51 protein-coding genes, 1 tRNA gene and 1 riboswitch are annotated in these 55,984 nt (G+C 70.0%); of the genes, 26 read left to right on the top strand and 26 right to left on the bottom strand.

Translation table 11 applies throughout. The features are described 5' to 3' along the window. Window positions 1-108 precede the first annotated feature (108 nt). Window positions 109-510, top strand: coding sequence for a hypothetical protein (locus tag ACIP4Y_RS23330; protein WP_401396599.1), 402 nt, complete (start codon window positions 109-111; stop codon window positions 508-510). Window positions 511-533: 23 nt separating this feature from the next. Here ACIP4Y_RS23330 and ACIP4Y_RS23325 read toward each other — a convergent pair. From ACIP4Y_RS23325 to ACIP4Y_RS23305, 5 genes are all read right to left on the bottom strand, one after another. Continuing rightward, window positions 534-639 (bottom strand) — tRNA-OTHER (locus ACIP4Y_RS23325). A gap of 487 nt (window positions 640-1,126) precedes the next feature. After that, window positions 1,127-1,846, bottom strand: a complete 720-nt coding sequence (locus ACIP4Y_RS23320) for an ABC transporter permease subunit (protein WP_401396596.1) — start codon at window positions 1,844-1,846, stop codon at window positions 1,127-1,129. A 10-nt stretch (window positions 1,847-1,856) separates the two neighbouring features. Beyond that, entirely contained in the window at window positions 1,857-2,768 is a 912-nt protein-coding gene (locus tag ACIP4Y_RS23315) for an ABC transporter ATP-binding protein (RefSeq protein WP_401396594.1), read from the bottom strand. Then, entirely contained in the window at window positions 2,765-3,682 is a 918-nt protein-coding gene (locus tag ACIP4Y_RS23310; RefSeq protein WP_358635666.1) for an ABC transporter permease subunit, read from the bottom strand. Before ACIP4Y_RS23310 ends, ACIP4Y_RS23315 begins: the two co-directional genes overlap by 4 nt. After that, window positions 3,672-4,637 (bottom strand): ABC transporter ATP-binding protein, encoded by a 966-nt coding sequence (locus ACIP4Y_RS23305; protein WP_401397053.1) that lies wholly within the window; start codon window positions 4,635-4,637, stop codon window positions 3,672-3,674. The genes ACIP4Y_RS23310 and ACIP4Y_RS23305 overlap by 11 nt, the downstream gene beginning before the upstream one ends. Window positions 4,638-4,877: 240 nt before the next feature. Between ACIP4Y_RS23305 and ACIP4Y_RS23300 the strand changes: the two genes are divergently transcribed. From ACIP4Y_RS23300 to ACIP4Y_RS23280, 5 genes are all read left to right on the top strand, one after another. Beyond that, window positions 4,878-5,720, top strand: coding sequence for a M24 family metallopeptidase (locus ACIP4Y_RS23300; protein WP_401396589.1), 843 nt, complete (start codon window positions 4,878-4,880; stop codon window positions 5,718-5,720). After that, window positions 5,717-7,483, top strand: a complete 1,767-nt coding sequence (locus tag ACIP4Y_RS23295; RefSeq protein WP_401396586.1) for an SDR family oxidoreductase — start codon at window positions 5,717-5,719, stop codon at window positions 7,481-7,483. Before ACIP4Y_RS23300 ends, ACIP4Y_RS23295 begins: the two co-directional genes overlap by 4 nt. A 140-nt stretch (window positions 7,484-7,623) precedes the next feature. Next, on the top strand, window positions 7,624-8,172 hold the full coding sequence (locus ACIP4Y_RS23290; protein ID WP_401396583.1) for an RNA 2'-phosphotransferase: 549 nt from the start codon (window positions 7,624-7,626) through the stop codon (window positions 8,170-8,172). Window positions 8,173-8,272: 100 nt separating this feature from the next. Then, window positions 8,273-9,175: an LLM class flavin-dependent oxidoreductase gene (locus ACIP4Y_RS23285; protein ID WP_401396580.1), complete on the top strand. Its 903-nt coding sequence runs from the start codon at window positions 8,273-8,275 to the stop codon at window positions 9,173-9,175. A gap of 105 nt (window positions 9,176-9,280) precedes the next feature. Further along, window positions 9,281-10,171, top strand: a complete 891-nt coding sequence (locus ACIP4Y_RS23280) for an HAD-IIB family hydrolase (protein WP_401396577.1) — start codon at window positions 9,281-9,283, stop codon at window positions 10,169-10,171. Window positions 10,172-10,253: 82 nt separating this feature from the next. On the opposite strand, the gene cydD is transcribed toward ACIP4Y_RS23280, so the two are convergent. Genes cydD through ACIP4Y_RS23265 form a run of 3 tightly spaced genes read right to left on the bottom strand, consistent with a single transcriptional unit; the run spans window position 10,254 to window position 16,426 of the window. Further along, window positions 10,254-13,823: a thiol reductant ABC exporter subunit CydD gene (gene cydD, locus ACIP4Y_RS23275; RefSeq protein WP_401396573.1), complete on the bottom strand. Its 3,570-nt coding sequence runs from the start codon at window positions 13,821-13,823 to the stop codon at window positions 10,254-10,256. A 59-nt stretch (window positions 13,824-13,882) separates the two neighbouring features. Then, entirely contained in the window at window positions 13,883-14,902 is a 1,020-nt protein-coding gene (gene cydB, locus ACIP4Y_RS23270) for a cytochrome d ubiquinol oxidase subunit II (RefSeq protein ID WP_401396570.1), read from the bottom strand. A 15-nt stretch (window positions 14,903-14,917) separates the two neighbouring features. Continuing rightward, window positions 14,918-16,426 carry a cytochrome ubiquinol oxidase subunit I gene (locus ACIP4Y_RS23265; protein WP_401396567.1) on the bottom strand — a complete coding sequence of 503 codons (1,509 nt, stop codon included), beginning with the start codon at window positions 16,424-16,426 and terminating at the stop codon, window positions 14,918-14,920. Window positions 16,427-16,635: 209 nt separating this feature from the next. Here ACIP4Y_RS23265 and ACIP4Y_RS23260 point away from each other — a divergent pair, with 209 nt between their 5' ends. After that, window positions 16,636-17,013: a cyclophilin-like fold protein gene (locus ACIP4Y_RS23260; protein WP_401396564.1), complete on the top strand. Its 378-nt coding sequence runs from the start codon at window positions 16,636-16,638 to the stop codon at window positions 17,011-17,013. Window positions 17,014-17,015: 2 nt separating this feature from the next. On the opposite strand, the gene hisC is transcribed toward ACIP4Y_RS23260, so the two are convergent. Further along, on the bottom strand, window positions 17,016-18,107 hold the full coding sequence (gene hisC, locus ACIP4Y_RS23255) for a histidinol-phosphate transaminase (RefSeq protein ID WP_401396561.1): 1,092 nt from the start codon (window positions 18,105-18,107) through the stop codon (window positions 17,016-17,018). Between the two features lie 454 nt (window positions 18,108-18,561). On the opposite strand from hisC, the gene ACIP4Y_RS23250 reads away from it, so the two are divergent. From ACIP4Y_RS23250 to ACIP4Y_RS23240, 3 genes are all read left to right on the top strand, one after another. Continuing rightward, window positions 18,562-19,674: a LacI family DNA-binding transcriptional regulator gene (locus tag ACIP4Y_RS23250; RefSeq protein ID WP_358635691.1), complete on the top strand. Its 1,113-nt coding sequence runs from the start codon at window positions 18,562-18,564 to the stop codon at window positions 19,672-19,674. 317 nt (window positions 19,675-19,991) lie between these two features. After that, entirely contained in the window at window positions 19,992-21,074 is a 1,083-nt protein-coding gene (locus tag ACIP4Y_RS23245; protein ID WP_401396557.1) for a metallophosphoesterase, read from the top strand. A gap of 182 nt (window positions 21,075-21,256) precedes the next feature. Next, entirely contained in the window at window positions 21,257-22,120 is an 864-nt protein-coding gene (locus ACIP4Y_RS23240; protein WP_401396554.1) for a hypothetical protein, read from the top strand. Between the two features lie 100 nt (window positions 22,121-22,220). On the opposite strand, the gene thiC is transcribed toward ACIP4Y_RS23240, so the two are convergent. Beyond that, entirely contained in the window at window positions 22,221-24,005 is a 1,785-nt protein-coding gene (thiC, locus tag ACIP4Y_RS23235; protein ID WP_401396551.1) for a phosphomethylpyrimidine synthase ThiC, read from the bottom strand. Further along, window positions 23,998-24,175: riboswitch (TPP riboswitch) on the bottom strand. It overlaps the preceding gene by 8 nt. Before the next feature lie 80 nt (window positions 24,176-24,255). On the opposite strand from thiC, the gene ACIP4Y_RS23230 reads away from it, so the two are divergent. Then, on the top strand, window positions 24,256-25,677 hold the full coding sequence (locus ACIP4Y_RS23230; RefSeq protein WP_401397050.1) for a YibE/F family protein: 1,422 nt from the start codon (window positions 24,256-24,258) through the stop codon (window positions 25,675-25,677). A gap of 133 nt (window positions 25,678-25,810) precedes the next feature. Here ACIP4Y_RS23230 and ACIP4Y_RS23225 read toward each other — a convergent pair whose 3' ends face one another. The 4 genes from ACIP4Y_RS23225 to ACIP4Y_RS23210 form a co-directional block, all read right to left on the bottom strand. Next, complete coding sequence (locus ACIP4Y_RS23225; protein WP_358635713.1) at window positions 25,811-26,248, bottom strand: SsgA family sporulation/cell division regulator; 438 nt, start codon at window positions 26,246-26,248, stop codon at window positions 25,811-25,813. 99 nt (window positions 26,249-26,347) lie between these two features. After that, entirely contained in the window at window positions 26,348-27,061 is a 714-nt protein-coding gene (locus ACIP4Y_RS23220) for an IclR family transcriptional regulator C-terminal domain-containing protein (RefSeq protein WP_358636043.1), read from the bottom strand. 439 nt (window positions 27,062-27,500) lie between these two features. After that, window positions 27,501-27,713 (bottom strand): DUF5326 family protein, encoded by a 213-nt coding sequence (locus ACIP4Y_RS23215; protein ID WP_358635715.1) that lies wholly within the window; start codon window positions 27,711-27,713, stop codon window positions 27,501-27,503. Window positions 27,714-27,845: 132 nt separating this feature from the next. Continuing rightward, window positions 27,846-28,163, bottom strand: a complete 318-nt coding sequence (locus tag ACIP4Y_RS23210) for a cupin domain-containing protein (RefSeq protein ID WP_401397047.1) — start codon at window positions 28,161-28,163, stop codon at window positions 27,846-27,848. Between the two features lie 59 nt (window positions 28,164-28,222). Here ACIP4Y_RS23210 and ACIP4Y_RS23205 point away from each other — a divergent pair, with 59 nt between their 5' ends. From ACIP4Y_RS23205 to ACIP4Y_RS23185, 5 genes are all read left to right on the top strand, one after another. After that, on the top strand, window positions 28,223-28,600 hold the full coding sequence (locus tag ACIP4Y_RS23205) for a phage holin family protein (protein WP_401396546.1): 378 nt from the start codon (window positions 28,223-28,225) through the stop codon (window positions 28,598-28,600). A gap of 7 nt (window positions 28,601-28,607) precedes the next feature. Then, window positions 28,608-29,099, top strand: a complete 492-nt coding sequence (locus ACIP4Y_RS23200; protein WP_401396543.1) for a low molecular weight protein-tyrosine-phosphatase — start codon at window positions 28,608-28,610, stop codon at window positions 29,097-29,099. Continuing rightward, complete coding sequence (locus ACIP4Y_RS23195; protein WP_358635721.1) at window positions 29,096-30,244, top strand: cystathionine gamma-lyase; 1,149 nt, start codon at window positions 29,096-29,098, stop codon at window positions 30,242-30,244. The genes ACIP4Y_RS23200 and ACIP4Y_RS23195 overlap by 4 nt, the downstream gene beginning before the upstream one ends. Window positions 30,245-30,460: 216 nt before the next feature. Continuing rightward, the gene (locus tag ACIP4Y_RS23190) at window positions 30,461-31,366 is read left to right on the top strand and encodes a LysR family transcriptional regulator (RefSeq protein WP_401396538.1); all 906 of its coding nucleotides are present in this window, start codon (window positions 30,461-30,463) and stop codon (window positions 31,364-31,366) included. An 85-nt stretch (window positions 31,367-31,451) separates the two neighbouring features. Next, window positions 31,452-31,934 (top strand): NUDIX domain-containing protein, encoded by a 483-nt coding sequence (locus tag ACIP4Y_RS23185; protein WP_030615062.1) that lies wholly within the window; start codon window positions 31,452-31,454, stop codon window positions 31,932-31,934. Between the two features lie 122 nt (window positions 31,935-32,056). On the opposite strand, the gene ACIP4Y_RS23180 is transcribed toward ACIP4Y_RS23185, so the two are convergent. Continuing rightward, window positions 32,057-32,689, bottom strand: a complete 633-nt coding sequence (locus ACIP4Y_RS23180; RefSeq protein WP_401396535.1) for an HAD family hydrolase — start codon at window positions 32,687-32,689, stop codon at window positions 32,057-32,059. 149 nt (window positions 32,690-32,838) lie between these two features. Here ACIP4Y_RS23180 and ACIP4Y_RS23175 point away from each other — a divergent pair, with 149 nt between their 5' ends. Next, the gene (locus ACIP4Y_RS23175) at window positions 32,839-33,705 is read left to right on the top strand and encodes a GNAT family N-acetyltransferase (protein WP_401396532.1); all 867 of its coding nucleotides are present in this window, start codon (window positions 32,839-32,841) and stop codon (window positions 33,703-33,705) included. 72 nt (window positions 33,706-33,777) lie between these two features. On the opposite strand, the gene ACIP4Y_RS23170 is transcribed toward ACIP4Y_RS23175, so the two are convergent. Next, window positions 33,778-34,197 carry a heme-binding protein gene (locus ACIP4Y_RS23170; RefSeq protein WP_401396529.1) on the bottom strand — a complete coding sequence of 140 codons (420 nt, stop codon included), beginning with the start codon at window positions 34,195-34,197 and terminating at the stop codon, window positions 33,778-33,780. Window positions 34,198-34,294: 97 nt separating this feature from the next. Continuing rightward, window positions 34,295-35,503: an MFS transporter gene (locus ACIP4Y_RS23165; RefSeq protein ID WP_401396527.1), complete on the bottom strand. Its 1,209-nt coding sequence runs from the start codon at window positions 35,501-35,503 to the stop codon at window positions 34,295-34,297. 144 nt (window positions 35,504-35,647) lie between these two features. Between ACIP4Y_RS23165 and ACIP4Y_RS23160 the strand changes: the two genes are divergently transcribed. Both ACIP4Y_RS23160 and ACIP4Y_RS23155 read left to right on the top strand, forming a co-directional pair. Then, the gene (locus ACIP4Y_RS23160) at window positions 35,648-36,106 is read left to right on the top strand and encodes a MarR family transcriptional regulator (RefSeq protein ID WP_361471860.1); all 459 of its coding nucleotides are present in this window, start codon (window positions 35,648-35,650) and stop codon (window positions 36,104-36,106) included. A gap of 10 nt (window positions 36,107-36,116) precedes the next feature. Beyond that, a complete protein-coding gene (locus ACIP4Y_RS23155) occupies window positions 36,117-36,569 on the top strand; it encodes a GNAT family N-acetyltransferase (protein ID WP_401396524.1) in 453 nt (150 codons plus the stop codon). A gap of 94 nt (window positions 36,570-36,663) precedes the next feature. On the opposite strand, the gene ACIP4Y_RS23150 is transcribed toward ACIP4Y_RS23155, so the two are convergent. Next, a complete protein-coding gene (locus ACIP4Y_RS23150) occupies window positions 36,664-38,049 on the bottom strand; it encodes a serine hydrolase domain-containing protein (protein ID WP_401396521.1) in 1,386 nt (461 codons plus the stop codon). 71 nt (window positions 38,050-38,120) lie between these two features. After that, a complete protein-coding gene (dnaB, locus tag ACIP4Y_RS23145) occupies window positions 38,121-39,599 on the bottom strand; it encodes a replicative DNA helicase (RefSeq protein ID WP_401396518.1) in 1,479 nt (492 codons plus the stop codon). Window positions 39,600-40,074: 475 nt separating this feature from the next. Between dnaB and ACIP4Y_RS23140 the strand changes: the two genes are divergently transcribed. Then, window positions 40,075-41,418, top strand: a complete 1,344-nt coding sequence (locus ACIP4Y_RS23140) for an MATE family efflux transporter (RefSeq protein WP_401396515.1) — start codon at window positions 40,075-40,077, stop codon at window positions 41,416-41,418. 105 nt (window positions 41,419-41,523) lie between these two features. Here the strand turns inward: ACIP4Y_RS23140 and rplI are convergent, their stop codons facing one another. The 4 genes from rplI to rpsF form a co-directional block, all read right to left on the bottom strand. After that, window positions 41,524-41,970, bottom strand: a complete 447-nt coding sequence (rplI, locus tag ACIP4Y_RS23135; RefSeq protein ID WP_059250016.1) for a 50S ribosomal protein L9 — start codon at window positions 41,968-41,970, stop codon at window positions 41,524-41,526. An 18-nt stretch (window positions 41,971-41,988) separates the two neighbouring features. Next, window positions 41,989-42,225, bottom strand: coding sequence for a 30S ribosomal protein S18 (gene rpsR / locus ACIP4Y_RS23130; RefSeq protein WP_003949403.1), 237 nt, complete (start codon window positions 42,223-42,225; stop codon window positions 41,989-41,991). Between the two features lie 57 nt (window positions 42,226-42,282). Next, a complete protein-coding gene (locus ACIP4Y_RS23125; protein WP_189296663.1) occupies window positions 42,283-42,861 on the bottom strand; it encodes a single-stranded DNA-binding protein in 579 nt (192 codons plus the stop codon). 78 nt (window positions 42,862-42,939) lie between these two features. Then, a complete protein-coding gene (rpsF, locus tag ACIP4Y_RS23120) occupies window positions 42,940-43,230 on the bottom strand; it encodes a 30S ribosomal protein S6 (protein ID WP_014673750.1) in 291 nt (96 codons plus the stop codon). A 273-nt stretch (window positions 43,231-43,503) separates the two neighbouring features. On the opposite strand from rpsF, the gene ACIP4Y_RS23115 reads away from it, so the two are divergent. The 3 genes from ACIP4Y_RS23115 (at window position 43,504) to ACIP4Y_RS23105 (ending at window position 46,173) form a co-directional block, all read left to right on the top strand. Continuing rightward, window positions 43,504-43,818 carry a hypothetical protein gene (locus tag ACIP4Y_RS23115; RefSeq protein WP_358635744.1) on the top strand — a complete coding sequence of 105 codons (315 nt, stop codon included), beginning with the start codon at window positions 43,504-43,506 and terminating at the stop codon, window positions 43,816-43,818. 119 nt (window positions 43,819-43,937) lie between these two features. Next, a complete protein-coding gene (locus ACIP4Y_RS23110) occupies window positions 43,938-45,056 on the top strand; it encodes a peptidoglycan bridge formation glycyltransferase FemA/FemB family protein (protein ID WP_358635746.1) in 1,119 nt (372 codons plus the stop codon). A gap of 85 nt (window positions 45,057-45,141) precedes the next feature. Further along, entirely contained in the window at window positions 45,142-46,173 is a 1,032-nt protein-coding gene (locus tag ACIP4Y_RS23105; protein WP_030640115.1) for an alanine racemase, read from the top strand. 119 nt (window positions 46,174-46,292) lie between these two features. Here the strand turns inward: ACIP4Y_RS23105 and ACIP4Y_RS23100 are convergent, their stop codons facing one another. Continuing rightward, the gene (locus ACIP4Y_RS23100; protein ID WP_401396508.1) at window positions 46,293-47,846 is read right to left on the bottom strand and encodes a glycosyltransferase family 87 protein; all 1,554 of its coding nucleotides are present in this window, start codon (window positions 47,844-47,846) and stop codon (window positions 46,293-46,295) included. A gap of 129 nt (window positions 47,847-47,975) precedes the next feature. After that, window positions 47,976-50,672, bottom strand: a complete 2,697-nt coding sequence (locus tag ACIP4Y_RS23095; RefSeq protein ID WP_401396506.1) for a transglycosylase domain-containing protein — start codon at window positions 50,670-50,672, stop codon at window positions 47,976-47,978. Window positions 50,673-51,068: 396 nt separating this feature from the next. Here ACIP4Y_RS23095 and ACIP4Y_RS23090 point away from each other — a divergent pair, with 396 nt between their 5' ends. The 3 genes from ACIP4Y_RS23090 (at window position 51,069) to ACIP4Y_RS23080 (ending at window position 54,262) form a co-directional block, all read left to right on the top strand. After that, the gene (locus tag ACIP4Y_RS23090; RefSeq protein WP_401396503.1) at window positions 51,069-51,752 is read left to right on the top strand and encodes a helix-turn-helix transcriptional regulator; all 684 of its coding nucleotides are present in this window, start codon (window positions 51,069-51,071) and stop codon (window positions 51,750-51,752) included. 43 nt (window positions 51,753-51,795) lie between these two features. Beyond that, a complete protein-coding gene (locus ACIP4Y_RS23085) occupies window positions 51,796-52,878 on the top strand; it encodes an inositol-3-phosphate synthase (RefSeq protein ID WP_401396501.1) in 1,083 nt (360 codons plus the stop codon). Between the two features lie 103 nt (window positions 52,879-52,981). Beyond that, complete coding sequence (locus tag ACIP4Y_RS23080) at window positions 52,982-54,262, top strand: MFS transporter (RefSeq protein WP_401396498.1); 1,281 nt, start codon at window positions 52,982-52,984, stop codon at window positions 54,260-54,262. A gap of 95 nt (window positions 54,263-54,357) precedes the next feature. Here ACIP4Y_RS23080 and ACIP4Y_RS23075 read toward each other — a convergent pair whose 3' ends face one another. Continuing rightward, window positions 54,358-55,800 carry a CCA tRNA nucleotidyltransferase gene (locus ACIP4Y_RS23075; RefSeq protein ID WP_401396495.1) on the bottom strand — a complete coding sequence of 481 codons (1,443 nt, stop codon included), beginning with the start codon at window positions 55,798-55,800 and terminating at the stop codon, window positions 54,358-54,360. Window positions 55,801-55,984 lie beyond the last annotated feature (184 nt).

The raw sequence follows: 55,984 nt of genomic DNA, 5'->3' as shown, positions 1-55,984 counted from the left end.
CCCGACATGCCTCGGCCAGGCGGCCCCGCGCGGCGAATACGCTCATGCTTGGGTCCGGCCGGCCCGCCCCGGACGGCCGGTCCGCGCCGGTTGCTACATTCGGCGGCCATGCGATCACGCGACTACGACCTCGACTTCCGCGACCGCGCGAGCCGGATACGCGCCTGGGGCATCGGTCTGCTCGCCGTGGCGGGGCTGCTGTGGACCTGGTGCGCCGTCCTGCTGCTCACGCCGTACGAGGCGGAGCGCAAGCCGGACGACCCGTACCCGGACCAGTGCGAGGCCCGCCTCTTCACGGACCGCGGCACCGCCAACGAGGGCCTGTACAAGGGCGACTACTGCGCGAACGAACGCGACTGGCCGGAGGTCCTGGCCCTTCTCGGCCTGTCCGTGCCGGTCTCCCTCGCCGGCGCGGTCCTCGTCACGACCGGCACGGTCCACCGCACGATGAGCGCCCATGCGGAGGCGATGCGGGAGCTGGACGGGATCGCGGACGCACGGGACGCGTAGCGCCGCAGGGTGGCAATGTCTCGCGGAGGATGCACGGATCGAACGTGCGCGGGCTTTCCAGGCCCGACCACGACTCGCGCGTGAGGGAACACAGCACAAGCCGGTGCCTTACCACTCGGCCAATCCTCCGGGTGGGCGGTCCACGCGAGAGCGACATCGCGTGCTCGAAGCGACCGCCCCGGGCAGCTTCCGTGGCTCCACGGAGCGGTAGGGAATCACCCCGGAGCCGGCCTCGGGCTGCCCTGTCGGGAGCTGGGCGTACTGCCGTGCATGGACATCGCCCACCTCCGCTCCCAGTCGGTGACGCCGGGACGATCCCGGCGGATGGTGCACAACCACTCTGTCCCGCCGCCGAGTTGGGCGCCACCGAATAAACCGAACAAACGCCCCCTACCGGCGGCGCCACCTGCGGCGCCGCGCTTTGCCGAAGCACCAGCCGGCCGGAGGCTGCCCGGAGCGCCAGGGCTGCGGCTCGGGCGGACGGTTCGGAGGTCTGGGCCGCCCGGACGAACGCCTCGTCCAGGACGACGTCGTCCCAGACGTCCTGTCCGGTGGGCCCCCGTCCTTCCCGCTGCGGGGTGAAGTCCCCGTCAAGGCCGCAGCGGCCCCTCGGGGGTCACTCCTCGCCCGCCAGCGTCAGCGAGCGCAGCTTCTGCCCGGCGTACCAGGTGGCCAGCACGGTGACCGCCACCAGCAGCACGGTGGCCGTCGGCAAACCCACGTCGGAGGTCACCAGGTCCCCGCCGGCCATCTTGTGGGCGACGGCCAGCGACCACTGCTGGACGCTCAGCGTGCGCGCACCCGGCACCAGGGAGCCGAGCAGCGCCTCCCAGACCAGGGCGTAGACGAGCCCGAAGACCACCGCGTGCCGGGAGACCGTGCCCAGCAGCAGGAACAGCGCCGAGTAGGCGATGGAGGAGACCAGCGCGGCGACCGTGAAGGCGACGGCGATCTGCTGGCCGTTGCCGTTCAGGATCAGGCCGGCGATCAGGGTCGGCACCGCCGAGAAGACCATGGTCACGACGATGGCGACGATCAGCTTGGTCAAGATGATCGTGGGCCGCTTGAGCGGCTTGGACAGCAGGTAGACGACGGAGCCGTCGTCGATCTCCGGGCCGATCGCGCCGGTGCCGGCGATGACACCGATGATCGGCACCATGGTGGCGAGCGCGAAGCCGCCGAGGACGTCCGAGGCCGTCTGGTCGTCGGCTCCGGTCAGGGCGCGCACGGCCACGGAGATCACGATGAGCAGCAGCGGCAGCGCGCCGAGGATGAGGGCCCGACGGCGGCCGAGCAGGGCCCGGTAGGTGAGCCGGGCGACGGTGGGGTCGTACATCTTCGGCCTCCTACGCCGCGACCAGATAAGAAAAGACGGACTCCAGGGACTCGTCGGACGGCGAGACCGTGTGGAGCCGGATGCCGTGGTCGCGGGCGACCTTCGGCAGCAGGGCGGTGAAGCGGCCGAAGTCGACGGCCTGGATGCGCAGCGCGCCCTCGGCGTGGTCGACCTCGATGCCGGCCGTGGAGGGGTCGGCGATCAGCGCGGCCGCGAGGGCGCGGTCGTCGCTGGACCGCACCAGATAGCGGTGCGGGCGGTCGGTCATCAGGCGGCGGATCCGGCGGAAGTCGCCGCTGGCCGCGTGCCGTCCGGCGACGACGACCTCGATGTGCCGGGCGAGCTGCTCGACCTCTTCGAGGATGTGCGAGGAGAACAGCACCGTGCGGCCCTCGTCGCCCATCTTCCGCAGCAGGTCCATCAGTTGCATGCGCTGGCGCGGGTCCATGCCGTTGAACGGCTCGTCGAGCAGCAGCAGCGACGGATCATGGACGAGGGCGCTCGCCATCTTCACGCGCTGCCGCATGCCTTTGGAGTACGTGGAGATCTTCCGGTCCTGGGCGTACTCCATCTCGACCGTGGCGAGGGCGCGCTGGGCGGCCTTGTCGCCGAGGCCGTGCAGTTCGGCGTTGGCGACGACGAACTCACGGCCGGTGAGGAAGTCGTACATCGCCTCCCGCTCGGGGACGATGCCGATGTGCCGGTAGATGGACTCGTTGCGCCACACCGGCTGTCCGTCGAGGGTGACCGTGCCGGTGGAGGGGGCGAGGAAGCCGCCCATCATGTTGATCAGGGTGGATTTCCCGGCGCCGTTGGGGCCGAGCAGGCCGGTGACGCCGGGGCCGATGGTCATGGTGATGTCGTTGACGGCGACCACGTTGCCGAACCAGCGGGAGACGTGGTCGAGGCTGAGCGATGTCACAGTCCCACCTTCCGGTAGCGGCGGATCAGGAGGCCGTAGCAGGCGGCGATCAGGCCGAGGACGAACAGGACGTAGACCGCGCCCTCGCCGCCGGACGGGCCGGTCCCGCCGGGGAAGGCGGAGCTGCCGCCGAGGAAGGCGGACTGCACGCCGTCGATCAGCGTGATCGGCGAGAACAGGCCGATCCACGGGATGGCGCTGGTGCTGTCCTGGGTGTAGGCGATGGCCTGGAGGGTGGAGACCGCGCCGTAGGAGATGGTCAGTACGGCGATCACGGCGGCGATGCCGAAGCCGCGGCGCGGGGTGAACGCGGCGATGACCAGGCCGATGCCGGCGAAGAGCAGTGAGAGCAGGGCCACGGCGACCAGTCCCTGGGCGAATTCCTTGGTCTGGTGGGCAAAGCCCATCTTGGACAGCAGCGCGCCCGCGTACATCACGAGCAGCGGGGCGCCGGTGAGGACGAAGAGCGCCGAGGCGAGCGCCGCGAACTTGGCGCGGACGTAGTCGGCGGTCTCGATGGGCCGCGAGAAGTACAGCGGTACGGTCTTGAAGCGCAGGTCACGGGAGACCGCCTGGGGTGCCTGCGAGGCGACGTACAGGCTGATCACGGCCTGCATGATGATCGCGTACCGGGTGTAGGACACCGGCAGTTCGTGCGCCTTGGTGGCGACGGCGACGGCCACCATGATGGCGGCGGGCACGCACATCACCGCGAACAGCAGCATCGGCAGCACCTTGGACTTCACCGAACGGCCGAGGCCGTAGGCGCCGCGCAGGGACTGCGAGTACAGCGAGCGGCGGGCGTAGGCACGGCCGAGGCGCGGGCCGTCGTAGCCGCGGTAGCCGATGTCGTGGATGCGGGTCTGGTCGCCGGCGGGCGTCGCCGCCGTGTACGTGGGCTGCTCAACCGCCATGGCCGACGGCCTCCTTCCGCTGTTCGTCGCTGCTGGTGAACACCTCGGAGATGTGGTGCCGGCGCTGTTCCATGCGGACCAGGCCGAGGCCGAGGTCGGCGACGACGTCCCGGACGAGGTCGTAGGTCTCCTCGCCCGTGGCGGTCAGCAGCAGGATGTGTCCGGCGCCGGGCAGGCCGCCGGCCTCCGCGTGCGTGTCGACTCCGCGCGCGTGGAGCTCCTCGCGGACCGCGCGGGTGCCGTCCGGGTGGGTGTCGCTGTCGGTGACCTCGATCGCGAGGGTCGTCGTGGTCTGGGTGAAGTCGGTGGTGGAGCTCGAGCGCAGGAGCTTGCCGCCGTCGATGACGACGACGTGGTCGCAGGTTCGCTCCAGTTCGCCCAGCAGGTGCGAGGTGACCAGCACGGAGATGCCGAAGTCGGTGTGGATGCGGCGGATCAGGCCGAGCATCTCGTCGCGGCCGACCGGGTCGAGGCCGTTGGTCGGCTCGTCGAGGAAGACCAGCTGCGGGTCGTGCACCAGCGCCTGGGCGAGCTTGACCCGCTGCTTCATGCCGGTCGAGTAGCCGCCGATGGGGCGGTACCGCTCCTCGTACAGACCGACGTGGCGCAGGGTGTCGGCGGTGCGCTCGCGGGCGGCGGTGGGCGGCAGGCCGGACATGCGCGCCATGTGCACGACGAACTCGGTGGCCGAGACGTCCGGTGGCAGGCAGTCGTGCTCCGGCATGTATCCCACGCGCTCGCGGATGGCGGCGCCCTTGGTGGCGACGTCGAGGCCGAGCACCTCGGCCCGGCCCTCCGTGGCGGGGGACAGCCCCAGCAGGATCTTGATCAGGGTGGACTTGCCGGCGCCGTTGGCCCCGACGAGTCCGGTCACACCGGGTCCGATGTCCACGGACAGCCGGTCGAGAGCGGTCACCCGGGGGAACCGCTTGCTCAGGCTTTCGGTCGCGATCACAGTCACGCCTTCGACGGTAGTGATCCGGACCACGTCCGTCGTCAGACCTCAGAGCCGTTTGCCCATCCGCCCCAGGTATTACGGGGCCTTAGGGGTTGCCCACCCAGGGGTGGGGCCGCGGGCGTCGTACCGCCGTCGTCCACAGCCCTTGATCCCGCCTATTGACGCCGCCTCTAACAACTGCCAGATTCGCCTGTGTCACGTTACGGACTAGTAGCTTGCTCGACGGGACGGAGCGGCATGACGACGGCAGTGGGCAGCGAACTCTCCGTGGAACTGCGGGGGTTCCGGCGGGTGCAGCGCCTCGCCTACGAGTGCGCGGAGGCGGTCGCGGCCCGCCTCGAGCCCGGCGTGACCGAGCGCGAGGCGGCGCGGATGCAGCGCGAGTGGCTCCGCGAGCGCGGTGTGCGGGACTGGTTCCACCTCCCCTTCGCCTGGTTCGGGGACCGCACGGCGTTCGCGGACTTCCGCATCCCGCTGCAGTTCTTCCCGACCGACCGCGCGCTGGCACCGGGGATGCCGTTCATCCTCGACATGGCACCGGTGTACGAGGGGTACACGGCGGACATCGGCTACTCCGGCTCGCTGGGCGTGAACTTGGTGCAGGACCGGCTGATGGCCGACCTGGAGGCCCACCGCGAACTGATCCTGCGCGAGGTGCGCGAGCGGCGCCCGCTGCGGGAGATCTACCAGGACGTGGACCGGCTCATGGTCCGCCAGGGCTACGCCAACCGGCACCGCGCCTACCCCTTCGGGGTGATCGCCCACAAGGTGGACCGGGTGAAACAGCGCCGCTTCTCCCCGCACCTGTTCGGGTTCGGCACGCAGGCCCTCAAGGGGCTCGCCGCCGACGCGCTGCGCGGCCACCGCGAGGGCTGGTCGCCGCTGTGGTCGCCGTACCGCTTCTCGGACCATCCGCCGCAGCCGGGTCTGTGGGCGGTCGAACCGCACCTCGGCTTCCGGGGCACGGGCGCGAAGTTCGAGGAGATCCTGGTGGTCACCGACTCCCGGGACCCCGGGGAGAGCGCGTTCTGGCTGGACGACGATCTGCCGCACGTGCGGCGCTGGGCGGAGGAGAAGTGACGGCACTTTCGAAGCGGGAAGACGCGCGCGAGCGCTGGGTGCGCACCGGCGGGGTCGAGCTGTGCGTGGCCGAGCTGGGCGACCCGGAACAGCCGACGGTGGTGCTGGTGCACGGCTACCCGGACAGCAAGGAGGTCTGGTCGGAGGTGGCCGTCCGGCTCGCCGACCGCTTCCACGTCGTCCTCTACGACGTCCGGGGCCACGGCCGCTCCACGGCGCCCAAGCCGCTGCGCGGCGGCTTCACCCTGGCCAAGCTCACGGACGACTTCCTGGCCGTCGTCGACGCGGTCAGCCCGGACCGGCCGGTGCACCTCGTCGGGCACGACTGGGGCTCGGTGCAGTCCTGGGAGTTCGTCACGGTGGCCCGCACGGAGGGCCGAATCGCCTCCTTCACGTCGATCTCCGGACCGTCCCTCGACCACTTCGGGCACTGGATCAACGCGCGCGTGAAGCGCCCGACGCCCCGCCGGGTGGGCCAGCTCCTCGGCCAGGGCGCCAGGTCCTGGTACGTCTACCTGCTGCACACGCCGGTCCTGCCGGAGCTGGCCTGGCGCGGTCCGCTCGGCAAGCGCTGGCCCAAGCTCCTGGAACGGGTCGAGCGCGTCCCCGGCGGCGACTACCCGACCGGCTCCCTCCCTTCGGACGCGGCCCACGGCGCCTGGCTGTACCGGGACAACGTCCGCGCCCGGCTGCGCGGGCCGCGCCCGGACGCGTACGCACACGCGCCCGTGCAGCTCATCACGCCCCAGGGGGACGCGTTCCTCTCCGAGCGGCTCTACGACGACCTGGACCGGTGGGTGCCGCGGCTGACCCGCCGCACGCTGCCGGCCAAGCACTGGGTCCCACGCACCCGGCCCGACCAAGTCGCCGCCTGGATCGGTGAGTTCGTGACCTCGGTGGCCGGCGGGCATCCCGCGCCGGCCGCCACCGGCCCCCATGCCGACCGGTTCGCCGGGCAGTTGGTGCTGGTCACCGGCGCGGGCAGCGGGATCGGCCGGGCAACCGCGTTCGCCTTCGCGGAGGCCGGGGCGCGCGTGATCGCCGTCGACCGCGATGCCGAGGCCGCGGCCCGCACCGCGGAACTGGCCCGGCTGACCGGCGCGGCCGAGGCCTGGTCGGAACCGGCCGACGTCTCCGACGAGCAGGCCATGGAGAAACTCGCGGAGAAGGTCCACCACGAGTACGGCGTGCTGGACGTGCTGGTCAACAACGCGGGCATCGGTCTGTCGGGCTCCTTCTTCGCCACGACGACCGACGACTGGCGCAAGGTGCTGGACGTCAACCTGTGGGGGGTGATCCACGGTTGCCGGCTCTTCGGGGCGCGCATGGCCGAGCGCGGCCAGGGCGGCCACATCGTCAACATCGCGTCCGCGGCGGCCTACCAGCCCTCGCGCGCACTGCCCGCCTACAGCACCTCCAAGGCGGCCGTGCTCATGCTCTCGGAATGCCTGCGCGCCGAACTGGCCTCCCAGGGCATCGGCGTCACCGCCGTCTGCCCGGGCTTCGTCAACACCAACATCACCGCCACGGCCCGCTTCACCGGCGTGGACGAGGCGGAACAGCGCCGCCGCCGGCAGCGCTCCGCCCGCCTGTACGGGCTGCGCAACTACCCGCCGGAGAAGGTGGCGACCGCCGTCCTGGACGCGGTGACCGACAACAAGGCGGTGGTCCCGGTGACCCCGGAGGCCAGGGGAGCGCACCTGCTGTCCCGTTTCGCGCCGGGACTGTTGCGGCGGATCGCCCGCGTGGAGCCGAGGCTGTGAACCGTGCCGCCCGGTGGCCTGCGCCCGCCAGTTGTCCACAACTCCGCCAATTCCCCTGTGGATAACCGCACTTGCTTGTGGATCAAACCTGCGGAGAAAAACAACCTGCGTGATCCGCGTCTCTCCCACACCCTGGGTGCATGGACGAACGCCGCACCGTGAAGGTGTCGAAATACCTCTCCAGGCACCTGCGCCACCAGCCCGAGCGCATCGGGCTCACCCCGGACGCGAGCGGCTGGGTCGAGATCGACGCGCTGATCGCCGCGGCCGCGGCCCACGGATTCCGGTTCACCCGCGAGGAGCTGGATCACGTCGTCGCCACGAACGACAAACGGCGCTTCGCGATCGAGGGCGGCAGAATCCGCGCCAGCCAGGGACACAGCATCGAGGTCGACCTCGGCCTGCCCCCGGCGACCCCACCGCCGTACCTCTACCACGGCACGGTCGCCGCGCACCTGGCCGCCATCCGCGCGGAGGGCCTGCGGCCCATGACCCGGCACGCCGTCCACCTCTCGGCCGACCGGGAGACGGCCACCCGCGTCGGCGCCCGCCGGGGCCGCCCCGTGGTGCTGGCCGTCGACGCCGGTGCCATGCACCGCGACGGCCACGTCTTCCACGTCAGCGCCAACGGGGTCTGGCTGACGGCGGCGGTCCCCCCGCGCTACCTGCGGTTTCCCGGCGCCCGCTGAAGGAGTACGGGCCCCGTCTCCCCCGCTCCCCGCGTGGCCCTACGGCCGCGTACCGTGACCGGTTCGTCCGTTGCCGGCGCCGCCGCTTACGCTCGGACGCATGAGTCTGCGTCTGAGCACCGTGATCCTCCCGTACCGCCGCTGGCACGAGGGCGCCCGTGCGGCCTGGGTGCGCGCCGAGCAGCTGGGCTTCCACACGGCGTACACCTACGACCACCTGTCCTGGCGCAGCTTCCGTGACGGCCCCTGGTTCGGCGCGATTCCGACGCTGACGGCGGCCGCGGCGGCCACCGACCGGCTGCGCCTCGGCACGCTGGTCACCTCGCCGAACTTCCGCCACCCGGTGACCCTCGCCAAGGAGCTGATCTCCCTGGACGACATCTCCGGCGGCCGGGTCACCCTCGGCGTCGGCGCGGGCGGTACCGGTTTCGACGCCACCGCGCTCGGCCAGGAGCCGTGGACGCCGCGCGAGCGCGCCGACCGGTTCGCCGAGTTCGTGCCCCTGCTGGACCGGCTGCTCACCGAGGACGCGGTGTCGTACGAGGGCCGGTTCTACTCGGCGCACGAGGCCCGGAACATCCCGGGCTGTGTGCAGCGCCCCCGGCTGCCCTTCGCGGTTGCGGCCACCGGCCCGCGTGGCCTGAGGCTCGCCGCTCGGTACGGCCAGGCGTGGGTGACCACCGGCGACCCGAAGCTGTACGAGAACGGCACGCCGGAGCAGTCCGTCGAGGCCCTGCGCGGGCAGATCGGCAAGCTGTCCGAGGCGTGCGAGGCCGCCGGGCGGGACGTCGCCGGGCTGGACAAGGTCCTGCTCACCGGCTTCACCCCGGACCGCGGTCGGCCGCTCGCGTCCCTGGACGCCTTCGTGGACTTCGCCGGGCGCCACCAGGAGCTGGGCTTCACCGAGATCGTGATCCACTGGCCCATCCCGGACTCCGACTTCGCCGCGGACGAGAAGGTCTTCGAGCGGATCGCCATGGAAGCCCTCGCCCAGCTGGACTGAGCGGGCCGGCATCATGAGCGGGGCTGAGCGTCCCGAGCCGGGCCGACCGTGCCGGACGTCATCTGTGTCTCATCTGTGCGGAGTCGCGCACGGCCGTGCGGGCATATGCGCGAGAATGACCGGGTGACCTCAGCGACCAGACAGCCCGGGACCCCTGCCGCCGCCACGCCCGCGCGGCTGATCGCCACCGACCTCGACGGCACTCTGCTGCGCGATGACAAGTCGGTCTCCCCGCGGACCGTGGCCGCCCTGGCCGCCGCCGAGGAGGCCGGGATCGAGGTCTTCTTCGTCACCGGCCGGCCGGCCCGCTGGATGGACGTGGTCAGCGACCACGTCCACGGCCACGGCCTGGCGATCTGCGGCAACGGCGCCGCCGTGGTCGACCTGCACGGCGGCCCCGGCGCCCACCGGTTCGTGAAGGTCCGCGAACTGTGCCGGGAGAACGCGCTGAAGGCCGTACGGCTGCTGCGCGACGCGGCACCCGGCACGGTCTTCGCGGTCGAGCAGACGTACGGCTTCCACCAGGAACCGGACTATCCCAAGCTGCACATGGAGATACCCGACAACCTCCTGCCCGCCGAGGAACTGCTCGCGCCCGACGGCCCCGACGCCGACCAGCCCGTGCTCAAGATCCTCGCCTACCACCCCTCCCTCGACCCCGACGCCTTCCTCACCCTCGCCCGGCTGGCCGTCGCCGAGCACGCCAACGTCACCCGCTCCAGCCCCAGCGCCCTGCTGGAACTGAGCGGCCCCGGCGTCTCCAAGGCCAGCACCCTCGCCCTGTGCTGCGCCGAGCGCGGCATCTCGCACGAGGAGGTCGTGGCCTTCGGGGACATGCCCAACGACGTCGAGATGCTGACCTGGGCCGGCCAGTCCTACGCGATGGGCAACGCCCACCCGGACGCCATCGCCGCCGCGTCGGGCCGCACGGTCGCCAACAACGACGACGGTGTCGCGGTGGTGATCGAACAACTGCTGGCGGATCGGCGGCGGTAGCCCGCGCCGTCCGGCTCGGCCGGCGCGGTGGGCCGACGGGGTTCCGCCCTGCCGGTGGGCCGTAGGGCCCGGGCGCGATACCTCATCCCATCGCCGGCAGCGACTCCGCCTCGGCCTCCCGGTGTGCCATCTCCCGCAGCGGCCCGTCCTCGGCGATCAGCTCCTCGTACGGCCCCCGCTGCACCACCCGGCCCGCGTCGAGCACGATCACCTCGTCCACCGCGTCCAGCCCCGCCATCCGGTGGGTGATCAGCAGCGTCGTACGTCCCTCCGTGGCGGCCAGAAGATCGGCGGTCAGCGCGTCGGCCGTCGGCAGGTCCAGGTGCTCGGCGGGCTCGTCCAGGACCAGCACGGGGAAACCGGCCAGCAGCGCGCGGGCCAGCGCCAGCCGCTGCCGCTGCCCGCCGGACAACCGCGCCCCGTGCTCGCCGACGAGCGTGTCCAGGCCGTCGGGCAGCGAGTCCACCCAGTCCAGCAGCCGGGCCTGGCCCAGCGCTCCGCGCAGGTCGGCTTCGGTCGCGCCCTTCCTGGCCAGCAGCAGGTTCTCGCGCACCGAGCTGTCGAAGAGGTGCGCGTCCTGCGCGCACAGCCCGACGAGCCGCCGTACGTCGTCACCGGCCAGCGCGCACGCTTCCACACCGGCGAGCGTGTACGAGCCCGCCTCCGGGTCGAGGAACCGCAGCAGCACCTGCGCGAGGGTCGTCTTGCCGGAGCCGGACGCCCCCACCACCGCGACCCGGCGCCCCCGCTCCAGCGTCAGGTCCAGCCCGGTGAGCGCGTCCTGCCGCTGGCCCTCGTACCGCGCGACCACGCCCTTGACGACCACCGGGAACGGCGAGGCGGGCGCCTGACAGGGCGACTCCGGCTCGCGTACCGGCTCGGGGGCGTCCAGCACCTCGTACACGCGCTCCGCGCTGCGCCGCACCCGCTGCCGGTACCGCACGGCGAGCGGCAGCCCGAGTACGGCCTCGAAGGCGGCCAGCGGCGTCAGGACCACCACGGCCATCGCCACGCCGCCCAGCCGGCCGGACGCCACCGCCTGGGCACCGAACACCGCGGTGGCCGTGACGGTCAGCCCGGAGATCAGCGCGGTCAGCCCGTCACCGAGCCCGGTGACGGCGGCGGCCCGCGCCGCGATCCGGGTGAGGGTCCCGTCGGCCCGCCGGACCGCGTCCGTACGGGCCGGCAGCACACCGGCGACGGTCAGCTCGGCCGTGCCGGTGAGCAGGTCGGTCACCCGGGTCGCGAGTACGCCCCGGGCGGGCGCCAGCCGCTGCTCGGTCCGCCGGGCCACGGTCGCGGTCAGCAGGGGGACGCCGGCACCGGCCGCCAGCAGGCCCACCGCGAGGGCGGCGCCGGCCTCGGGCAGCAGCCAGGCCGTGAAGCCGACGGAGGCGGCGCAGACGGTGAGGGCGACTCCGGCGGGAAGCAGCCAGCGCAGCCAGTAGTCCTGGAAGGCGTCCACGTCCGCGACCAGCCGGGTGAGCAGATCACCGCGCCGGGCGCCGCGCAGCCCCGCGGGAGCCAGGCGTTCCAGCCGCCGGTACACCGCCACCCGGGTGTCGGCCAGCATCCGCAGCAGGGCGTCGTGCGACACCAGCCGCTCGGCGTACCGGAACACGGCGCGCCCGATGCCGAAGGCCCGGGTCGCGGTCACCGCCACCATCAGATACAGCACCGGCGGCTGCTGCGAGGCCCGCGAGATGAGCCACCCGGAGGTCGCCATCAACCCGACAGCACTCCCGACCGCCAGACTCCCCAGCCCCAAGGCTCCGGCCAACCGCCCCGACCACCGCCGCCCGTCCCCCCGAACCCGCGCCAGCACACGCCGACTCCGCGCGGGACTCCCCTGCCCCGGGCCACGATCCAGCCCTACGGCCGGTGAACAGACGGACACACCTTCCAGCCCACCGAGCCCAGCCTCCGCCTGTCCACCGAGTCGGGTGGCGGGTGGGCGAGGGTGGGGGTCCAGGGCGTGGAGCCCCCTGGGAGGTCCGCTGTCCCCCGGGCGCCGCACGAGCTCAGCACCTCCCAGCCGTACCACCCTGTCGGCCACCCCCAACAACGCCGGCCGATGCACGACGAGCAACACGGTGCGCCCCACAGCAAGCCTCCGTACCGCAGCGACGACGTCCCCCTCCGTCGCCCCGTCCAACGCAGCCGTCGGCTCGTCCAGCACCAGCACAGGCCGATCAGCGAGGAACGCCCGAGCCAACGCGAGCCGCTGCCGCTGCCCCGCCGACAGCCCCGCCCCGTCCTCCCCGAGCACGGTGTCGGTACCCTCTGGCAGCCCCGCCACGAACTCCCACGCCCCCGCGTCCCGCAGAGCCCGGCGCACAGCATCGTCGTCGGCCTCCGGCCGAGCCAGCCGCACGTTCTCCGCGATCGTCCCGGCGTACAGATGCGGCCGCTGCGGCACCCACGCGATCCGCGACCGCCACTCCGCCAGATCGAGCCCGGCGAGATCCGCGCCCCCGATCCGCACCCGCCCATCGGTGGGCCCCACGAACCCCAGCAGCACGCTCAGCAGCGTCGACTTGCCCGCCCCGCTCGGCCCGACCAGCGCCACGGTCTCCCCGGGCTGAACGGTGAACGACACACCGGTCACCGCATCCGAGGCCCGCCCCGGATAGCGAACGGTGACCCCTTCGAAGGCCACGGCACCCGTAGGCACCGCACCGGTACCCGACACCGGCACCGGCGTCTCCAGCACGCTGAAGATCTCCTCCGCCGCGGCCAGCCCCTCCGCCGCCGCGTGGTACTGCGCCCCCACCTGCCGCAGCGGCAGATAGGCCTCGGGCGCCAGCACCAGGATCACCAGCCCGGTGTAGAGGTCCATCTCGCCGTGCACGAGCCGCATCCCGATCGTCACGGCGACCAGCGCCACGGACAGGGTGGCCAGCAACTCCAGCGCGAAGGAGGAGAGGAAGGCGATCCGCAGGGTCCGCAGGGTGGCCTGCCGGTACTCGCCGGTGATCCGCCGGATGGACGCGGCCTGCGCCTTGGCCCGGCCGAACACCTTCAGCGTGGGCAGCCCCGCGACCACGTCCAGAAAGTGGCCGGACAACCGTGACAGCAACCGCCACTGCCGGTCCATCCGGGACTGGGTCGCCCAGCCGATCAGCATCATGAAGACCGGAATGAGCGGCAGGGTGCCGACGATGATCGCCGCCGAGACCCAGTCCTCGGTGACGATCCGCGCCAGCACCGCAACCGGCACGACCACGGCGAGCCCCAACTGCGGCAGATAGCGGGAGAAATAATCATCCAGGGCGTCGACCCCGCGTGTGGCCAGGGTGACCAGCGAGCCGGTCCGCTGACCGCTCAGCCACCCCGGCCCGAGCGCCGCCGCCCGGTCGAGCAGCCGCCCGCGCAGTTCGGACTTCACGGCCGCGCTCGCACGGTGAGCCGCGAGTTCGGTGAGCCACGCGACAACCGCTCGTCCCACGGCCACGGCGGCCAACAGCAGCAGGGGAGTGCGCAGTTCAGCGGCCGACTGCCCGTGCTGGAACGCTCCGACGACGATCTCGGCCACAAGCATCGCCTGAGCGATGACCAGCCCGGCGCCCACGGCACCCAACCCGATCACCGCCACGAGGAAGAGCCGGGTGGCGCGGGCATACCGCAGAAGGCGTGGATCGATTGGTTTCACGTGAAACAGGCCCTTCGGTCCAGAGGGTGTGTTTCAGGTGAAACACACCCTCGGCGGACTCAGTGCGCGGCGCCGGCAGCAGTGTCGGCAGCGAGGTGCTGCGTGCCGATCCGCTTGCGGAACACCCAGTAGGTCCAGCCCTGGTAGAGCAGGACGACCGGTGTGGCGATCACTGCCAACCACGTCATGATCTTCAGGGTGTACGGGCTTGACGAGGCGTTGGTGACCGTCAGGCTCCAGTCCCCGTTCAGCGTGGACGGCATGACGTTCGGGAAGAGCGACAGGAAGAGCATCGCCACGGCGGCCGTGATGGTGACGCCGGAGAGCGCGAACGCCCACCCCTCGCGCCCCAGCTGGTTGGCCACGAGCGCGGCCACCAGAGCGACGACGGCCGCGATCAGGGCGATCAGGCTCGTGCCGTCACCGCTCTCGGCCTGCGTCCACAGCAGGAAGGCCAGCGCCACGACCGCCGCCACCAGGCCGACCCACCGGGCCAGCTTCCGCGCCCGTACCCGGATGTCCCCGACCGTCTTGAGCGCGGTGAACACCGCCCCGTGGAAGGTGAACAGCGTGAGCGTCACCAGACCGCCGAGCAGCGCATAGCGGTTGAGCAGGTCCCCGACGCTGCCGACGTACTCGAAGTGCCGGTCGATCTTCACACCTCCCACGATGTTCCCGAAGGCCACGCCCCACAGGAACGCCGGGAGCAGCGAGGTCCAGAAGATCGCCGTCTCCCAGTTGCGCTGCCAGGTCTCCTCCGGCCGCTTGGCCCGGTACTCGAAGGCGACACCCCGGACGATCAGGCAGACCAGGATGACCAGGAACGGCAGGTAGAAGCCGGAGAAGAGGGTGGCGTACCACTCCGGGAACGCGGCGAAGGTCGCACCGCCCGCGGTGAGCAGCCACACCTCGTTGCCGTCCCAGACCGGGCCGATCGTGTTGATCAGCACCCGGCGCTCGGGCCGGTTCCGGGCCAGCAGCTTGGTGAGGATGCCGACTCCGAAGTCGAATCCCTCCAGGAAGAAGTAGCCGGTCCACAGGACGGCGATCAGGACGAACCAGACATCGTGAAGTTCCATGGCTGTTCCCTCGGCCTAGTACGAGAAGGCCATCGGCTTGTCGGCGTCACTGGTGTCGCCGCCGATCTTCGTGGGCGGGTTGAGGTCGGCCTCGGTCAGCTCGGGCGGACCGGCCTTGACGTACTTCGCGAGCAGCTTGACCTCGACCACGGCGAGGATCGCGTACAGCGCGGTGAAGACGGCCATCGAGGTCAGGACCTCACCCTGGGAGACGCCGGGGGAGACCGCGTCCCGGGTCCGCAGGACGCCGTAGACGACCCACGGCTGACGGCCCATCTCGGTGAAGATCCAGCCCCAGGAGTTGGCGATCAACGGGAAGGCCATCGTCCAGGTCGCGATGCGCCAGAACCAGGGGCTGAGCTTGGGGCTGAGCGCCTTGCTCTTGAACAGCACCAGGTGCGGAACCTCGTCGTCGGCGACCCGCAGGTGCTGCGGCAGCATGAACTTCTTGCGCGTCAGCCAGAGCCCGGCCAGCCCGATGGCGAAGGAAGCCATACCGAAGCCGATCATCCAGCGGAAGCCCCAGAAGGCGACCGGGATGTTGGGCCGGTAGTCACCGGGCCCGAACTTCTGCTGCTCGGCCTTGTTGACGTCGTTGATGCCGGGCACGTAGGAGGTGAAGTCGTCATTGGCCAGGAAGGACAGCAGGCCCGGGATCTCGATGGCCACGCTGTTGTGGCCCTTGTCCACATCGCCGTAGGCGAAGATCGAGAACGGCGCCGGCTTCTGCCCGTCCCACAGTGCCTCGGCAGCGGCCATCTTCATCGGCTGCTGCTTGAACATCACCTTGCCGAGGGTGTCACCGCTGACCGCGGTGAGCAGACCGGCGATGACCACGGTGACCAGGCCGAGTCGCAGCGAGGTCTTCATCTCGCGGATGTGCTTCTTGCGGGCCAGGTGGTAGGCGGAGATGCCCACCATGAAGGCGCCACCGGTCAGGAAGGCCGCGGAGAGGGTGTGGAAGGCCTGGCTGAGGGCGGTGTTCTGGGTCAGCACGGCCCAGAAGTCGGTCAGCTCGGCCCGCCCCTTCACCTTGTCGATCTTGTAGCCGACCGGGTGCTGCATCCAGGAGTTGGCCGCGAGGATGAAGTACGCCGACAGGATCGTGCCGATCGAGACCATCCATATGCAGGCCAGGTGGATCTTCTTGGGCAGCTTGTCCCAGCCGAAGATCCACAGACCGATGAAGGTGGACTCGAAGAAGAACGCGATCAGCGCCTCGAACGCGAGCGGGGCGCCGAAGATGTCACCGACGAAGCGCGAGTAGTCCGACCAGTTCATGCCGAACTGGAACTCCTGCACGATCCCGGTGACCACGCCCATCGCGATGTTGATCAGGAAGAGCTTGCCCCAGAACTTCGTCGCCCTGAGGTACTTCTCCTTCTCCGTGCGCACCCAGGCCGTCTGCAGCCCGGCCGTCAAGGCGGCCAGGGAGATCGTCAGCGGAACGAACAGGAAGTGGTAGACGGTGGTGATGCCGAACTGCCAGCGCGCCAGTGTCTCCGGCGCCAAAGCCAGGTCCACGTCGTCACTCTCCTTACTACGCCGTGGTACAGCGGCGGTTTGCCCCTCTTTGTTGCCCGCATACGGAGCAAACGGGACGCGCTTGTGAACGCGTTCACATTCACAAGCCATTATGACGCACTGATTTTCGGCCGCGGAAGGGGGGTCCCCCCTTCGCCTTCCCGTCAAGACCTTGGCAGCGACTTCAACATCTTGTTGAATTGCGCGCCATGCAGATACGCATCTCCTGGCCCGCGGGCAACATCACCGCGACCCTCGACGCAAGCACCACGACCGCACAGGCCCTCGCCAAGGCACTGCCCCTCGCTTCGACCGCGCGCACCTGGGGAGAGGAGGTGTATTTCGACACAGGCGTTTCTGTTTCACGTGAAACGGACGCCCGCCAGGTCGTGGAACCGGGCACGGTGGCCTTCTGGACGGACGGCGACGCCCTCGCCCTCCCCTACGGCCCCACGCCGATCTCGCGCGGCGAGGAGTGCCGCCTCGCGAGCCCGTGCAACATCCTCGGCAGCGTGGACGGGGACGCCGGCCTCCTGGCGAGCGTGCGGGACGGCGACCCCATCCGGGTGGAGCTGATCGAGGAGTAGAGCTAGCTGCCGAGCTGGATCTCCTTGCGGAATCCCTCGGCCACCTTCAGGAAGATGTCGTTCGCCTCGGCCTCGCCGACCGTGACCCGCACACCCTCGCCCGGGAACGGCCGGATCACCACACCGTGCTCCTCACAGGCCTGCGCGAACGGGACCGTACGCTCCCCCAGCCGCAGCCACACGAAGTTGGCCTGCGTCTCCGGCACCGTCCAGCCCTGGGACCGCAGCGCGTCGACCACGCGCGTGCGCTCGCACACCAGCGAGCCGACCCGGCCCAGCAGCTCGTCCTCGGCCCGCAACGAGGCGATCGCCGCCTCCTGCGCCAGCTGGCTCACGCCGAACGGCACCGCCGTCTTGCGCAGCGCCGCCGCCACCGGCTCGTGGGCGATCGCGAAACCGACGCGCAGCCCGGCCAGGCCGTAGGCCTTGGAGAAGGTCCGCAGAACGCAGACGTTGGGCCGCTGCCGGTACAGCTCGACACCGTCGGGCACCTCGGGGTCGCGGATGAACTCCCGGTAGGCCTCGTCCAGCACCACCAGCACATCGGCGGGCACCCGGTCGAGGAACCGCTCCAGCTCGGCCCGCCGCACCACCGTGCCCGTCGGGTTGTTGGGATTGCAGACGAAGACCAGTCGCGTCCGGTCGGTGATCGCGTCCGCCATCGCGTCCAGGTCGTGCACATCACCCGGCGTCAGCGGCACCTGCACCGAGCGGGCGCCGCTGATCTGCGTGATGATCGGGTATGCCTCGAACGACCGCCAGGCGTATATCACCTCGTCGCCGGGGCCGCTGGTGGCCTGGATCAGCTGCTGGGCGACCCCTACCGAACCGGTGCCGGTGGCCAGGTGGGAGAGCGGCACACCGAAGCGGTCGGACAGCTCGTTCATCAGCCCGGTGCAGGCCAAGTCCGGGTAACGGTTGAAGTCGCAGGCCGCCGCCGTCACGCTCTCCAGCACGCCGGGCAGCGGCGGGTACGGGTTCTCGTTGGAGGACAGCTTGTAGGCGACCGGGCCGCCGGACGCGGCCGGCTTGCCCGGCTTGTAGGTGGGGATACCCTCCAGCTCGGCGCGCAGCTTGGGGCTCGTCTCGCTCACCGCAGTCCTCCTCGCGACCGCCGGCGGCCCGTCGACACCACCGGCTTCCAATACTGCTCACCTTAAGAGGATTCGGCCCCGCTGCGTACAGGTCCGGGACACCCGGCAGCGCGGGGCACCGCCGCGGGGAGCGGTGGATCTCCCGTCGTCCACCGGCATCAAGGGCATCGGCGTACGAAGGCGTACGTTCCGGGGGGCGCGCCGTACATATATCTATGCGCCGGTGGCTTGCGCCGTGGCGCGCGTCCCTCGTGAAGGTGAGTTGAGACCTCTTCGAGACATCGGGCACTTGGCAGGCCCATCCGCGTCGACAAGTAACGTCCTACTACTGGATCGCTCAACTTCCTTGATTTCTAAGGCAGTTGGCCGCCTTTGACCATGCAGAAACGTGCCTGTCAACGCGTGCATATGCGTCCGCACTACACCACCACATGAGCCCTACTATCGGCTCGCCATGACAGCAGCAGGGAAGCACCAGGTGAGCCGCGCGGAAACCTCACGTCGAGGCAGTCGGCCGGGCCGGGCGGGCATCAGAGACGTCGCCGCCGCCGCCGGGGTCTCCATCACGACCGTGTCCGACGCCCTCAACGGCAAGGGCCGGCTCCCGGATGCCACCCGGCGCCATGTCCGCGAGGTAGCCGACCGGCTGGGGTACCGACCCTCGGCCGCCGCCCGCACTCTCCGTACCGGCAAGTCGGGTCTGATCGGCCTGACCGTGACGACGTACGGGGATGAACCTTTCACCTTCACGGAGTTCGCGTACTTCGCCGAGATGGCCCGGGCCGCCACCTCGGCCGCGCTCGCCCGCGGCTACGCCCTCGTCATCCTGCCCGCGACCTCCCGCCACGACGTCTGGTCCAACGTCGCCCTGGACGGCACGGTCGTCATCGACCCCTCCGACCAGGACCCGGTGGTCAGCGAACTCGTCCGGCAGGGCCTGCCGGTCGTCTCCGACGGCCGCCCGGCCGGCTCGCTCCCCGTCACCGCCTGGGTCGACAACGACCACGAGGCCGCCGTCCTCGGCATCCTCGACCACCTCGCCGACGCCGGCGCCCGCCGCATCGGCCTGCTCACGGGCACCACGACGGACACCTACACCCACCTGTCGACCACCGCCTACCTGCGCTGGTGCGAACGCGTCGGCCAGGATCCGGTCTACGAGGCCTACCCGGCGCACGACCCGTGCGCGGGCGCCGTCGCCGCCGACCGGCTGCTCGCCCGCCCCGACCGGCCCGACGCGGTCTACGGCCTGTTCGACCCCAACGGCACCGACCTGCTCGCCGCCGCCCGCCGCTACGGTCTCCGCGTCCCGGACGACCTGCTGCTGGTCTGCTGCAGCGAGTCCACCGTGTACGCCAGCACCGAGCCGCCCATCAGCACGCTCTCGCTGAAACCGCGCCGTATCGGCACGGCCGTCGTCCAGCTCCTCATCGACGCCATCGAGGGCGTCGAGTCCGACCAGCCGGTCGAGCAGGTGATACCGACCGAACTGATCGTGCGCACCTCGTCCCAGCGGCGGCCTCCGCGCACGACGGTCAGTCCGCCGCGGACGCCGGACGACACGTAGCGCCGCCTGCCGCACCGGCCGGCTCGGGGCCCGGCCGGTGCGGACCGACCGGTGCGGCGCGGGGAGGCGCACCCGGCCGGTCGGGGACGGACAGGCCTCGAAAGCGCCCGGTCGACACTCCGATAGGCCGACAGCCGGTCGAACATCTGCCCAAACGGGGCGAAAGCCGCGGTGAACCGGAGTCTTGTTCCGATTCACCACCCCTGGGTCATCACACGGCGCGACGCGCATTCCTATGATGGGCCCACGACACCGCGGACCGCTGCGACCAGGCAGTCCGAAGCGGTGCAGATGCGGCGCGATGGTGGAGGGGTCTGATGACTCAGGGGGCCGGTCAGGGACCCGAGGCGGAGCGGACGGCGACGCTGCGCGACTTCCGGGTACCCGCGTACGTCCATGAGACCGGTCCGTACGTCCGCAGCATCCACCCCGGCGACGTCGTCCCGCCCGCCGAGGAGGCGTACCCCGAGGGCTACACGCCCACCCAGCGCGACCTGCCCGTCATCAACCGCGGCGACACCGTCCAGGTGCGCGTCGAGCCCACCCCCGCCGCCGCCCCGGCGCCGCAGCCCGCGTCCGGCCCCGGGCCGCTGTACGTCGTCGGTGACGTCCACGGCTACCTGGACGAGCTGGTGGCCGCTCTGCAGGAGCAGGGGCTGATCGACGCCTCGGGCCAGTGGTGCGCCGGCACCACCCGCCTGTGGTTCCTCGGCGACTTCACCGACCGCGGCCCGGACGGCATCGGCGTCATCGACCTGGTCATGCGGCTGTCCGCCGAGGCCGCGGCCGCGGGCGGCTACTGCAAGGCCCTGATGGGCAACCACGAGCTGCTGCTGCTCGGCGCCAAACGGTTCGGCGACACCCCCGTCAACTCCGGCGCGGGCACCGCCACCTTCCAGGCGGCCTGGCTGCTCAACGGCGGCCAGAAGACCGACATGGACCGCCTCCAGGACCACCACCTGCAGTGGATGGCCCGCCTCGACGCCGTCGAGGAGGTCGACGGCTATCTGCTGCTCCACTCCGACACCACCGCCTACCTCGACTACGGCGACTCCATCGAGGCGGTCAACGACACCGTCCGCGAGACGCTGACCCGCAACGACGCCGACGAGGTCTGGGACCTGTTCCGCAAGTTCACCAAGCGCTTCTCCTTCCGCGACGAGGGTGGCGCCGACGCCGTGCGCTCCCTCCTCGATACGTACGGCGGCACCCGGGTCGTTCACGGGCACAGCCCCATTCCCTACCTCCTCGGCGAGGTCGGCTCCGAGGACGGCGAGGAGAGCAGCGGCCCGGTCGTCGAGGGACCGCACATCTACGCCGACGGGCTGGCCATCGCCATGGACGGCGGCGTGACCATGGCCGGAAAGCTGCTGGTCCAACAACTGCCGCTGGACAGCTGACCGTTTGGCGGGCAGGCGTTCCCCCGGCTGCCCGCCGGCCGGCAGGAACGCAATTTCCGGCAATCCCCTGTCAACGCGCGCCGTCACGGCTCTACCATCGGCTTATCCGTCGCAGGCTCCCCTCCGTTTCTGCCCGACGGCTCGCCGGCGTGCGAGCCCCAAGCCCTACGGAGCATCGGGGGATGCACATGAACAGCGTTCCGCAGCACCTGCAGAGCGAGGACCGCCAGGAATTCGAGCGGCTCCTCGATGAGGCGCTGCGCTCCGCACCGCACCGGCCGGAACTGGCCGCCGTCGGCGAACGGCTCAACCTCGAACAACTGCGCACCATGGCACTCAGCGCCTCCGCCCTGATCACGGCAGCCGCGGCGGCCGAGTACCAGCACTACGTCGAACTCCGCGACGAACTGCGCCACCCGGCGCTGTCCGTCCCGCCCACCGTCGGGAACTCCGGTACGACGGGCCCTGATTCGGCCGCAGCGGGCCTCGCCACCTCCCTCGGGGAAGCCGCCGAGAGCACCGGTGCGGGCGCCATCGCGGTCGTCGCCGTCCTGGCTCCCGTCCTCTCCGGAACCGCCGCGGTGATCTTCCTGCTCGTCGGCTACATCCTGAAGATGCTGGACCCCGGGCACACCCTCGCCCGCACCCTGCTCACCACCGGCTGGGTGTTCGGCGCCATCACCGCGGCGGCGATCCTCGTCGCCGCCGTCGGACTGCTGCTCACCGCCCTGCGCAACAGCACCCCGGCTGACGAGCACGCCCGGGACGCGGCCCACGAGGAGCTGGCCAGGGCCCGGGAGGCGTGGCGGGACGCCCTGCTGGAGCGCGGCATCCTGCCCTTCCTCCGGGAGGCGCTCGCCGAGCCCGGCACGACCACCGTGTCCCACCCGGCCCCGCCCGCACCGACCGGCCGCATACCGCGCCTGGGTTACGACCGCCCCGGCTTCAGCAGCCCCGACGACGGCACCGGCTCCGGCCGCCCCAGCTTCACCAGCCCCGACTACACGAGCCCGGACTTCGGCGGCCCCGAACACCAGCCCGAGTGACCCGGCCCCCGAGCCGAGGGGGAACCGGCGCCCCGCGGAGTCCGCGCCTCGCGCGCTGCCTTACGGCGGCTCGGAGACGCAGACCCCTGGGGCCTGCCGCTCAGTCCGCGATCGGCAGGTACACGCGGTTCCCCGCCTCGGCGAACTCCTTCGACTTCTGGGCCATGCCCTCCTCGATCTCGGCCCGACTGCCCCCGTGCTCACGGCGGATGTCCTGCGAGATCTTCATGCTGCAGAACTTCGGCCCGCACATGGAGCAGAAGTGGGCCGTCTTGGCGGGCTCGGCCGGCAGGGTCTCGTCGTGGAACTCCCGTGCCGTGTCCGGGTCCAGGGCGAGGTTGAACTGGTCCTCCCACCGGAACTCGAAGCGGGCGTCGGACAGTGCGTCGTCCCACTCCTGCGCACCGGCGTGCCCCTTGGCGAGATCCGCCGCGTGTGCGGCGATCTTGTAGGTGATGACGCCGGTCTTGACGTCGTCCCGGTTGGGCAGGCCCAGGTGCTCCTTGGGCGTGACGTAGCAGAGCATTGCCGTGCCCCACCAGGCGATCATCGCGGCACCGATGCCAGAGGTGATGTGGTCGTACGCCGGCGCGACGTCCGTGGTCAGCGGACCGAGCGTATAGAACGGAGCTTCATCGCAGATCTCCTGCTGAAGGTCGATGTTCTCCTTGATCTTGTGCATCGGGACGTGTCCCGGGCCCTCGATCATCGTCTGTACATGGAAACGCTTGGCGATCCGGTTGAGTTCCCCGAGCGTCCGCAACTCCGCGAACTGCGCCTCGTCGTTGGCGTCCGCGATCGACCCCGGCCGCAGGCCGTCGCCCAGCGAGTACGTGACGTCGTAGGCGGCGAGGATTTCGCACAGCTCCTCGAAGTTCTCGTACAGGAACGATTCCTTGTGGTGCGCCAGGCACCACGCGGCCATGATCGAGCCGCCGCGCGAGACGATGCCGGTCTTGCGGTTGGCGGTGAGCGGGACGTAAGCCAGCCGGACACCCGCGTGGACGGTCATGTAGTCCACGCCTTGCTCGGCCTGCTCGATGACGGTGTCCTTGTAGATCTCCCAGGTCAGTTCCTCGGCCCTGCCGTCGACCTTCTCCAGGGCCTGGTAGAGCGGCACCGTGCCGATGGGGACGGGGGAGTTGCGCAGGACCCACTCGCGGGTGGTGTGGATGTTGCGGCCGGTGGACAGGTCCATGACCGTGTCGGCGCCCCACCGGGTCGCCCAGGTCATCTTCTCGACCTCCTCCTCGATGGAGGACGTCACCGCGGAGTTGCCGATGTTGGCGTTCACCTTCACCAGGAACCGCTTGCCGATGATCATCGGCTCGATCTCCGGGTGGTTGACGTTGGCCGGCAGCACCGCCCGGCCCGCCGCGATCTCTTCGCGGACCACCTCGGGCGAGACGTTCTCCCGGATGGCCACGTACTCCATCTCGGGCGTGATCTCGCCCCGGCGCGCGTACGCGAGCTGTGTCACCGCCTGGCCGTCGCGGCCCCGGCGCGGCTGGCGCGGACGTCCCGGGAAGACCGCGTCCAGGTTGCGCAGCCCGCCACGCGGTGAGGTGTGCTTGATCCCGTCGTCCTCGGGACGGACCGGACGGCCCGCGTACTCCTCGGTGTCTCCGCGGCCGATGATCCAGTTCTCCCGCAGCGGCGGCAGGCCCCGGCGGACGTCCGTGTCGACGAGCGGATCGGTGTACGGCCCCGAGGTGTCGTACAGCGTGACCGACTGCCCGTTGGTGAGATGCACCTGACGGACCGGCACGCGCAGGTCGGGGCGCGAGCCCTCGACGTACGCCTTGTGCCAGCCGATGGGCTTCCCGGCCTCCTGCGACTTCTCGTCCTGAACGGAGGCAGGCGTGCGTGCGTCCTTGTTGGTCATGAGACCTACTCCCTACGCCGGCATTACCCGGTAACAGGTTCGGCGGTCGACGCAGCGGTGTCCGTCTGCCGAGGCTTCCTGTGGAACATCGGTTGTTCCACGTGAAACATCGCGTGTACGGAGGTCAGCGCCCTCTCAGCCCGGTGCTCCGAGCTCCCGCGTGTGCAAAGGTGGCTCCACGCTAGCGTCATGTGTGGCGCGGTGAACAGTGGGCCCCCACCGTTCTTGCGATGATCGGGCGGTGACCAGGATGGAGCAGTACCCCAATCAGCCGCCCGAGCCGCACCACCGGGACGGCTCGGGCCAGGGCCTCGCCGGCAGTCACGGAGCCCGGGAGGGCAGCCGTGATGACGCCCCTGGGCACGGTCACGCGCACGGCCACAGTCACAGCCACGGACCCGCCGCCCCCGTGTCCCAGCATCTGCGCAAGGTCATCGCGGCGATCCTGGTCCCCTTCACGGCGGCGGTCCTGGTCGGTCTCGTGGTGCTCTGGCCCGGAGCGGCCCCGTCCCACAAGCGCACGGGTGTCGGTTTCGACCGGCAGACCCAGCAGGCCACGGTCACCCGGGTCCTCGAGGTGAGCTGCAAGTCGGTGAACGCCTCCGGTGGCACCCCGACCGGCGACACGTCCACCGCCGAGGGCACGTCCGCGCAGCAACAGGCCGGCGGCACCTGCAAGAAGGCGACCGTCCAAGTCGACACCGGCAAGGACAAGGGCCGTACGTTCACCGAGATCGTGCAGCCGGACCAGACACGGCAGCTGCATCAGGGCGAGAAGGTCGTGGTCGCCTACGAGCCCTCGGCTCCCAGGGAGCTGCAGTACTCGGTGACCGATGTGGACCGCAAGTTCCCCATGGCGCTGCTCGCGGGCATCTTCGCAGTGGCCGTCGTCGTGGTGGGCCGGCTGCGCGGTGTCATGGCCCTGGTCGCCCTGGCCATGAGCTTCCTGGTGCTGACGCTGTTCATCCTGCCGGCGATCCTGGAGGGGGCGAACCCGCTGGTGGTGGCCGTGGTGGGGGCCAGCGCCATCATGCTGATCGCCCTGTACCTGTGCCACGGCCTGTCGGCGCGTACGTCGGTGGCCGTGCTCGGCACGCTGATCTCGCTCTCGCTGATCGGCGTGCTCGGCTCGCTCTTCATCGGCTGGGCGGCGCTGACCGGCAACACGGACGACAACACCGGTTTGATCCACGGCCTGTATCCGTCGATCGACATGAGCGGTCTGCTGCTGGCCGGTGTCATCATCGGTTCGCTCGGCGTCCTGGACGACGTGACGGTGACACAGACCTCGGCCGTCTGGGAGCTGCACGAGGCCAACCCGTCGATGGGCTGGCGCGGCCTGTACCGGGCGGGCATCCGGATCGGCCGCGACCACATCGCGTCCGTGGTCAACACCCTCGTCCTCGCCTACGCCGGTGCGGCCCTGCCGTTGCTGCTGCTGTTCTCGATCGCGCAGAGCAGCGTCGGGACCGTGGCCAACAGTGAGCTGGTGGCGGAGGAGATCGTGCGCACGCTGGTGGGCTCGATCGGGCTGGTCGCCTCGGTCCCGGTCACCACCGCGCTGGCCGCCCTCGTCGTGTCGGCCGACCGGTCCGCCCCGCCCGTCGCGGCAGCCGCCGGGGCGCAGCCCGCGCCGGCACGCGGCGGCCGGGGCCGACGCCGGAAGCGGTGAGCACGGAGGCCCGGAAACGGCGTACGGCACGTGGCGGGCTCCCCGCAGTGCCGCCGGGCGAGCCCGCTGCAGAAGCGTTCCTGCACGGTTCCGTGCGGCACCGCCAAGCGCCCGCCGCCCGTGCCGTAACGCTTCAGCCGGCGCTCTGCTCCTCGGCCAGGATGCGGTCCAGGGCCTCGTCGAGATGAGCGTCGAAGTCGGCCAGAGCACCCTCCTGGCCGAGCGGGACGAGCTTGTCCGTGCGGTCGAGGAAGGCCACGAGCGGTGGCGTCGACGAGCGGAAGAGGGCCTGGTCGCCGCCGACCTGAAGACGGATCAGCACCTCACCCAGCACCTCGGTATCGGTGGGGGCGATGTGCACATCCCCCTCCCCGCACGGACGGCCGACCCCGTCGATCAGCAGCTCCCGCCCGAAGGCCCAGGTCACCGGGGCATCACCGGGCAGATGAAAAGTGAGCCGCACGGCATAGGGATCACTGGTCTCGTAGCGCAACTCCACTGGGATGCGGAAGGAGAGCTCCTCCGACACGAGAAAGCTCATCATGACTTCTGCCTGTACGGACTCACGCATCGCCTACCCCGTCATATGACATCGACTGGCCGGGATTGATCCCTCTGACCGTGGTCAAATCTTGCTGAACGTACACAAGAGATCACAAGGAGTGAGTTTTCAGATACTGATAGAGAGGGTGAGCGCTCCCAGATGCCGCCCGATCTCCGCCTGAAGCCGGTGGGCCGCGGGCAGCAGCCGGTCGGCCTGGTGGGCGGGCAGGGAGATGGCCATGGTGGCCGCGGTGGCACCGACCGTGATCGGGACCGCCGCGCAGACCGTCCCGACGGCGTACTCCTGACGCTCGACCACCGGTCCCATGCGACGCGTCCGGGCCAGCCGCCGTAGCAGCGCGTCGTTGTCCCGCACGGTGTACGGCGTGACGGGCTGCACGGGATACCGGGCGAGATGGTCGCGCCGCGCGTCCTCGTCCAACTGGGAGAGCAGGCACTGGCCGATGGCGTGGGCGTGGCCGGTCTCCCGGAAGTCCGCCCACTCCTCGACCGCGGGCGCCTGACGGGAGGCGGAGACGCACATGACCTCGATCTCGCCGTCCCGGTACATCGCGTAGTACATCGGTACACCGATGGAATCGCGCCAGTGCGCGAGCGTGTCCGCCACCGTGCTGCGACGTTTCTGCTGCGCTCCGCTGCGGCCCAGCCGCTCCGCCGCGTCACCGAGGAAGAACAGCCCCTTCTCACGGCGCAGATAGCCCTCGTGCACCAGGGTGCGCAGCAGGTGGTACGTCGTGGGCAACGCGAGGCCGGTCTCGCGGGCGAGTTGTTTGGCGGGGGCGCCGTACGCGTGGGCGGCGACGGTCTCCAGCAGGCGCATGGCGCGCTGGACGGATCCGATGAGCGTGGCCGGGGGCGCGGCGGCCGTCGGGGGGTCCGGCCGGCCGGCGCAGGGCGGTGGTCCGGAGCGGTCCGCCGGCTGCGGGGCGCCGCCGGAGATGTCCGCCGCGTGGGGCTGGCCGGGGACGGCCACGGGGGCCGGCCGCGGGACGGGGGACGCGCAGGAGCGCGGTGGAGCGGGGGGTGCGTGGGGTTCTGCCGGTGCGGTGTCAACCGTGGCCAAGGGTCACTCCCATAGCGCGAGGGGGGCAGCCCGTGCAGACAAGCACGGAGGGGGTCTGCGCCACCCACGGAGCGGGACCCCGTGGGGAGTTCCGGACTTTAACCGCCCGCCACCGCGCGCAGACGGCTCCCCGGGGAAACTTCCCTCCCCAGAGGGAACCGGTACTCCCGTTCAGGGTGACCGGCTCCCGCGAGACTCACCAGTCGCTGCGGGACGCGGAGCCGGCCATGAACTTGCGCACGACGTAGATCAGTCCGCCGACCAGGGCGACGAAAACCAGCGCCTTGAACAGCAGGCCGATGACGAATCCGACCACGCTCGCTATCAGGCCGCCGAACACGACCAGGGCGATGACCGGCACCGCGACCCACTTCACCCACCACGGCAGTCCCGCGAAGATCTCTCGCATCGCCCTCGTCCTTTGCGTCTCGTTCGTGTCGATGTTCCGCATTCGATGCTAGGGCCGCAGAGGGCCGTTGCGGGGGCCTCGCATCCCTTGCCGTCCCCTGACCTGTCCCCTAGGGAACCCTGAGCTGCGGCCTCACGCCTCCGGCGGAGAGAACACCACGAGCACCCTGAGGTCCTCGCTGATGTGGTGGAACTTGTGGGCGACTCCGGCGGGCACGTACACGACGCTGCCCCGCGCCACCTCGGTCGTCTCCAGACCGACCGTGATCGAGGCCCGGCCGCTGACCACGAAGTACACCTCGTCCTGACCGTGCGGCTTCTGCGAGTCGTGCTCGCCCGCGTTCAGCGCGTACAGGCCGACCGACATGTTCCGCTCACGCAGGAACTGCAGGTAGGCGCCCTCGTTGGCGGCGCGTTCCGCCTCCAGTTCGTCCAGCCGGAATGCCTTCATCGCCGCTGCCGCCCTCGCCTCACTGCTCACTGTTGCTCCGGTCTGCCACGATCAGACACATGATGAATTTCCTAGTCAAGACGATCGCCAACGCGGGCGCCCTGGCGGTCGCGGTATGGCTGCTCGACAAGATCACCCTGACCGGTGACGGCACCGCCAAGAAGGCCGGCACGCTGATCGTCGTCGCATTGATCTTCGGCTTGGTGAACTGGCTGGTCAAGCCGATCCTGAAGGTGCTCACCTTCCCGCTGTTCATCCTGACGCTGGGCCTGATCACCCTGGTCGTGAACGCGCTGATGCTGCTGCTGACCTCCTGGGTGTGCGGCAAGCTCGACCTGAGTTTCCATGTGGAGGGATTCTGGACGGCCGTGCTCGGCGGTCTGATCGTCTCCGTCGTCTCCTGGGCGCTGCACATCGTCCTGCCCGACGAGGACTGACCACGCCATGACCTACCGCGTCTGTTTCGTGTGCACCGGCAACATCTGCCGCTCCCCGATGGCCGAGTCCGTCTTCCGCGCGCGCGTGGCGGAGGCCGGGCTGGAGGACGTGGTGGAGGCCGACAGCGCCGGCACCGGCGGCTGGCACGAGGGCGATCCGGCCGATCCGCGCACCGTCTCGGTCCTGGAGGAGCACGGCTACGACAGCGAGCACACGGCCCGCCAGTTCCTGCCGTCGTGGTTCGCCCGCCTCGACCTCGTGATCGCCCTCGACACCGGACACCTCAGAGCGCTGCGCCGCCTGGCGCCCACCGAGGAGGAAGCGCGCAAGATCCGGCTGCTCCGCTCCTTCGACCCCGCCGCCGGCGACGACCTCGACGTACCGGACCCGTACTACGGGGGCCGGGACGGCTTCGAGGAGTGTCTTGAGATGGTGGAGGCGGCGAGTACCGGTCTGCTCGCCGCCGTACGGGAAGAACTGGAAGGACGGGCCGCATGAGCGACGCCACGAAGGACGAGGGCCGCACCGGCGACGGCACGCGCGCGGTGCGGGCGGGGCTCCCCGAGCCGGTCAAGCACGAGCCGACCCTGCCCGGACCGGTGTTCGCGGCGCACTTCCACCTGCCCGGCGAGGTGACGGGACCGTACTCCTACGGCCGCGACGACAACCCGACCTGGACCCTGCTGGAGCAGGCCGTCAGCGAGCTGGAGGCACCCGGACGGGAGGACGCCGAGACGCTGGTCTTCGCCTCCGGCATGGCGGCGATCTCCGCCGTGCTGTTCTCGCAGCTGCGCGCCGGGGACGCGGTCGTGCTGCCGTCCGACGGCTACCAGGTGCTGCCGCTGGTCGGCGCCCAGCTGGAGGCGTACGGCATCGAGGTGCGCACCGCACCGACCGGCGGTGACGCCCAGCTGGAGGTGCTCGACGGGGCGCGGCTGCTGTGGATCGAGTCCCCGTCGAACCCCGGGCTGGATGTGTGCGACATCCGGCGGCTGGCGGAGGCGGCCCACGCGCGGGGCGCCCTGGTGGCCGTCGACAACACCCTCGCCACCCCTCTCGGGCAGCGTCCGCTGGAGCTGGGCGCCGACTTCTCCGTGGCCAGCGGCACCAAGCAGCTCACCGGGCACGGCGATGTCCTGCTGGGCTACGTCACCGGCCGCGACACCGAGGCGATGGCCGCCGTACGCCGCTGGCGCAAGATCGTCGGCGCGATCTCCGGGCCCATGGAGGCCTGGCTCGCGCACCGGTCCATCGCCACGCTCCAGCTGCGCGTCGACCGGCAGAACGCCACCGCCCTCGCCGTCGCGCAGGCGCTGCGACAGCGTCCCGAGGTCTCCGATCTGCGCTACCCGGGCCTGCCCGACGACCCCTCGCACAAGATCGCCTCGCAGCAGATGCGTCGCTACGGCTGCGTCGTCTCCTTCACCCTGCCCACGCGGGCGCGTGCCGAGCGCTTCCTCGCGGCTCTGCACCTGGTGGAGGACGCCACGAGTTTCGGCGGGGTACGGTCCACCGCCGAGCGCCGCCGCCGCTGGGGCGGGGACGCCGTCCCGGAGGGCTTCATCCGCATGTCCGTCGGCGCGGAGGACCCCGAGGACCTGGTGGCCGACGTACTGCGCGCCCTGGACGAGTCCGCAGGATAAGTGCCTCCGCGGCCGCGCGCCGAGCCCTCGGGACGGTCCGAGCCTCCCCCCTCGTGGCCCGGACCGTCTGCGGCTTTCGTGGATGAAAGACCGCGCGAACAAGGCTAGTTGACTCTGCGTCAGTGTCCAATCACGCTAGCGACAGAGACCTATCGACTTATTTATAGTTGGTGCCTGCCTGGGGCCGGAGGAGGGCAGCGACAGGGGAGGCATGCCATGGATCTGGCCTTGCTGCGGACCTTCGTCACCGTCCACAGGGCCGGCTCCTTCACCCGCGCCGCGGCCCTGCTCGGCCTGTCCCAGCCCGCCGTCACCTCGCAGATCCGCACGCTGGAGCGCCAGCTGGGCAGACCCCTTTTTCTTCGCCAGGCGCGCGGGGTGACGCCGACGACCATCGGCGACGAACTCGCGCACAAGGCCGCGCCGCATCTCGACGCCCTGGTGGAGATAGCGGAGAGCGGGCCGGACGACGAGTCCTCGGTGCGGACGCTGCACCTGGCCGGGCCTCCGGAGTTCACGGCCGAACGGGCTCTGCCCGCCCTCACGCAGCTGACCGGCGACGACGGCCGGGGCTTCGCGCTGCGCGCCTCCTTCGGGACGGCCGAGGACGTGCTCGAGGGGCTGGCCTGCGGCCACCATGACCTGGCCATCAGCACGGCCCGGCCTCGCGGGGCCCTGCTCACCGCCACTCCGCTCTGCGACGAGGAGCACGTGCTGGTCGCGGCGCCGCGCTGGGCGGAGCGGATCGGTTCCGACACCCTGCGACTGAAGGGCGCGCCGGCCCTGGAGAACCTGCCCGTGGTCGAGGTCCATGAGTCGCTGCCATTCGTCTCGCGTTACTGGGCCTCCGTCTTCGACTCCCGCCCGGCCGCCACCGGCACGGTCATCGTTCCGGATCTGCGGGCCGTGCTCTCCTGTGCGATCGCCGGTGCGGGACTGGCGGTACTGCCCCGCTACCTGTGCGCCCCGGCCCTGGACCACGGCACGCTCGTCACCCTGCACGATCCGCCGGTGCCGCCGCTGCGCACGTACTTCCTGGTGGTGCGGACCGGCACGCTCGCCCTGGCCCCGGTCGCGCGCGCCCACGAGTGGCTGCAGCGCGCCGCCGCGGCCTGGTCCTGACGCCCCCCAGCGGGGGCACGCGCTGCGGTCGTGTCGTGGCGCTTTGCGATGTTTCACGTGGAACCAGCCGGGCCACATTTCTCCCATGACCGTCCGACCCGTGGTCAAGCGCACCGCCCGTGCTGTTCTCCTGGACGGTGACGACCTGATCTTGATCAAGCGCACCAAGCCCGGTGTCGATCCCTACTGGGTCACTCCCGGTGGCGGAGTCGAGCCCGGGGATTCGACCGTCGTCGATGCCCTGCACAGGGAGGTGTACGAGGAACTCGGCGCCAAGATCACCGACGTGGTGCCGTGCTTCGTGGACACGGTGGAACACATCGGCGAGGACGGCGGCGCGACCGGGGTGAAGGTGCAGCACTTCTTCGTCTGCAGGCTGGAGTCCATGGACCCGTCCCTGCGCCACGGCCCCGAGGTGGAGGAGCCGGCCGGCGAGTACGAGATCGTCCGCATCCCGTTCACCCGCGTCGGCATCGCCTCCGTCCATCTCGTCCCGCTGTCCCTGCGTCACTACCTCGACGGAAACATCGAGGGGGTACGCGCCATGCACGCTCCCGACCTCGGGTAGGCACGCTCAGCCGGCCCCGACGAACAGGTCCTCCACCGAGCCGTACCGTATGCGGCTCGGCGGGATGCCGACGTCCCGGACGTGTACGAGAGGAGCTCGGTGCGAGCGACGGTGCCCGTCAACTACCGGGCGGGACCGATCAGTTCATAGGCATCCCACAGGTCCCGTCCCGTATAGGAGTGGGTCGCCAGACCCGTCAGGTGGGCGTCGGCGTTGACCGCCACGGAAACCGGTACGACAGCAAACAACTCCCTGTCCGACGACGAGTCGCCGTACGCCACACAGTCGGCCCGCGTCACGCCGAACTCCGCGCAGAGCCGGTCCGTGATGGTCACCTTGGCCGCGGCGCTGAGCGCCCCGGACGGGTCGACAGGCTGGGTGAACGGCACGGCCGGGAAACGGGAGCCGTGCGCCGTGTGAGCGCCCCAGTCGAGGAGGAGTTCCACGAAGAAGGAGGGCGAGAGGGACACCACCGCGCAGTATTCGCCCGCGCTGCGGATCTCCGCCCAGACCTCGCGGATCCGGGCCAGCCAGGGAGCCGCCTCGAACGCGGCCCGCACATGCGCCTCGGTCAGGTCCGCCCACAGGTCGTACACCTGTGCCGCGTACTCCGGCGGACCGATCCGTCCCTCCGCGATCGCGCGGTCCAGTACCACCGTCTCGGCCTCCAGCCCCAACTGGCGGGAAATCTCCACCGGTGCGGTGGTGCCGTGCAGCAACGTGCCGTCGAGATCGAAGAGATGAAGTCTCGCCATGGCCCGAGGCTAGTCGGCTGCCGATGTTTCACGTGAAACACCCGCAGCTGTCCGGGAGCTGTCCGCCTGGCCACGAGATGGCCAAAAGCACCTGCGTCTGCATCGAAACGGGTGGACGGCGGGGGTGCCGGTCGGACAGCCTGACCTGCGTGCCAACTCCTTCCCTCGCCGCTCTGCCCATCCGCCGCCTGACGCTTCGCGATCTCACCGCGTGCGCCGACCTGTCCGAAGACCGGGGGTGGCCACGCGAGGAACACAAGTGGGGCCTCCTCCTCACGGCCGGGAAGGGATTCGGCATCGATGACCCCGAGGGCGGCCTCGTCGCCGCGTGCGTCGTCACGGAGTACGGCGCATGGCAGCGGCCGGATCTCGGCGCCATCGGTATGGTCCTGGTGGCCGAACGCCACGCCCGCCGTGGCGTCGGACGTCGCCTGATGCGGCATGTCCTGTCGGCCATGGGGAGCACCCCGCTGACCCTGCACGCCACGCCGTACGGCCGGCCCCTCTACGAGGAGCTGGGCTTCAAGGTGACGGGCCGAGCCGAGATGCTGATGGGCCGCTTCACACCCAGCGGGCCGGAATCCTCCGTCGCCACGCGCGCCGCCACCGCGGAGGACCTGCCCGCGATCCTGCGCCTCGACGAGGAGGTGTTCGGCACCGACCGCACGCCGCTCATCACCCGGCTGCCCGCCTTCGCCGATCAGCTGCGGGTGGCCGAGGCGGCCGGCCGGCTCATCGGCTACACGGCCGCGTGGCCCAACATGGACACCCATGTCGTCGGCCCGCTGATCGCCCGGGACACGGAGACCGCCAAGGCGCTCATCGCCTCGCTGGCGGCCCGCACGGAGCGGCCCCTGCGCACCGACATCGACGTGCGCCATGAAGAGCTGCTGGCCTGGGCGAAGGAGCGGGGACTGGCCTCCGTCGCCTTCAACTCGGTGATGACCTACGGCGTCACGGACCTGCCGGGTGACTGGACCCGGCGGTTCGCACCGCTCACGGTCGCGGCAGGCTGAGCCCTCCTACGACGCTCCTCCGGCCCCGCCGCTCGAAGCGACGGGGCCGGAGCCACGAAGTCCGGCTATGGCTCAGGCGAGCGCCTGTACGGCCGCGGTGGCGAAGCCGTGGTCCTGCTCCGGCGCGCCGCCGCCGACACCGATCGCACCGATCAGCCGGCCGTCGCGGTGGACCGGGATACCGCCCGCGATGAACAGCAGGGGCCGGTCCAGGGCCGTGGGCAGCGTGTGGAAGGGACCGCCGGGCTGAACGGCGTCGACCAGGTCGGCGGTGGGGGCGTTCAGCTGGAGGGCCGTGTAGGCCTTGCGGGTGCTGGTCTCGCCGGAGATCAGCACCGCCCGGTCGTCCCGGCGGAAGGCGAGCAGGTGGCCGCCGGCGTCCAGGACGGTGACGCTGACGGTGACTCCGGCGTCCTCGGCCGCCCGGCGGGCCGTGGCGACGAGCAGCTCGGCGTCCTCGGTGGTGAGCGGGGTGACGGCGGTGGTGCTCATGGAGCTGTCTCCTTGGATGGTGCTGTGGTGGGTGCTTTTCCGTACCGGGACTCCCCGGGCACGGACGTCTGTGCAGTTCGGGTGGTGAGGCGCCCGCTCAGTGGTGGACGGGCGTCCGCTGCCCTGCCGGCGTCCCGGAGGCGACCACGGTGCCGCGTGCGCCGTCGCGACGCTCCAGGGCGGCCGAGAGGAAGGCGAGGACCAGGGCGGCGGCGGCGAGCGCGGCGCCGACCCAGTTGGGCGACGTGTAACCGAGGCCGGCCGCGATCACGAGGCCGCCGAGCCAGGCGGACAGGGCGTTGCCCAGGTTGAAGGCGCCGATGTTCACGGCCGAGGCGAGCGTCGGGGCGCCGTGCGCCTGGTCGAGGACGCGCTTCTGCAGCGGCGGCACCGTGGCGAAGCCCAGGGCGCCGATCAGGGCGATGGTCACCGCGGCGGTGATCTTGTTGTGGGCAGTGAACGTGAAGAGGGCCAGGACGACGGCCAGGGCGCCCAGGGAGACGTACAGCATCGGCATCAGGGCGCGGTCGGCGAACTTGCCGCCGACGAGGTTGCCGCCGACCATGCCGAGGCCGAACAGGACCAGCAGCCAGGTGACCGAGCCGTCGGCGAACCCGGCGATGTGGGTCATCATCGGCGCGATGTAGGTGATGGCCGCGAAGACGCCGCCGAAGCCGAGGACGGTCATCGCCATGGCGAGCAGGACCTGGGCGTTCTTGAAGGCGGCCAGCTCGTGCCGCAGGTGAACGCCCTCCGGCCGAGGCAGCTCGGGCACGAGCTTGGCGATACCGGCGAGACCGATGACGCCGAGGCCGGCGACGATGCCGAAGGTGACACGCCAGCCGGCGCTCTGTCCGACGAACGTCCCCAGCGGAACGCCGACGACATTGGCGACGGTCAGACCGGTGAACATCATGGCGATGGCGCCGGCCTTCTTCGCGGGCGCGACCAGTTCGGCCGCGACGACGGAGCCGATGCCGAAGAAGGCACCGTGGGCGAGCGAGGCGATCACTCGTCCGATCAGCATGACCGAGAAGGCCGGGGCCACGGCGGAGACCAGGTTTCCGACGATGAACAGGCCCATCAGCAGCATCAGCATCCGCTTGCGCGGGACCTTGGTGCCCAGCACGGTCATCAGCGGGGCACCGATGACGACGCCGAGCGCATAGCCGGTCACGAGCAGGCCCGCCGTGGGGATGGAGACCCCGAAGTCGCCCGCGACCTCGGGCAGCAAGCCCATGATCACGAACTCGGTCGTTCCGATTCCGAAGGCCCCGATCGCGAGGGCCAGAAGCGCGAGAGGCATAGGGGGGTACACCCTTCCCAAACGATTGCAGGAGCGCTTTGCGTTCGTTCACAATAGTTGCAGACGCGGGATAATGCAAGCGCCGACTATTGCGGCGGTGCTCTACCCTTGTGATGCAGCCGCCCGGGACGGAGGAGAACCCCCATGACAGCGACGGACCCCGCGCTCACCGCCCTCGCCCAGGGCTGGTGCGCCCTTTCTGCGCTGCACGGAAGGATCGAGGCGCACATCGAGCGCGCACTGCAGGCCAAGCACGACCTGAGCGTGCGCGAGTACTCCCTGCTGGACGTCCTCAGCAGGCAGCACGACGGCGAGGGCGGACATCTGCAGATGAAGCAGGTCGCCGACGCGGTCGTGCTCAGCCAGAGCGCCACCACCCGCCTGGTGACCCGACTGGAGGACCGCGGCCTGCTGGAGCGCTACCTGTGCCCCACCGACCGGCGCGGCATCTACACCAACGTCACCCCGGCTGGCCTACGGCTACTGGAAGAGGCGCGGCCCACCAACGATGCCGCGCTGCGCGAGGCCCTGGATGACGCCGCCCAGCACCCCGAACTGGCCCCGCTGGTCCGCGTGGTGGAGTCCCTGAACGTGCCCGCGTAGGGTGCGTCGCATGGACGATCTTGAAATACGGGCCGCAACCGCCGACGACCTGCCGGCGATCGTCGCCCTGCTCGCCGACGACCCGCTCGGTGCCCAGCGCGAGTCACCCGACGATCTGACGCCCTACCAGACGGCACTCGACCGCCTCGCCGCCGACCCGAACCAGCATGTCGTCGTCGCCGTGCGCGTAGGCCGTGTGATCGGGACCCTCCAGCTCACGATCATTCCCGGGCTCTCCCACAAGGGGGCCACCCGTGCGCTCATCGAGGCCGTGCGCATCCACATCGACGAGCGCGGCAGCGGGCTGGGCAGCCGGCTGATCGAGTGGGCCATCGACACCGCTCAGACGCTCGACTGCCGCATGGTGCAGCTGACGTCCGACAAGACGCGCACCGACGCCCACCGCTTCTACGAGCGGCTGGGCTTCAGTGCTTCCCACGAGGGCTTCAAGCTGGGGCTCTGACGGCTCCGTGAGCAGCCGGATGGGCCGCGCACAGGGAGCCCCGGAGGGGGCAGGGGTGCGTTTCACGTGAAACACACCCCCGGGCAGCCATGGGCTAGCCGATGCCCCGCCACCCCTCGGGGTCCACGCCGCCGGGCACCGGGGCCTCGGGGTCGTACGGCTGCCGGGTGAACACGAACGAGCCGAGATCGAGGTGGCTCACGGACCCGTCCGGGCGCCGTACGGGCCGCAACAGCTCCCCGGCGTAGTAGCCCTCCAGGCCCGTCCAGGTGCCGTCGCCGTTCGCCCGGAAGCGGGCCCTGCGGCCGCCGCCGGCCAGCGGTGCCAGGGCGAGAAGGCCGTCGGCGGTCGCGCGCAGGCCGAAGGCGTACGTGCCCCAGTACCACTGCCCCACCAGCTCCAGCACTGTCGGATCGACCTCGCGCACGGGTCGCCAGGGCTCCGGGATCCGCGGCTCGGCCTCCGCGACGATCCGGACGAGGTCGGCTCCCACGGCACCCAGCAGCGGTCCGCTGGTGCAGTTCGCGAGCACCACCGCGGCCACGTCGTCCTCCACGCTGATGGTCAGGTTCGCCAGGAAGCCGGGCAGGGAACCGGAGTGCCCGACGAGCAGCCGGCCGTCGCGGCGTTGGATCTGCAGGCCCAGGCCGTATGTGATCCCGTCCAGCACGTCCGCGGCCTCGGCGGGCGCAGCCGGGGTGCGCATCTCCCGTACCGACTCCGCACTCAGGACCCGGTCGTCCCCTCGGGCCAGAAACGCGGCGAACCGCGCGAGATCCCCGGTGGTCGACCAGAGCTGGCCGGCCGGCGCCATCCGGCCCAGGTCCTCCAGCGGCTCGGGCAGCATCGCGTCGGCCCACGGGTGCACGGCCCAGCCGCCCGCGTGCGGGGAGACCGGCTGCACGCTCGTCCGGTGCAGGCCGAGGGGCTCCAGGATTTCGTGGCGCAGCACCTCCTCCCAGGGAGCGCCGCGCAGCTCTTCCACCAGGGCGCCAAGCACGGTGTAGCCGGGGTTGGAGTAGTGGTGCCGCCGTCCGACGGGATGCAGCAGGGGCTGTTCCCCCAGCACATCGCTCAGCTCGGGCCGCAGGGATCCGGGCGTCCGTTCCCACCAGGGCGCAGGCGATTCGGCCGCCAATCCCGCGGTGTGCGCGAGCAGTTCCGCGATCGTCGCTTCCCCGGCGCCGGTGCCCGGCAGGTGCTTCTCCAGGGGATCGCCGAGATCGAGCACGCCCTCGTCGCGCAGCCGCATCACCAGGACGGCGGTGAAGGTCTTGGTGATGGACCCGATCCGGTACTGCACGGTCTCGTCCGGGCCGTGCCCGTCCACCGAGGTCCGCGCGCCGTGCCACACTGCCTGCCCGTCCCGCACGATCGCGGCGACCAGCGACGGAGCCCGTCCTTCGGACTGCGCGACGGCGATCCGGTGCAGCAGGGCGCGGCGGGTGCCGGGGAGCAGCGCTTCCTGAGTTGTCGTCATGGGCCCAGTCCACCTGGTACGGAGGCGGGCGTCGAATCGATGTGCCGGGCACCTCGCCGGTGCCCGGCGGATCAGGTCTGGGCCATGTCCACGAAACGGGAGTAGTGGCCCTGGAACGCGACCGTGATGGTGGCCGTCGGACCGTTTCGGTGCTTGGCGACGATCAGGTCGGCCTCGCCCGCGCGCGGGGACTCCTTCTCGTAGGCGTCCTCGCGGTGCAGCAGGATGACCATGTCGGCGTCCTGCTCGATGGAGCCGGACTCACGCAGGTCGGAGACCATCGGCTTCTTGTCGGTGCGCTGCTCGGGGCCACGGTTGAGCTGGGAGAGCGCGATGACCGGGATCTCCAGCTCCTTCGCGAGCAGCTTGAGGTTACGGGACATGTCCGAGACCTCCTGCTGACGGCTCTCGGCGCGCTTGGAGCCGCCGGACTGCATCAGCTGGAGGTAGTCGATGACGACCAGCTTCAGGTCGTTGCGCTGCTTCAGGCGCCGGCACTTGGCCCGGATTTCCATCATCGACAGGTTCGGGGAGTCGTCGATGTAGAGCGGTGCGGCCGACACGTCCGGCATCCTGCGGGCGAGCCGCGTCCAGTCCTCATCCGTCATCGTGCCGGACCGCATGTGGTGCAGAGCGACCCGGGCCTCGGCGGACAGCAGACGCATCGCGATCTCGTTGCGGCCCATTTCGAGCGAGAAGATGACGCTCGGGAGGTTGTGCTTGATGGAGGCGGCCCGCGCGAAGTCCAGGGCGAGGGTCGACTTGCCCATGGCGGGACGGGCGGCGATGACGATCATCTGCCCCGGGTGAAGGCCGTTCGTCAGCGAGTCGAAGTCGGTGAACCCGGTGGGCACGCCGGTCATCTCGCCGCTGCGCGAGCCGATCGCCTCGATCTCGTCGAGGGCACCTTCCATGATGTCGCCGAGCGGGAGGTAGTCCTCGCTGGTGCGCTGCTCGGTGACGGCGTAGATCTCGGCCTGCGCGCGGTTGACGATCTCGTCGACGTCTCCGTCGGCCGCGTATCCCATCTGCGTGATGCGGGTGCCGGCTTCGACCAGGCGGCGCAGGACGGCACGCTCGTGGACGATCTCCGCGTAGTACTCGGCGTTGGCCGCCGTCGGCACGGTCTGGACGAGGCTGTGCAGATACGCCGCGCCGCCGACCTTGTTGATCTCGCCGCGCTTGGTGAGTTCGGCGGCGATGGTGATCGGGTCGGCCGGCTCGCCCTTGGCGTAGACGTCCAGGATGGCCGTGTAGATCGTCTCGTGCGCGGGCTTGTAGAAGTCGTGGCCCTTGAGGATCTCGACGACGTCGGCGATGGCGTCCTTGGACAGCAGCATGCCGCCCAGGACCGACTGCTCGGCGTCCAGATCCTGCGGCGGGACCCGCTCGAAGGACGAACCGCCGCCGTCCCAGGCCCCGTTGTCCCGGCCCCGGTCGTGCTGCTCATCACGACCCCGGCCGCCGTCACCGCGCCGACGGGAGGCCGGCAGACGATCACTGGGCCCACTGTCGGCCCACGGATCGTCCAAGGGCTCGGAAATGCTCACCGAGCCACCTCCTCCCGTCCGCGCGGCGGACCTCGCCGTGTCCTCTTTTGTACGGCACGACACTGACAACTGAGAGGCCCAACTCCGGTTCTGGCACGTCGGATTTGTGACGATTCCCCGACCGGAAGAAGGACGCTTGCCGGGCCGGAGGAAGGAGCGGGCGCCGGACAACCGTAGGCCCGTCGGCACCGTCAGCCAATCTGGTTATCCACAGGCCATGTGGACGACCGCCCCGATGCTGTGGAGAACTCGGCGAAACCTGTGCACGACCCGGTGGAAAGCTCTGTGAACAAGCCCTCGATCTCCCCACCAACAAGCCGCTGACCTGCACCTTTACGATCCACCGGCTGTGCAGAGAAAAAACTTCCCCAGTCGGGCCAAGATCGCTTCGAACGGCACCCGAAAGGACATGCTCCCAGACCGAAAGTAAGGAGCACTTGCCGGTTGCATCTCTTACCTGTGGACGATTACATTGATGCTCATGACACAGGCTCCAGAGATCCCCAAGGCCACCCGCCGGCAGCACGACCGCGAAATCGTCGCGCTGGCCGTCCCGGCCTTCGGCGCCCTGGTCGCCGAGCCTCTCTTCGTCATGGTGGACAGTGCGATCGTCGGCCATCTGGGAACCGCTCAACTCGCCGGTCTCGGCGTTGCCTCCGCGCTCCTGACCACCGCTGTGAGCATCTTCGTCTTCCTCGCCTACGCCACCACGGCCGCCGTGGCCCGCCGTGTCGGCGCCGGTGATCTTCCGGCGGCCATCCGCCAGGGCATGGACGGCATCTGGCTGGCGCTGCTGCTCGGCCTCGCCGTCATCGCCGTCGTCCTGCCCCTGGCCCCTGGCATCGTTGACCTCTTCGGTGCCTCCACCACCGCGGCTCCCTACGCCACCACGTATCTGCGCGTCTCTTCCCTGGGCATCCCCGCCATGCTCATCGTCCTAGCCGCGACCGGAGTCCTGCGCGGCCTGCAGGACACCAAAACCCCGCTCTATGTCGCCGTCGCCGGCTTCGTCGCCAACGCCGCGCTCAACGCGGGACTGGTCTACGGCGCCGGGCTCGGCATCGCAGGTTCGGCCTGGGGCACGGTCATCGCCCAGTGCGGCATGGCGGCCGTCTACCTGACCGTCGTCGTCCGCGGAGCCCGCCGGCACGGTGCCTCACTCCGGCCCGACGCCGCCGGGATCCGTGCCTCGGCCCAGGCCGGCGCTCCCCTCCTGGTGCGCACGCTCTCCCTGCGGGCGATCCTCATGATCGCCACGGCGGTCGCGGCACGTCTCGGTGACGCCGACATCGCCGCGCACCAGATAGTCCTGTCCCTGTGGAACCTGCTGGCCTTCGCGCTCGACGCGATCGCCATCGCGGGGCAGGCCATCATCGGCCGCTATCTCGGCGCGGACGACCCCCAGGGGGCACGCCAGGCCGGTCGGCGCATGATCCAGTGGGGCATCGCGACCGGTGTCGTACTGGGCCTGCTCGTGGTGGCCGCACGACCGGTCTTCCTGCCGCTGTTCACCAGTGACTCCGGAGTGAAGGACGCCGCGCTGCCGGCCCTGCTGCTCGTGGCACTCTCGCAGCCCGTCTGCGGGATCGTCTTCGTCCTGGACGGCGTCCTGATGGGCGCGGGCGACGGTCCCTATCTCGCCTGGGCCATGGTCGTCACCTTGGCGGTGTTCGCTCCGGTGGCCCTGCTCGTCCCCACCCTCGGCGGCGGGCTCACCGCGCTCTGGGCAGCGATGACGTTGATGATGACGATCCGCATGCTGACCCTGTGGCTGCGGACCCGCTCGGGCCGCTGGCTCGTGACCGGCGCGACCCGCTGACCGTTTCACGTGAAACATGCCGCCCCGGCCATGGGAAAGGGGCCGCACCCCTGAAGGGTGCGGCCCCTTTCACCGGCTCAAGCGAGCACAGCGATCACGCGGCGATCAGGCCGCGACGACCTCGATGTTGACCTTGGCGGCAACCTCGGGGTGCAGACGCACGGACGTCTCGTGGGCGCCCAGGGTCTTGATCGGAGCGGCCAGCTCGATGCGGCGCTTGTCGACCTCGGGGCCACCGGAAGCCTTGATCGCGGACGCGATGTCGGCCGGGGTGACGGAGCCGAAGAGACGGCCGGAGTCGCCGGAGCGGACGGCCAGACGGACCTTCACGCCCTCGAGCTGGGCCTTGACCTGGTTGGCCTGCTCGATGGTCTGGATCTCGTGGATCTTGCGAGCACGACGGATCTGCTCGACGTCCTTCTCGCCACCCTTGGTCCAGCGGATAGCGAACTTCCGCGGGATCAGGTAGTTGCGAGCGTAACCGTCCTTGACGTCCACGACGTCGCCCGCGGCACCGAGGCCGGAGACCTCGTGGGTGAGGATGATCTTCATGATTCGGTCACCCTTCCCTTAGCGCGCGGTGGACGTGTAGGGCAGCAGCGCCATCTCACGGCTGTTCTTAACGGCCGTGGCGACGTCACGCTGGTGCTGCGTGCAGTTGCCGGTCACGCGGCGGGCACGGATCTTGCCGCGGTCGGAAATGAACTTCCGCAGCATGTTCGTGTCCTTGTAGTCCACGTACGTGACCTTGTCCTTGCAGAAAGCGCAGACCTTCTTCTTCGGCTTGCGCACAGGCGGCTTCGCCATGGTGATTCTCCTGTGTGATCAAGAAGTTGGGGTACGACCCACCCTTGGTCCGAGGACCTAGAAGGGGGGCTCGTCCGAGTAGCCGCCACCGCCGCCGGAGCCGCCGCCCCAGCCGCCGCCACCCTGGTTGCCACCGGCGGGAGCGCCGGTCGCCCACGGGTCGTCGGCCGGAGCGCCGCCGCCCTGCTGGCCGCCACCGGAGCCTCCGCCCCAGCCGCCGCCACCCTGGCCGCCACCGCCGCCGTAACCGCCCTGGCCACCGCGAGCGCCACCGGCGGTCTTGGTGACCTTGGCCGTGGCGTTGCGCAGGCTGGGGCCGACTTCCTCGACGTCCAGCTCGTAGACCGTGCGCTTGACGCCCTCGCGGTCCTCGTAGGACCGCTGCTTCAGCCGGCCCTGCACGATGACGCGCATGCCTCGCTGGAGCGACTCGGCGACGTTCTCCGCCGCCTGGCGCCAGACCGAGCAGGTCAGGAACAGGCTCTCGCCGTCCTTCCACTCGTTCGTCTGGCGGTCGAAGGTGCGGGGAGTGGACGCGACGCGGAACTTCGCGACCGCCGCACCGGACGGGGTGAAGCGCAGCTCGGGGTCGTCGACAAGATTGCCGATGACCGTGATGACGGTCTCGCCTGCCATGGGGGAACCTCTCGGCGGGTTTGCTGCTCTGGCTGCTTGGTTGCTACTCGAATCCCGAGATCAGCTGAGCGGAAGGGCTCAGTGGGTCTCGGGGCGGAGGACCTTGGTCCGGAGGACCGACTCGTTCAGGTTCATCTGGCGGTCGAGCTCCTTGACGACCGCAGGCTCGGCCTGCAGGTCGATGACCGAGTAGATGCCCTCGGGCTTCTTCTTGATCTCGTAGGCGAGACGACGACGGCCCCAGGTGTCGACCTTCTCAACCTTGCCGCCGCCGTCACGGACGACGGACAGGAAGTTCTCGATCAGCGGGGAGACAGCGCGCTCCTCGAGATCGGGGTCGAGGATGACCATCACCTCGTAGTGACGCATGTGGAACCCACCTCCTTTGGACTCAGCGGCCACGGTCGTTCCGTGGCAGGAGGGTTGTGATGCGTACGCAACGGTATCGGCCGCCACTGACAATGGGGTTCCCTCAGGGAAGCCGAGCAGTGTGACCTGGTTCAGGTCGGGGCAGACACCAGTGCAGACGGTACAGACTACCCGCACACCCGCTTCCGGTTGAAATCCGGCCCTCGAGGCCGACAATCTGTACACATCGGGTGTGTGCGGCGCTAAGATGCGCCGCTTTCGCAGGAGGTGCCCATGGCACAGGCATTGCAGCCCAACACCGCCGGATCCCTCTTCGCCTCGGACGGCAAGCCCCATCCGCTGCAGGACGCCCTGATGGCGGTGACGTTCGCCCTGGGCCTGCTGTCCTTCATCACGTCCTTCTTCCACAGCCTCCACCTGCTGACCTCGTGGACGGGCCTGGTGGCGCTGGCCACGGGCGTCTACGGACAGTGGGTCTCGGTGACCACGCGGCAGCGGTTCTTCCTGATCCTGGGGCTCGGTGCCGCGGGCGTCGGTTTCCTGATCGGCATGGCCCACGGCGGCCTCTTCGGCGGCCTCGTCGGCTGACTCCGCCGGGGTCGAGGCCCATATGCCCAGTCGGGGCGCTCGCAAGGCGCAGTAGGCTTCGGCGCGAGAGCCGGAGCCCCTGTACCCATGGGGACACACCAGCCCGAGGAGCGCCCCGAATGAGCCTGACCCTGAGGACCATCAGTCGCGAGCAGCATCTGGCATTCATCCAGAGCCTGCCGGCGGCGAGCCACATGCAGGTCCCGGCCTGGGCAGATGTGAAGGCGGAGTGGCGCTCGGAGAACCTGGGCTGGTTCGACAAGAGCGGCCAGCTGGTCGGTGCGGGCCTCGTCCTCTACCGCCAGCTGCCCAAGATCAAGCGCTACCTCGCCTATCTGCCCGAGGGCCCGGTCATCAACTGGTACGCGCCGAACCTGGACGACTGGATCCAGCCGATGCTGGCGCACCTGAAGCAGCAGGGTGCCTTCTCGGTGAAGATGGGCCCGCCGGTGATCATCCGCCGCTGGAACGCGGACACGATCAAGAGGGGCATCCAGGACCCGGATGTCAAGCGACTGCGCGACCTGGAGGCCGACTTCATCGAGCCGCGCGCCTTCGAGGTGGCCGACAAGCTGCGCCGCATGGGCTGGCAGCAGGGCGAGGACGGCGGCGCCGGCTTCGGCGACGTGCAGCCCCGCTACGTCTACCAGGTGCCGCTGGCGAACCGCTCCCTGGAAGAGGTCCACAAGAACTTCAACCAGCTGTGGCGCCGCAACATCAAGAAGGCCGAGAAGGCCGGTGTCGAGGTCGTGCAGGGCGGCTACCAGGACCTGCCCGAGTGGCAGCGGCTGTACGAGATCACGGCCGTCCGTGACCACTTCCGGCCCCGCCCGCTGTCGTACTTCCAGCGCATGTGGACGGCCCTCAACACCGAGGACCCCAACCGCATGCGGCTGTACTTCGCCCGCCACAACGGCGTGAACCTGTCCGCGGCGACGATGCTGATCGTCGGCGGGCACGTCTGGTACTCCTACGGCGCCTCCGACAACATCGGCCGCGAGGTCCGCCCGTCGAACGCGATGCAGTGGCGGATGCTGCGCGACGCCTACGCACTCGGCGCCACCGTCTACGACCTGCGCGGCATCTCCGACTCGCTGGACGAGACCGACCACCTCTTCGGCCTGATCCAGTTCAAGGTCGGCACGGGCGGTCAGGCCGCCGAGTACCTCGGCGAGTGGGACTTCCCGCTGAACAAGCTGCTCCACAAGGCGCTCGACATCTACATGTCGCGCCGCTGAGCCACGCGGGCGTTTGATTCCATAGCCCTCACAGCTCATACACCTCTGATCCACCGCAGCCACGAGAAAGGTTCCGGGTCCGGCCATGGCGCTCACGCTCTACGTCGACACCGCGCGCTGGCGGGCGCACCACAAGCACGTGCAGGAGCAGTTCCCGGGACTCGTCCCGGTCTGCAAGGGCAACGGCTACGGCTTCGGGCACGAACGGCTGTCGGAGGAGGCCACGCGGCTCGGTGCCGACCTGCTCGCCGTCGGCACGACCTACGAGGCCGCACGCATCAAGGACTTCTTCAGCGGTGACCTGCTGGTGCTGACGCCCTACCGGCGCGGCGAGGAGCCGGTCCCGCTGCCCGACCGGGTCGTCCGCTCGGTGTCGTCCATCGACGGCGTGTACGGCCTCGTGGGCGCCCGTGTCGTGATCGAGGTGATGTCCTCGATGAAGCGGCACGGCATCAGCGAGCACGACCTGCCGCAGCTGCACCAGGCCATAGAGAACGTCCGGCTGGAGGGCTTCGCCATCCACCTGCCGCTGGACCGCACCGACGGCTCGGACGCCGTCGAGGAGGTCATCGGCTGGATGGACCGGCTGCGCGCGGCACGGCTTCCGCTGCACACGATGTTCGTCAGCCACCTCAAGGCGGACGATCTGGCCCGGCTCCAGCAGCAGTTCCCGCAGACCCGGTTCCGCGCGCGCATCGGCACACGGCTGTGGCTGGGAGACCACGACGCCACGGAGTACCGCGGTGCCGTCCTGGACGTCACGCGCGTGGCGAAGGGCGACCGGTTCGGCTACCGGCAGCAGAAGGCGGCCTCGGACGGCTTCCTGGTGGTCGTGGCGGGCGGTACGTCGCACGGAGTGGGTCTGGAGGCCCCCAAGGCCCTGCACGGCGTCATGCCGCGCGCCAAGGGTGTCGCACGCGCCGGACTCGCGACGGTCAACCGGAACCTTTCCCCGTTCGTCTGGGGCGGCAAGCAGCGCTGGTTCGCCGAGCCGCCGCACATGCAGGTGTCGATCCTGTTCGTGCCCTCGGACGCCCCCGAGCCCAAGGTCGGCGACGAGCTGGTGGCCCATCTGCGGCACACCACGACCCAGTTCGACCGCCTCGTGGACCGCTGAGCCCGTCCAGGACTGCGAGAAGGCCGTATCCGGAGCGCCCGGGTACGGCCTTCTGCGTGCACCGGCTGCGCGTGACGGCCGGCCGTGCCGCGCGCCGAGGCGGCGTTGCGCGCGTTCGCTCAGAGCGAACGGTCCTTGTGGGCGAGCTCTTCGGGTCGGCCCCAGTCCACCTGAGGCCCCTCGAAGTACGCGGCGTGGCGCGGGGGATGGGCCGCCGCGCCGAGCACGAACGCGTCCTCCGCGCCGTCGAGCACCCCGCCTGAGGGATCGTCCTCGCCGGACCGGCGCACCACGTCCCGCTCCGGCATCAGGATGTCCCGTACGACGACGGCGCACAGGTACAGCGTGCCCACCAGGTGCATGACGATCGCCCACTGGTAGCCCTGTGTCGGCAGGCCCTTGTGGGCGTCTCCGCTGGTCGTGTAGGCGAGGTACATCCAGATGCCCAGGAAGTACCCCACCTCGCACGCCTGCCAGATCAGGAAGTCCCGCCACTTGGGCCGGGCGAGAACCGCCAGCGGCACCAGCCACAGGACGTACTGCGGGGAGTAGACCTTGTTGGTGACGACGAAGGCGGCCACCATCAGGAAGGCCAGCTGGGCGAAGCGCGGCCGGCGCGGGGCGGTGAACGTCAGCGCGACGATGCCGAGGAAGCACAGCACCACCAGCACGATGGCCGCGTTGTTGACGAAGTTCGTGGTGGGCGGGTTGCTGGAGTTCTGCGCCCAGATCAGCCAGAAGGAGCCGAAGTCGACACCGCGCTCCTGGCTGAAGGTGTAGAACTTCGCCCAGCCCTCGCGGATGTGGAAGCCCGTCGCATCGTGCGCGAGCATCACGGGCAGGTTCACCACGAGCCAGGCGACCACCGCACCGGCCACGGCCTGGAAGAACTCGCGCCACTTGCCGGCCCGCCAGCACAGAACCAGCAGGGGACCGAGCAGCACGACCGGATACAGCTTGGCGGCCGTGGCGAGCCCCAGGAGGACACCGAAGGCGATGGCCCGGCCACGCGCCCACATCAGCATCGCGGCGGCCGTCAGCGCCACCGCCAGCAGGTCCCAGTTGATGGTCGCGGTCAGCGCGAAGGCGGGCGCCAGGGCGACCAGCAGGCCATCCCAGGGGCGTCGGCGGTGGGTGCGGGCGACACAGACGGCGATGACGGCGGCGCACACCATCAGCATCCCGGCGTTGACGAACCAGTACCACTGCTCCTGGTGCTGGATGCTGCCGCTGTGCGGCGTCAGCCACGAGGCCACCTCCATGAACACACCGGTCAGCACCGGGTACTCGAGGTAGTCCATGTCGCCGGGGAGCTTGTCGAAGTACGGCACGAGGTGGTCGGCGAACCCGCGACCCTGGTACAGGTGCGGGATGTCCGAGTAGCAGGCGTGCGTGTACTGGCTGCTCGCACCGAAGAACCAGGCACTGTGATAGCAGGGCGCCTTCTGGACCAGGCCGAGGGCGAACATACCGATCGCCACGAGCGCCACGACCCGTACAGGGGTCCACCAGGAGGTCCCGAGCAGGGCGCGCCGCCCCAGGGGACCGCCGATCAGCTCACTGCCGGCGGCGGCGACCCCGTCCTCCCTGGTCGGCTGCACCGGTTCTGCCACGGCGGGCCGCGCGGGCTCGGGCTCGGGCATGCTCGCGGGCGTCATCTCTGCACTGGGCATGGGGCACATCCTGCCGTACCAGCCTGAGAAAACGCCGAGGGCCGCCGCACCTGGTGGGTGCGGCGGCCCATGTTTCACGTGAAACACCCGTGGTGGGCGATATGGTCGCCAACCGGTCAGATCACCGGGCTAACCCGTCTGGCCTCCGAAGAAGCCCCCGTTGCCGTTTCCTCGGGTGGTGCCTGTCCCGGTCGTGTCCGTGACCGTCGGCGTCGGTGACGTGTCTCCGCCTCCGTCGACGCCGCCCGTATCCACGCCTCCGTTGCCGTTGCCGTTCCCGTTCCCGTTGCCGTTGCAGTTCGGGTCCCAGCCACCGAACTGGCAGGACTCACTCGCCGACGGGGACGGCGTGGGGGTCGTCTCGCTCGGCGTCGGGCTCGGCGTGTCGCTCGGCGTAGGGCTCGGCTTGATGGTGACGCTCGGGGTCGGGGAGGGGGCACCCGCCTCGTCCTGCACCGTTCCGATCTCGGTGGCGTCCGGGAAGCCGAGGTCGTTCGCGCCCTTGAGCGCGGCCTTCATGTACTCGGTCCACACCAGCGTCGGGATGTCACCACCATGGATGGAGTCCACCCCCGCCGTGCCGTTCATGGACAGCAGCTTGTGGTCCTTGGGATTCTCACGGAACATCGCCACAGAGGTCGACAGCTGCTGGGTGTAGCCGACGAACCAGGCCGACTTGTTCTCGTCGGTGGTACCGGTCTTGCCCGCCGCCGTACGGCCGAGGGACTTGGCCTTCTGACCCGTACCGTTCTGGATGACGTTTTCCAGGACATCCGTGACGTTGTTGGCGATGTTCGCGTCCAGCGCCTGCTCGGGGGCGGGCTTCGGCTTGACGAAGCTGGGCGCGTCGACACCGTTGATCTTGACGGCGGTCACGGAGTACGGGTCCGTCTGCTTGCCGGAGGCGGCGAACGTCGCATAGGCGTCGGCCATACGAATCGCGCTGGGCGTCGACGTACCGATGGCGAAGGACGGGTTGAGGTTCTGCGACATGCTCTGGTCGAGAATGCCGGCCGCCTTGGCCACGTCCCGGACGTGTGTCATCCCCACATCGACACCGAGCTGGACGAACGGCGTGTTGACGGACTGCTCCATCGCCTTGCGCAAAGTGATGTAGCCCCAGGGCTTGGGACCCTCGTTGTTCTGGTAGAAGGGTGTGTTGTCCTTGTTGAGGTAGTACGACCCATCCGGCTTGAAGACCTTGAGATGGTCGTTGCCGTTGTACTTGCTCAGCGGGGAAACACCCTCGCCCTCGGACCTGTACGTGCCGTACTTCATGGCCGCGGCGAGCACGAACGGCTTCCAGGTCGAACCCACGGGGACGCCGGATGTGTCCGCGTTGTTGGTGAAGTGCCCGTTCTCGTAGCCGTCACCGCCGTACAGCGCGACGATCCTTCCGTCCCGGGGCTTCACCGAGGCCGCACCGAACTGGACGTACTTGTCCAGGTCCCGGTGCTTCGGGTCCAGGCGCTCCTTCTGAACGTTCTTGACGGCCTTGGCCAGCGCGTTGACCTTGGCCTTCTCGAAGGTCGTGTAGATCTGGTAGCCGCCCTTGTCGAACTGCGCCTCCGTGATGTCGGAGTGGGCGAGGACGTACTTCTTCGCCGTGTCGGCCAGGTAGCTGATCTGCCCGGTCATCCCCTTGGTTGCCTTGCGGCCGTCGGGCTCCGGGTACTTCTTGATCGCCTCCTGGTACTGGACGTCGGTGAGGTGCTTGTCCTTGTGCATCTCGCCGAGGATCCAGCTCCAGCGGTCCGTGGAACGCTTCAGGTTGGCCTGCGGGGTCGCCGACTTGTCCAGGTCCTGGTTGCCGGCGGGGTCGTAGTACGTCGGTCCCTTGAGCAGCGCCGCGAGGACGGCACACTCGCTCGGCTTGAGGTCGACCGCGTTCTTCCCGTAGTAGGTCTGCGCCGCCGCCTGGATCCCGTACGCTCCCCGCCCGAAGTACGAGGTGTTCAGGTAGCCCTGCAGGATGTCGTTCTTGTCGAGCTTCGCGCCCACCTTGATGGAGATGAACATCTCCTTGAACTTGCGGGTGAGCGTCTGGTCCTGGCTCAGGTACGTGTTCTTCACGTACTGCTGGGTGATCGTCGAGCCACCCTGCGTCTGGCCGCCCCGTGCCATGTTGGCCACGGCACGCGCGATGCCCATGGGGTCTACGCCGGAGTCCTGGTAGAAGGACTTGTTCTCGGCGGAGATCACCGCGTACCGCATCGCCTCCGGGATCTGGTCGATGCTGACGTTCTGCCGGTTCACCCCGGTGCCCGTGGCCACCATCTGGGTGCCGTCGGCCCAGTAGTAGACGTTGTTCTGCGACTTGGCCGCGTCGTTCTCGTTCGGGATCGAGACCATCGCGTAGCCGACGCCGACCATCACCACCAGGCTGCCGACGAAGCCGATGAACAGCCCGCTGACCAGCTTCCAGGACGGTACCCAGCGTCGCCAGCCGTCCTTGCCGGCCCTGGGGTAGTCGATGAACCGCTTCTTGCCGGGTGCCGTCGTCGCGCGGCCCCGCCCGCGTCCGGGACCGGTCGCCCCGCCCGGGCCGCCGCGCCGGCCGCCGGGGGGCGGGTTGTCGGCGGTTCTGCGCCGGCCGCCTTTCTGTGCGGCACGGCGGGCCTCGGCACGACTGCCGTAGGGACGCTCCTCGCCTCCCGGACCAGTGGCCTCCGACCCATAGGAAGGGGACCCATAGGAGTCGGCAGGGGACCCGGTGGCGCCTCGCGGTGCCGCACGGCGGCCGGAGGACGAGCCGGACTGGCCGCGTCGGGCCGCGGCACGTCCGCCTCCCTGCGGCTGCGGCGGTTTGCGACGGTGCTCGCTCATCGAACGATTACTCCTCGGGCAGGCGCACCCGTGCGCGCCTGGAACGGCGGCTGGTTTCCGGTCCCCCCGAAGTACGGATGTGGTCGGTCCTGCATTCACCCGTACTGCACCGGGGACGACGACGCTCCCCAGGCATCACGCGGTTCCCGGTGGTGTGCATGCCGCACAGACTACGCACCACCAAAACCCTCCGAGCCACGAAGTTCACCCCAAAACAGGCAACTTGCCTCCTGCGAATCGGTGATGTGATCCCGTTCACCATCGCCCCCCTTGTCGCGTGCGGTAGGCCGTTCTATCGTCGTGATGTATCGAGTCGATACATCAGCGCGAGATAAAGACGCTGACAGGCACTGCGAGACCTGCGGGAACGACCTGCGGGACCGGGAGGAGGCGACGATGAGCCGGCGCTCCGGCATCCTCGAGTTCGCCGTGCTCGGCCTGCTCCGGGAGTCCCCGATGCACGGCTACGAGCTGCGCAAACGACTCAACACGTCACTCGGTGTGTTCCGTGCGTTCAGCTACGGCACGCTGTACCCCTGCCTCAAGACGCTGGTCGCCAACGGCTGGCTGATCGAGGAACCCGGAAACACGCACGACGACGCCCTCGCCGCTCCGCTCGCCGGACGCCGCGCCAAGATCGTTTACCGGCTGACCGCGGAAGGCAAGGAGCACTTCGAGGAACTGCTCTCGCAGACCGGCCCCGACGCGTACGAGGACGAACATTTCGCCGCACGGTTCGCCTTCTTCGGGCAGACCTCGCGCGATGTGCGCATGCGCGTCCTGGAGGGCCGGCGCAGCCGCCTGGAGGAGCGCCTGGAGAAGATGCGCGCCTCCTTGGCGCGCACCCGGGAGCGCCTCGACGACTACACGCTTGAGCTCCAGCGCCACGGGATGGAGTCCGTGGAGCGCGAAGTGCGCTGGCTGAACGAGCTCATCGAGAGCGAGCGGGCCGGGCGGGATCTGAAGGGTTCCGCATCCGGGGGGTCCGCTCAGCAGGACACCATCAATGGATCGACGGGCGGCCTGCCCCGTCCCGGGGACACCTCCCGGACGGATACGCCCGACGACACCGCCACGTGAGACCCAGTCAGGGCCTCACTCGTACACACAGGGAGCAACCGGAATGGGTTCGGTTCGCGTAGCCATCGTCGGCGTGGGCAACTGCGCCGCGTCGCTGGTGCAGGGAGTCGAGTACTACAAGGACGCCGACCCGGCGTCCAAGGTCCCCGGCCTGATGCACGTGCAGTTCGGTGACTACCACGTGCGCGACGTCGAGTTCGTCGCCGCGTTCGACGTCGACGCCAAGAAGGTCGGTCTCGACCTCGCCGACGCCATCGGCGCCTCCGAGAACAACACCATCAAGATCTGCGACGTGCCCAGCACCGGTGTCACCGTCCAGCGCGGCCACACCCTCGACGGCCTCGGCAAGTACTACCGCGCCACCATCGAGGAGTCCGCCGAGGAGCCGGTCGACGTCGTCCAGGTCCTCAAGGACAAGCAGGTCGACGTTCTGGTCTGCTACCTGCCCGTCGGCTCCGAGGCCGCGGCGAAGTTCTACGCCCAGTGCGCCATCGACGCCAAGGTCGCCTTCGTCAACGCTCTCCCGGTCTTCATCGCCGGCACCAAGGAGTGGGCGGACAAGTTCACCGAGGCCGGTGTGCCGATCGTCGGTGACGACATCAAGTCCCAGGTCGGCGCCACCATCACGCACCGCGTCATGGCAAAGCTGTTCGAGGACCGCGGTGTCATCCTGGACCGCACGATGCAGCTGAACGTCGGCGGCAACATGGACTTCAAGAACATGCTCGAGCGCGAGCGCCTGGAGTCCAAGAAGATCTCCAAGACGCAGGCCGTCACCTCCCAGATCCCCGACCGGGACCTCGGCGAGAAGAACGTCCACATCGGCCCGTCCGACTACGTGGCCTGGCTGGACGACCGCAAGTGGGCGTACGTCCGCCTCGAGGGCCGCGCCTTCGGTGACGTCCCGCTGAACCTGGAGTACAAGCTCGAGGTCTGGGACTCCCCGAACTCCGCGGGTGTCATCATCGACGCCCTGCGCGCCGCGAAGATCGCCAAGGACCGCGGCATCGGCGGCCCGATCCTGTCGGCGTCCTCGTACTTCATGAAGTCCCCGCCGGTCCAGTACTTCGACGACGAGGCCCGCGAGAACGTCGAGAAGTTCATCCGCGGTGAGGTCGAGCGCTAAGGCGCTCGGCGCCGCCGCTCGCACGAGAACGCTCCTGCCAGGGCTGTGAAGGTCCCCGGGTTCCGCGACCCGGGGACCTTCCGCATGTGTGAGGGTGTGATCCATGCCCGTCGTCCGTGACCTGCGCGTCCTGCTGCGCCTGGGGAACTTCCGGCGCCTGCTGTCCGTCCGCCTGCTGTCCCAGGGGGCCGACGGCGTGTACCAGGTCGCACTCGCCGCGTACGTCGTCTTCTCCCCGGAGAAGCAGACCTCGGCCACCGCGATCGCCTCGGCGATGGCGGTCCTGCTGCTCCCTTACTCCCTGGTCGGCCCCTTCGCCGGGGTCCTGCTGGACCGCTGGCGCCGCCGGCAGGTCTTCGTGTACGGAAATCTGCTGCGCGCCCTGCTGGCCGCGGCCACCGCCGCCCTGGTGATCGGCAACGCCCCCGGCTGGCTGTTCTACGCCTCCGCGCTGTGCGTCACCGCCGTCAACCGCTTCGTCCTCGCCGGGTTGTCGGCCGCCCTGCCCCGGGTCGTCGACGCCGAGCGTCTGGTGCTGGCCAACGCGCTCTCCCCGACCGCCGGCACCCTCGCCGCGACCGCCGGCGGGGGCCTGGCCTTCGGCGTACGGATCGTGGCCTCCGGATCCGACGCGGCCGTAGTCCTGTCGGGCGCCTTCCTGTACGGGTGCGCGAGCCTCGCGTCCCTGAGTCTGGCGCCCGGCCTCCTCGGCCCCGACCGGCACCCGGCCCGTCCGCGTCTGGCCACGGTGCTCGCCGAGACGGCAGGTGAGCTGCTCGGTGCCGTCCGGCATCTGGCCGCGCCCCAGCGCAGGGAGGCGGCCTCGGCCCTGGCCGCGATGACGCTGATGCGCTTCTGCTACGGCGCACTCCTCGTCCTGTTGCTCATGCTCTGCCGCTACGCCCTCGCCGACACGCCCGGGGAAGGACTGCGGCTGCTCGGAGTGGCGCTGGCGCTGTCCGGCGCGGGATTCTTCGCGGCGGCGGTGGTGACGCCCTGGGCGGCGGGCCGGCTCGGTCCCGGCCTGTGGATCACGGTGTGCTCAGGGACGGCCATGGTGCTGGAACCTGCCCTGGGTCTTCCGTTCGCCACCGGGCCGCTCATGGTCGCAGCGTTCGTTCTGGGCCTGATCACCCAGGGCGCCAAGATCGCCACGGACACGATCGTCCAGGCCGGCGTGGAGGACGTCTTCCGCGGCCGGATCTTCTCCGTGTACGACGTGCTCTTCAATGTCGCATTCGTCGGCGCGGCCGGAGTGGCAGCGCTGATGCTCCCGCCGGACGGCCGCTCGAGGGTGCTCGTGATGCTCGTCGCCGTCATCTACGGCGTGATCGCCGCCGGCCTGGCTCGCTTCCAGCGACGGCAGGACGTCCAGCACCGGTAAGACGGGGCGAGGGGCGATGTTTCACGTGAAACATCGCCCCTCGGTGCCGCCGCCCCGGACGTGTGTTTCACGTGAAACACCCGTTCGGCGCCCACTCAGCCCTGTGCGGCCCACCACTCCTTGAGAGCCGTGACCGCGGCGTCGTGTTCCATCGGCCCGTTCTCCAGGCGCAGCTCCAGCATGTGCTTGTACGCCTTGCCGACGGCCGGACCGGGACCGATGCCGAGGATCTCCATGATCTGGTTGCCGTCCAGGTCGGGGCGGATCGCGTCCAGCTCCTCCTGCTCCTGGAGCTGGGCGATGCGCTCCTCCAGACCGTCGTAGGCCCGGGACAGCGCCGCCGCCTTCCGCTTGTTGCGCGTGGTGCAGTCGGAACGGGTCAGCTTGTGCAGGCGGTCCAGCAGCGGGCCTGCGTCACGCACGTACCGGCGGACCGCAGAGTCCGTCCACTCCCCGGTGCCGTAGCCGTGGAAGCGCAGATGGAGTTCGACCAGCCGGGAGACGTCCTTCACCAGCTCGTTGGAGTACTTCAGCGCGGTCATGCGCTTCTTGGTCATCTTGGCGCCGACCACCTCGTGGTGGTGGAAGGAGACCCGGCCGTCCTTCTCGAACCGTCGGGTGCGCGGCTTGCCGATGTCGTGCAGCAGCGCGGCCAGGCGGAGCGTGAGGTCCGGGCCGTCCTGCTCCAGCTCGATCGCCTGCTCCAGGACGATCAGCGTGTGCTCGTAGACGTCCTTGTGCCGGTGGTGCTCGTCGCTCTCCAGGCGCAGCGCCGGCAGCTCGGGCAGCACGTGCACGGCGAGCCCGGTGTCGACGAGCAGCGTCAGGCCCTTGCGCGGGTGCGCGGAGAGAATGAGCTTGTTCAGCTCGTCCCGGACCCGCTCCGCCGAGACGATGTCGAGGCGCCCGGCCATCTCGGTCATGGCGGTGACGACTTCGGGGGCCACCGTGAAGTCCAGCTGGGCGGCGAACCGGGCGGCCCGCATCATGCGCAGGGGATCGTCCGAGAAGGACGCCTCTGGCGTGCCCGGCGTGCGCAGCACACGTGCCGCGAGGTCCTCCAGGCCACCATGCGGGTCGATGAACTCCTTCTCCGGCAGTGCCACGGCCATCGCGTTGACCGTGAAGTCACGGCGGACCAGGTCCTCCTCGATCGAGTCGCCGTAGGACACCTCCGGCTTGCGGGAGGTGCGGTCGTACGCCTCCGACCGGTAGGTGGTGATCTCGATCTGGTAGCCACCCTTGTGCGCGCCGACCGTGCCGAAGGCGATTCCGACCTCCCAGACGGCGTCCGCCCATGGTCGGACGATCTTCAGTACGTCCTCGGGGCGGGCGTCGGTCGTGAAGTCCAGGTCGTTGCCGAGACGGCCGAGCAGCGCGTCGCGGACCGATCCGCCGACGAGAGCGAGCGAGAAGCCGGCCTGCTGGAATCGGCGGGCGAGATCGTCGGCGACGGGCGCCACCCGCAGCAGCTCGGCGACCGCGCGCTGCTGCGCCTGGCTCAGGGCGGAGGGAGTGTCTTCGTTGGGGTTCGGCACAACAGAAGAGGGTACGTGCCCCGCGCGACCAGGGGCGCCTCCATTACGGCGGTGCGGACAGCTCCCGGCATACCCGCTGCAAGCACTGCTCTTGCGGCGTACGGCCGCTCTCCCCTCGATACTGGATATAGAGGACGGGCCGCGGCCTGTTCTTCGATCTTGTGCCGGAGACCGCGGCACTTCC

The organism is Streptomyces sp. NPDC088810, assembly GCF_044750305.1.
Taxonomy (GTDB): Bacteria; Actinomycetota; Actinomycetes; order Streptomycetales; family Streptomycetaceae; genus Streptomyces.
This window is presented reverse-complemented; position numbering and strand designations above follow the sequence as displayed.

Coding starts and splice junctions, on each gene's coding strand:
- ACIP4Y_RS23330 (WP_401396599.1), top strand. CDS start 109: ATGCGATCACGCGACTACGACCTCGACTTCCGCGACCGCGCGAGCCGG.
- ACIP4Y_RS23320 (WP_401396596.1), bottom strand. CDS start 1,846: ATGTACGACCCCACCGTCGCCCGGCTCACCTACCGGGCCCTGCTCGGC.
- ACIP4Y_RS23310 (WP_358635666.1), bottom strand. CDS start 3,682: ATGGCGGTTGAGCAGCCCACGTACACGGCGGCGACGCCCGCCGGCGAC.
- ACIP4Y_RS23300 (WP_401396589.1), top strand. CDS start 4,878: ATGACGACGGCAGTGGGCAGCGAACTCTCCGTGGAACTGCGGGGGTTC.
- ACIP4Y_RS23290 (WP_401396583.1), top strand. CDS start 7,624: ATGGACGAACGCCGCACCGTGAAGGTGTCGAAATACCTCTCCAGGCAC.
- ACIP4Y_RS23285 (WP_401396580.1), top strand. CDS start 8,273: ATGAGTCTGCGTCTGAGCACCGTGATCCTCCCGTACCGCCGCTGGCAC.
- ACIP4Y_RS23280 (WP_401396577.1), top strand. CDS start 9,281: ATGCGCGAGAATGACCGGGTGACCTCAGCGACCAGACAGCCCGGGACC.
- cydB (WP_401396570.1), bottom strand. CDS start 14,902: ATGGAACTTCACGATGTCTGGTTCGTCCTGATCGCCGTCCTGTGGACC.
- ACIP4Y_RS23260 (WP_401396564.1), top strand. CDS start 16,636: ATGCAGATACGCATCTCCTGGCCCGCGGGCAACATCACCGCGACCCTC.
- ACIP4Y_RS23250 (WP_358635691.1), top strand. CDS start 18,562: ATGACAGCAGCAGGGAAGCACCAGGTGAGCCGCGCGGAAACCTCACGT.
- ACIP4Y_RS23245 (WP_401396557.1), top strand. CDS start 19,992: ATGACTCAGGGGGCCGGTCAGGGACCCGAGGCGGAGCGGACGGCGACG.
- ACIP4Y_RS23240 (WP_401396554.1), top strand. CDS start 21,257: ATGCACATGAACAGCGTTCCGCAGCACCTGCAGAGCGAGGACCGCCAG.
- thiC (WP_401396551.1), bottom strand. CDS start 24,005: ATGACCAACAAGGACGCACGCACGCCTGCCTCCGTTCAGGACGAGAAG.
- ACIP4Y_RS23230 (WP_401397050.1), top strand. CDS start 24,256: ATGGAGCAGTACCCCAATCAGCCGCCCGAGCCGCACCACCGGGACGGC.
- ACIP4Y_RS23225 (WP_358635713.1), bottom strand. CDS start 26,248: ATGCGTGAGTCCGTACAGGCAGAAGTCATGATGAGCTTTCTCGTGTCG.
- ACIP4Y_RS23220 (WP_358636043.1), bottom strand. CDS start 27,061: ATGCGCCTGCTGGAGACCGTCGCCGCCCACGCGTACGGCGCCCCCGCC.
- ACIP4Y_RS23215 (WP_358635715.1), bottom strand. CDS start 27,713: ATGCGAGAGATCTTCGCGGGACTGCCGTGGTGGGTGAAGTGGGTCGCG.
- ACIP4Y_RS23210 (WP_401397047.1), bottom strand. CDS start 28,163: ATGAAGGCATTCCGGCTGGACGAACTGGAGGCGGAACGCGCCGCCAAC.
- ACIP4Y_RS23205 (WP_401396546.1), top strand. CDS start 28,223: ATGATGAATTTCCTAGTCAAGACGATCGCCAACGCGGGCGCCCTGGCG.
- ACIP4Y_RS23200 (WP_401396543.1), top strand. CDS start 28,608: ATGACCTACCGCGTCTGTTTCGTGTGCACCGGCAACATCTGCCGCTCC.
- ACIP4Y_RS23195 (WP_358635721.1), top strand. CDS start 29,096: ATGAGCGACGCCACGAAGGACGAGGGCCGCACCGGCGACGGCACGCGC.
- ACIP4Y_RS23190 (WP_401396538.1), top strand. CDS start 30,461: ATGGATCTGGCCTTGCTGCGGACCTTCGTCACCGTCCACAGGGCCGGC.
- ACIP4Y_RS23185 (WP_030615062.1), top strand. CDS start 31,452: ATGACCGTCCGACCCGTGGTCAAGCGCACCGCCCGTGCTGTTCTCCTG.
- ACIP4Y_RS23180 (WP_401396535.1), bottom strand. CDS start 32,689: ATGGCGAGACTTCATCTCTTCGATCTCGACGGCACGTTGCTGCACGGC.
- ACIP4Y_RS23170 (WP_401396529.1), bottom strand. CDS start 34,197: ATGAGCACCACCGCCGTCACCCCGCTCACCACCGAGGACGCCGAGCTG.
- ACIP4Y_RS23165 (WP_401396527.1), bottom strand. CDS start 35,503: ATGCCTCTCGCGCTTCTGGCCCTCGCGATCGGGGCCTTCGGAATCGGA.
- ACIP4Y_RS23160 (WP_361471860.1), top strand. CDS start 35,648: ATGACAGCGACGGACCCCGCGCTCACCGCCCTCGCCCAGGGCTGGTGC.
- ACIP4Y_RS23155 (WP_401396524.1), top strand. CDS start 36,117: ATGGACGATCTTGAAATACGGGCCGCAACCGCCGACGACCTGCCGGCG.
- ACIP4Y_RS23150 (WP_401396521.1), bottom strand. CDS start 38,049: ATGACGACAACTCAGGAAGCGCTGCTCCCCGGCACCCGCCGCGCCCTG.
- ACIP4Y_RS23140 (WP_401396515.1), top strand. CDS start 40,075: ATGCTCATGACACAGGCTCCAGAGATCCCCAAGGCCACCCGCCGGCAG.
- rplI (WP_059250016.1), bottom strand. CDS start 41,970: ATGAAGATCATCCTCACCCACGAGGTCTCCGGCCTCGGTGCCGCGGGC.
- rpsR (WP_003949403.1), bottom strand. CDS start 42,225: ATGGCGAAGCCGCCTGTGCGCAAGCCGAAGAAGAAGGTCTGCGCTTTC.
- ACIP4Y_RS23125 (WP_189296663.1), bottom strand. CDS start 42,861: ATGGCAGGCGAGACCGTCATCACGGTCATCGGCAATCTTGTCGACGAC.
- rpsF (WP_014673750.1), bottom strand. CDS start 43,230: ATGCGTCACTACGAGGTGATGGTCATCCTCGACCCCGATCTCGAGGAG.
- ACIP4Y_RS23115 (WP_358635744.1), top strand. CDS start 43,504: ATGGCACAGGCATTGCAGCCCAACACCGCCGGATCCCTCTTCGCCTCG.
- ACIP4Y_RS23110 (WP_358635746.1), top strand. CDS start 43,938: ATGAGCCTGACCCTGAGGACCATCAGTCGCGAGCAGCATCTGGCATTC.
- ACIP4Y_RS23105 (WP_030640115.1), top strand. CDS start 45,142: ATGGCGCTCACGCTCTACGTCGACACCGCGCGCTGGCGGGCGCACCAC.
- ACIP4Y_RS23100 (WP_401396508.1), bottom strand. CDS start 47,846: ATGCCCAGTGCAGAGATGACGCCCGCGAGCATGCCCGAGCCCGAGCCC.
- ACIP4Y_RS23095 (WP_401396506.1), bottom strand. CDS start 50,672: ATGAGCGAGCACCGTCGCAAACCGCCGCAGCCGCAGGGAGGCGGACGT.
- ACIP4Y_RS23090 (WP_401396503.1), top strand. CDS start 51,069: ATGAGCCGGCGCTCCGGCATCCTCGAGTTCGCCGTGCTCGGCCTGCTC.
- ACIP4Y_RS23085 (WP_401396501.1), top strand. CDS start 51,796: ATGGGTTCGGTTCGCGTAGCCATCGTCGGCGTGGGCAACTGCGCCGCG.
- ACIP4Y_RS23080 (WP_401396498.1), top strand. CDS start 52,982: ATGCCCGTCGTCCGTGACCTGCGCGTCCTGCTGCGCCTGGGGAACTTC.